The organism is Dactylosporangium sp. NPDC049140, assembly GCF_040648435.1.
Window position 1 is genome coordinate 36,109 of record NZ_JBEZDS010000014.1, and the last position, 55,542, is coordinate 91,650.

General features: G+C 73.3%; 55 protein-coding genes and 1 riboswitch. Of the genes, 20 read left to right on the forward strand and 35 right to left on the reverse strand.

Annotated features, from left to right (window positions below):
- Window positions 1–390 precede the first annotated feature (390 nt).
- Together AB0B76_RS23365 and AB0B76_RS23370 are read right to left on the reverse strand one after the other, a co-directional pair.
- A complete protein-coding gene (locus AB0B76_RS23365; RefSeq protein WP_360378660.1) occupies window positions 391–774 on the reverse strand; it encodes a DUF3040 domain-containing protein in 384 nt (127 codons plus the stop codon).
- 151 nt (window positions 775–925) lie between these two features.
- Window positions 926–2,233 carry a DNA polymerase IV gene (locus tag AB0B76_RS23370; RefSeq protein ID WP_360378663.1) on the reverse strand — a complete coding sequence of 436 codons (1,308 nt, stop codon included), beginning with the start codon at window positions 2,231–2,233 and terminating at the stop codon, window positions 926–928.
- 67 nt (window positions 2,234–2,300) lie between these two features.
- On the opposite strand from AB0B76_RS23370, the gene AB0B76_RS23375 reads away from it, so the two are divergent.
- Entirely contained in the window at window positions 2,301–2,753 is a 453-nt protein-coding gene (locus AB0B76_RS23375) for a hypothetical protein (RefSeq protein WP_360378665.1), read from the forward strand.
- A gap of 43 nt (window positions 2,754–2,796) precedes the next feature.
- Here the strand turns inward: AB0B76_RS23375 and AB0B76_RS23380 are convergent, their stop codons facing one another.
- The 9 genes from AB0B76_RS23380 to thiE form a co-directional block, all read right to left on the reverse strand.
- The gene (locus AB0B76_RS23380; RefSeq protein WP_360378667.1) at window positions 2,797–3,945 is read right to left on the reverse strand and encodes a nucleotide pyrophosphatase/phosphodiesterase family protein; all 1,149 of its coding nucleotides are present in this window, start codon (window positions 3,943–3,945) and stop codon (window positions 2,797–2,799) included.
- Entirely contained in the window at window positions 3,942–4,658 is a 717-nt protein-coding gene (locus AB0B76_RS23385; RefSeq protein ID WP_360378671.1) for a methyltransferase domain-containing protein, read from the reverse strand. Before AB0B76_RS23385 ends, AB0B76_RS23380 begins: the two co-directional genes overlap by 4 nt.
- 47 nt (window positions 4,659–4,705) lie before the next feature.
- Entirely contained in the window at window positions 4,706–6,286 is a 1,581-nt protein-coding gene (thiC, locus tag AB0B76_RS23390; protein ID WP_360378674.1) for a phosphomethylpyrimidine synthase ThiC, read from the reverse strand.
- 55 nt (window positions 6,287–6,341) lie between these two features.
- On the reverse strand, window positions 6,342–7,130 hold the full coding sequence (gene thiD, locus AB0B76_RS23395) for a bifunctional hydroxymethylpyrimidine kinase/phosphomethylpyrimidine kinase (RefSeq protein WP_360378677.1): 789 nt from the start codon (window positions 7,128–7,130) through the stop codon (window positions 6,342–6,344).
- Window positions 7,127–7,642: a thiamine phosphate synthase gene (locus AB0B76_RS23400; RefSeq protein WP_360378680.1), complete on the reverse strand. Its 516-nt coding sequence runs from the start codon at window positions 7,640–7,642 to the stop codon at window positions 7,127–7,129. Before AB0B76_RS23400 ends, thiD begins: the two co-directional genes overlap by 4 nt.
- The gene (locus AB0B76_RS23405) at window positions 7,636–8,400 is read right to left on the reverse strand and encodes a thiazole synthase (RefSeq protein WP_360378683.1); all 765 of its coding nucleotides are present in this window, start codon (window positions 8,398–8,400) and stop codon (window positions 7,636–7,638) included. Before AB0B76_RS23405 ends, AB0B76_RS23400 begins: the two co-directional genes overlap by 7 nt.
- Window positions 8,393–8,596 (reverse strand): sulfur carrier protein ThiS, encoded by a 204-nt coding sequence (gene thiS, locus AB0B76_RS23410; protein WP_360379117.1) that lies wholly within the window; start codon window positions 8,594–8,596, stop codon window positions 8,393–8,395. Before thiS ends, AB0B76_RS23405 begins: the two co-directional genes overlap by 8 nt.
- Window positions 8,595–8,705, reverse strand: a riboswitch (TPP riboswitch). It overlaps the preceding gene by 2 nt.
- Window positions 8,706–8,731: 26 nt before the next feature.
- Entirely contained in the window at window positions 8,732–9,775 is a 1,044-nt protein-coding gene (gene thiO / locus AB0B76_RS23415; protein ID WP_360378686.1) for a glycine oxidase ThiO, read from the reverse strand.
- Window positions 9,772–10,380 carry a thiamine phosphate synthase gene (gene thiE, locus AB0B76_RS23420; RefSeq protein ID WP_360378689.1) on the reverse strand — a complete coding sequence of 203 codons (609 nt, stop codon included), beginning with the start codon at window positions 10,378–10,380 and terminating at the stop codon, window positions 9,772–9,774. Before thiE ends, thiO begins: the two co-directional genes overlap by 4 nt.
- A gap of 18 nt (window positions 10,381–10,398) precedes the next feature.
- On the opposite strand from thiE, the gene AB0B76_RS23425 reads away from it, so the two are divergent.
- Entirely contained in the window at window positions 10,399–11,379 is a 981-nt protein-coding gene (locus tag AB0B76_RS23425; RefSeq protein WP_360378692.1) for an aldo/keto reductase, read from the forward strand.
- 56 nt (window positions 11,380–11,435) lie between these two features.
- Here the strand turns inward: AB0B76_RS23425 and AB0B76_RS23430 are convergent, their stop codons facing one another.
- Window positions 11,436–11,858 carry a hypothetical protein gene (locus AB0B76_RS23430; protein WP_360378695.1) on the reverse strand — a complete coding sequence of 141 codons (423 nt, stop codon included), beginning with the start codon at window positions 11,856–11,858 and terminating at the stop codon, window positions 11,436–11,438.
- Window positions 11,859–12,034: 176 nt separating this feature from the next.
- Between AB0B76_RS23430 and AB0B76_RS23435 the strand changes: the two genes are divergently transcribed.
- From AB0B76_RS23435 to AB0B76_RS23445, 3 genes are read left to right on the forward strand one after another with little or no spacing between them, the layout of a single operon-like run.
- Complete coding sequence (locus AB0B76_RS23435; RefSeq protein ID WP_360378698.1) at window positions 12,035–12,397, forward strand: hypothetical protein; 363 nt, start codon at window positions 12,035–12,037, stop codon at window positions 12,395–12,397.
- Window positions 12,390–12,827: a hypothetical protein gene (locus tag AB0B76_RS23440; protein ID WP_360378701.1), complete on the forward strand. Its 438-nt coding sequence runs from the start codon at window positions 12,390–12,392 to the stop codon at window positions 12,825–12,827. The genes AB0B76_RS23435 and AB0B76_RS23440 overlap by 8 nt, the downstream gene beginning before the upstream one ends.
- A 19-nt stretch (window positions 12,828–12,846) precedes the next feature.
- Entirely contained in the window at window positions 12,847–13,617 is a 771-nt protein-coding gene (locus AB0B76_RS23445) for a hypothetical protein (RefSeq protein ID WP_360378704.1), read from the forward strand.
- Between the two features lie 21 nt (window positions 13,618–13,638).
- On the opposite strand, the gene AB0B76_RS23450 is transcribed toward AB0B76_RS23445, so the two are convergent.
- The 6 genes from AB0B76_RS23450 to AB0B76_RS23475 form a co-directional block, all read right to left on the reverse strand.
- Window positions 13,639–16,962, reverse strand: a complete 3,324-nt coding sequence (locus AB0B76_RS23450) for an error-prone DNA polymerase (RefSeq protein WP_360378707.1) — start codon at window positions 16,960–16,962, stop codon at window positions 13,639–13,641.
- Window positions 16,962–18,476 (reverse strand): DNA polymerase Y family protein, encoded by a 1,515-nt coding sequence (locus AB0B76_RS23455; protein ID WP_360378710.1) that lies wholly within the window; start codon window positions 18,474–18,476, stop codon window positions 16,962–16,964. The genes AB0B76_RS23450 and AB0B76_RS23455 overlap by 1 nt, the downstream gene beginning before the upstream one ends.
- 10 nt (window positions 18,477–18,486) lie before the next feature.
- A complete protein-coding gene (locus tag AB0B76_RS23460) occupies window positions 18,487–19,263 on the reverse strand; it encodes a hypothetical protein (RefSeq protein ID WP_360379119.1) in 777 nt (258 codons plus the stop codon).
- A gap of 720 nt (window positions 19,264–19,983) precedes the next feature.
- Complete coding sequence (locus tag AB0B76_RS23465; RefSeq protein ID WP_360378713.1) at window positions 19,984–20,469, reverse strand: hypothetical protein; 486 nt, start codon at window positions 20,467–20,469, stop codon at window positions 19,984–19,986.
- 209 nt (window positions 20,470–20,678) lie between these two features.
- Window positions 20,679–21,191: an SAV_6107 family HEPN domain-containing protein gene (locus AB0B76_RS23470; RefSeq protein WP_360378716.1), complete on the reverse strand. Its 513-nt coding sequence runs from the start codon at window positions 21,189–21,191 to the stop codon at window positions 20,679–20,681.
- A gap of 503 nt (window positions 21,192–21,694) precedes the next feature.
- Window positions 21,695–22,903, reverse strand: a complete 1,209-nt coding sequence (locus tag AB0B76_RS23475) for a winged helix DNA-binding domain-containing protein (RefSeq protein ID WP_360378719.1) — start codon at window positions 22,901–22,903, stop codon at window positions 21,695–21,697.
- Between the two features lie 697 nt (window positions 22,904–23,600).
- On the opposite strand from AB0B76_RS23475, the gene AB0B76_RS23480 reads away from it, so the two are divergent.
- Genes AB0B76_RS23480 through crtI form a run of 6 tightly spaced genes read left to right on the forward strand, consistent with a single transcriptional unit; the run spans window position 23,601 to window position 28,518 of the window.
- A complete protein-coding gene (locus AB0B76_RS23480) occupies window positions 23,601–24,089 on the forward strand; it encodes a YbaK/EbsC family protein (RefSeq protein WP_360378722.1) in 489 nt (162 codons plus the stop codon).
- The gene (locus AB0B76_RS23485; protein ID WP_360378725.1) at window positions 24,086–24,739 is read left to right on the forward strand and encodes a monooxygenase; all 654 of its coding nucleotides are present in this window, start codon (window positions 24,086–24,088) and stop codon (window positions 24,737–24,739) included. Before AB0B76_RS23480 ends, AB0B76_RS23485 begins: the two co-directional genes overlap by 4 nt.
- A complete protein-coding gene (locus AB0B76_RS23490) occupies window positions 24,736–25,272 on the forward strand; it encodes a GNAT family N-acetyltransferase (protein WP_360378728.1) in 537 nt (178 codons plus the stop codon). Before AB0B76_RS23485 ends, AB0B76_RS23490 begins: the two co-directional genes overlap by 4 nt.
- Window positions 25,269–26,009 carry a carotenoid biosynthesis protein gene (locus AB0B76_RS23495; protein ID WP_360378731.1) on the forward strand — a complete coding sequence of 247 codons (741 nt, stop codon included), beginning with the start codon at window positions 25,269–25,271 and terminating at the stop codon, window positions 26,007–26,009. Before AB0B76_RS23490 ends, AB0B76_RS23495 begins: the two co-directional genes overlap by 4 nt.
- On the forward strand, window positions 26,006–27,079 hold the full coding sequence (locus tag AB0B76_RS23500) for a glycosyltransferase (protein ID WP_360379121.1): 1,074 nt from the start codon (window positions 26,006–26,008) through the stop codon (window positions 27,077–27,079). Before AB0B76_RS23495 ends, AB0B76_RS23500 begins: the two co-directional genes overlap by 4 nt.
- Window positions 27,067–28,518: a phytoene desaturase family protein gene (gene crtI / locus AB0B76_RS23505; protein ID WP_360378734.1), complete on the forward strand. Its 1,452-nt coding sequence runs from the start codon at window positions 27,067–27,069 to the stop codon at window positions 28,516–28,518. The genes AB0B76_RS23500 and crtI overlap by 13 nt, the downstream gene beginning before the upstream one ends.
- 253 nt (window positions 28,519–28,771) lie before the next feature.
- On the opposite strand, the gene AB0B76_RS23510 is transcribed toward crtI, so the two are convergent.
- The 3 genes from AB0B76_RS23510 to AB0B76_RS23520 form a co-directional block, all read right to left on the reverse strand.
- The gene (locus AB0B76_RS23510; protein ID WP_360378737.1) at window positions 28,772–29,434 is read right to left on the reverse strand and encodes a CDP-alcohol phosphatidyltransferase family protein; all 663 of its coding nucleotides are present in this window, start codon (window positions 29,432–29,434) and stop codon (window positions 28,772–28,774) included.
- Window positions 29,421–30,338 carry a methylenetetrahydrofolate reductase [NAD(P)H] gene (metF, locus tag AB0B76_RS23515; RefSeq protein WP_360378740.1) on the reverse strand — a complete coding sequence of 306 codons (918 nt, stop codon included), beginning with the start codon at window positions 30,336–30,338 and terminating at the stop codon, window positions 29,421–29,423. Before metF ends, AB0B76_RS23510 begins: the two co-directional genes overlap by 14 nt.
- Before the next feature lie 643 nt (window positions 30,339–30,981).
- Entirely contained in the window at window positions 30,982–31,425 is a 444-nt protein-coding gene (locus AB0B76_RS23520; protein ID WP_360378743.1) for a hypothetical protein, read from the reverse strand.
- Between the two features lie 949 nt (window positions 31,426–32,374).
- Here AB0B76_RS23520 and AB0B76_RS23525 point away from each other — a divergent pair.
- Entirely contained in the window at window positions 32,375–33,436 is a 1,062-nt protein-coding gene (locus AB0B76_RS23525; RefSeq protein WP_360378746.1) for a polyprenyl synthetase family protein, read from the forward strand.
- On the opposite strand, the gene AB0B76_RS23530 is transcribed toward AB0B76_RS23525, so the two are convergent.
- From AB0B76_RS23530 to AB0B76_RS23540, 3 genes are read right to left on the reverse strand one after another with little or no spacing between them, the layout of a single operon-like run.
- Window positions 33,372–33,725 carry a lycopene cyclase domain-containing protein gene (locus tag AB0B76_RS23530; RefSeq protein WP_360378749.1) on the reverse strand — a complete coding sequence of 118 codons (354 nt, stop codon included), beginning with the start codon at window positions 33,723–33,725 and terminating at the stop codon, window positions 33,372–33,374. The genes AB0B76_RS23525 and AB0B76_RS23530 overlap by 65 nt on opposite strands.
- Window positions 33,710–34,030, reverse strand: a complete 321-nt coding sequence (locus AB0B76_RS23535) for a lycopene cyclase domain-containing protein (protein ID WP_360378752.1) — start codon at window positions 34,028–34,030, stop codon at window positions 33,710–33,712. The genes AB0B76_RS23530 and AB0B76_RS23535 overlap by 16 nt, the downstream gene beginning before the upstream one ends.
- Window positions 34,031–34,032: 2 nt before the next feature.
- Window positions 34,033–34,341: an Rv2175c family DNA-binding protein gene (locus AB0B76_RS23540; RefSeq protein ID WP_360379123.1), complete on the reverse strand. Its 309-nt coding sequence runs from the start codon at window positions 34,339–34,341 to the stop codon at window positions 34,033–34,035.
- Between the two features lie 361 nt (window positions 34,342–34,702).
- Here AB0B76_RS23540 and AB0B76_RS23545 point away from each other — a divergent pair, with 361 nt between their 5' ends.
- The 3 genes from AB0B76_RS23545 (at window position 34,703) to AB0B76_RS23555 (ending at window position 38,924) form a co-directional block, all read left to right on the forward strand.
- On the forward strand, window positions 34,703–36,682 hold the full coding sequence (locus AB0B76_RS23545) for a PASTA domain-containing protein (protein ID WP_360378755.1): 1,980 nt from the start codon (window positions 34,703–34,705) through the stop codon (window positions 36,680–36,682).
- A complete protein-coding gene (locus AB0B76_RS23550) occupies window positions 36,682–37,551 on the forward strand; it encodes a deoxyribonuclease IV (RefSeq protein ID WP_360378758.1) in 870 nt (289 codons plus the stop codon). Before AB0B76_RS23545 ends, AB0B76_RS23550 begins: the two co-directional genes overlap by 1 nt.
- Before the next feature lie 212 nt (window positions 37,552–37,763).
- Window positions 37,764–38,924, forward strand: a complete 1,161-nt coding sequence (locus AB0B76_RS23555) for an MFS transporter (RefSeq protein ID WP_360378761.1) — start codon at window positions 37,764–37,766, stop codon at window positions 38,922–38,924.
- A gap of 473 nt (window positions 38,925–39,397) precedes the next feature.
- Here the strand turns inward: AB0B76_RS23555 and AB0B76_RS23560 are convergent, their stop codons facing one another.
- From AB0B76_RS23560 to AB0B76_RS23575, 4 genes are all read right to left on the reverse strand, one after another.
- A complete protein-coding gene (locus AB0B76_RS23560) occupies window positions 39,398–40,426 on the reverse strand; it encodes a GntG family PLP-dependent aldolase (protein WP_360378764.1) in 1,029 nt (342 codons plus the stop codon).
- A complete protein-coding gene (locus tag AB0B76_RS23565; RefSeq protein WP_360378767.1) occupies window positions 40,419–41,813 on the reverse strand; it encodes a class II 3-deoxy-7-phosphoheptulonate synthase in 1,395 nt (464 codons plus the stop codon). The genes AB0B76_RS23560 and AB0B76_RS23565 overlap by 8 nt, the downstream gene beginning before the upstream one ends.
- An 89-nt stretch (window positions 41,814–41,902) precedes the next feature.
- Entirely contained in the window at window positions 41,903–43,282 is a 1,380-nt protein-coding gene (lpdA, locus tag AB0B76_RS23570; protein WP_360378770.1) for a dihydrolipoyl dehydrogenase, read from the reverse strand.
- The gene (locus AB0B76_RS23575; protein ID WP_360378773.1) at window positions 43,279–44,256 is read right to left on the reverse strand and encodes a magnesium transporter CorA family protein; all 978 of its coding nucleotides are present in this window, start codon (window positions 44,254–44,256) and stop codon (window positions 43,279–43,281) included. The genes lpdA and AB0B76_RS23575 overlap by 4 nt, the downstream gene beginning before the upstream one ends.
- Before the next feature lie 28 nt (window positions 44,257–44,284).
- Here AB0B76_RS23575 and AB0B76_RS23580 point away from each other — a divergent pair, with 28 nt between their 5' ends.
- Entirely contained in the window at window positions 44,285–45,043 is a 759-nt protein-coding gene (locus tag AB0B76_RS23580; protein WP_360378776.1) for a thioesterase family protein, read from the forward strand.
- Here AB0B76_RS23580 and AB0B76_RS23585 read toward each other — a convergent pair.
- Window positions 45,040–45,180: a hypothetical protein gene (locus tag AB0B76_RS23585; RefSeq protein WP_360378779.1), complete on the reverse strand. Its 141-nt coding sequence runs from the start codon at window positions 45,178–45,180 to the stop codon at window positions 45,040–45,042. The two genes, AB0B76_RS23580 and AB0B76_RS23585, sit on opposite strands and share 4 nt — an antisense overlap.
- Before the next feature lie 147 nt (window positions 45,181–45,327).
- Here AB0B76_RS23585 and AB0B76_RS23590 point away from each other — a divergent pair, with 147 nt between their 5' ends.
- The 4 genes from AB0B76_RS23590 (at window position 45,328) to AB0B76_RS23605 (ending at window position 48,921) form a co-directional block, all read left to right on the forward strand.
- The gene (locus AB0B76_RS23590) at window positions 45,328–45,717 is read left to right on the forward strand and encodes an NYN domain-containing protein (protein ID WP_360378782.1); all 390 of its coding nucleotides are present in this window, start codon (window positions 45,328–45,330) and stop codon (window positions 45,715–45,717) included.
- Between the two features lie 372 nt (window positions 45,718–46,089).
- On the forward strand, window positions 46,090–46,716 hold the full coding sequence (locus AB0B76_RS23595) for a winged helix-turn-helix domain-containing protein (RefSeq protein ID WP_360378785.1): 627 nt from the start codon (window positions 46,090–46,092) through the stop codon (window positions 46,714–46,716).
- Entirely contained in the window at window positions 46,679–48,526 is a 1,848-nt protein-coding gene (locus AB0B76_RS23600) for an endonuclease/exonuclease/phosphatase family protein (RefSeq protein WP_360378788.1), read from the forward strand. The genes AB0B76_RS23595 and AB0B76_RS23600 overlap by 38 nt, the downstream gene beginning before the upstream one ends.
- Window positions 48,527–48,621: 95 nt before the next feature.
- Window positions 48,622–48,921, forward strand: a complete 300-nt coding sequence (locus tag AB0B76_RS23605; protein ID WP_360378791.1) for a hypothetical protein — start codon at window positions 48,622–48,624, stop codon at window positions 48,919–48,921.
- A 59-nt stretch (window positions 48,922–48,980) separates the two neighbouring features.
- Here the strand turns inward: AB0B76_RS23605 and AB0B76_RS23610 are convergent, their stop codons facing one another.
- From AB0B76_RS23610 to AB0B76_RS23635, 6 genes are all read right to left on the reverse strand, one after another.
- Entirely contained in the window at window positions 48,981–50,270 is a 1,290-nt protein-coding gene (locus tag AB0B76_RS23610) for an AAA domain-containing protein (RefSeq protein ID WP_360378794.1), read from the reverse strand.
- A gap of 31 nt (window positions 50,271–50,301) precedes the next feature.
- The gene (locus tag AB0B76_RS23615; protein WP_360378797.1) at window positions 50,302–51,777 is read right to left on the reverse strand and encodes a hypothetical protein; all 1,476 of its coding nucleotides are present in this window, start codon (window positions 51,775–51,777) and stop codon (window positions 50,302–50,304) included.
- A gap of 49 nt (window positions 51,778–51,826) precedes the next feature.
- On the reverse strand, window positions 51,827–52,948 hold the full coding sequence (locus tag AB0B76_RS23620; protein WP_360378800.1) for a hypothetical protein: 1,122 nt from the start codon (window positions 52,946–52,948) through the stop codon (window positions 51,827–51,829).
- 31 nt (window positions 52,949–52,979) lie between these two features.
- On the reverse strand, window positions 52,980–53,792 hold the full coding sequence (locus AB0B76_RS23625) for a hypothetical protein (RefSeq protein WP_360378803.1): 813 nt from the start codon (window positions 53,790–53,792) through the stop codon (window positions 52,980–52,982).
- Between the two features lie 79 nt (window positions 53,793–53,871).
- Window positions 53,872–54,909: an acyltransferase gene (locus tag AB0B76_RS23630; RefSeq protein ID WP_360378806.1), complete on the reverse strand. Its 1,038-nt coding sequence runs from the start codon at window positions 54,907–54,909 to the stop codon at window positions 53,872–53,874.
- A gap of 130 nt (window positions 54,910–55,039) precedes the next feature.
- Window positions 55,040–55,516: a thioredoxin domain-containing protein gene (locus tag AB0B76_RS23635; RefSeq protein ID WP_360378809.1), complete on the reverse strand. Its 477-nt coding sequence runs from the start codon at window positions 55,514–55,516 to the stop codon at window positions 55,040–55,042.
- Window positions 55,517–55,542: the final 26 nt, after the last annotated feature.

Here is a 55,542-nt window from a genome sequence, read left to right on the forward strand (position 1 = left end):
GCGGAAGGCCTCGCACCGGGCGGGCGAAGCCGACGGCTCACCCGAGTGCTCAAACCGGGACGGCCAGCGCGGAAGGCCTCGCACCGGGCGGGCGAAGCCGACGGCTCACCCGAGTGCTCAAACCGGGACGGCCGGCGCGGCGGGCCTCGCATCGGGCAGAGCGCGGGCGGCCAGATCCAACCCGACTGGGTGGGCGCCGACGCAGGTCAGGCACCGGGCAGGCTTCCGCCCAGGCAGAGAGGCTTCGATAGGCGGCGCCCACCCAGCAGCGTTCCAGCCGCGATCGAGGCCCGGTCGGCGAGGCAGCAGCGGCAGCAGTCCGCGGGCATGGTGAAGACGCACGGGCCGTCCGCGGTCGTCGGTGGGCGGCCCAGCCCGGTCAGGCGACCGTCAGAGGTCGCCCTCGGGGCGTCGACGCCAGCGCTCCTCGAGGCGGTCCACCAGGCCACCGCGGCGCTGGCGGGTGCGGCGCGTGGCCGTTCCGCCGACCGCGTGCAGGTCGGTGGACTGGCCGCGACGGTATGCCTGGACGCCGAACGCCAACGCGCACAGCATCACCAGGAACCCGCCCACGCCGAGGAGTGGAATGCGAATTGCCACGCCGTAGACAAGCAGCGCCATGCCGGCCAGCAGCAGAATCCCTGCTGCAATCATCCGGCGCTTGGCATGGAACCGCGGGTCGGTGGCGCGCACCGCCGAAGCGAACTTGGGATCCTCGGCTAGCGACCGCTCGATCTGCTCGAACAGCCGCTGCTCGTGCTCCGAGAGCGGCACGGCACTCCTCCCCGGTCGCGAAGGCCGGTCCTGAGGGACCGGCAGTCCGGCACAGCCGGACGGCTGCGTACTGGCAAGTTTACGAGGGGGTCAACCCGTCGGAAAGCGGGACGATGGTCCGGCCGTGCCGATTTTCCGACGAGGGTGGCTCCTATGTCCTCCCATTGTGTCGCCTCGGGGACTCTTCTGCCCCCTCCCCGCGCGGTGCGGCTCCATTTCCGTCGGTGCGCATGCCGTCGCCCCGGAGCAGGCTGGCGGGCTTGACGAGGCCCCGGCCGAAGCGCGCGGCGATCGCGTCGGCGGCTCGTTCGGCGTCGCGCCAGCCATGGTCGCGCTCACCCAGCGTCATCTGCCGGGGTGCGCCGTCGGCGTGGACGAGGCCCTCGACGCGGACGCCGATGAGCCTGATCCGCTCGCCCGGGCGTCCGGCCTGGAACAACGCCCAGCCGAGCTCGAAGATCTCGCGGGCGACGTCGGTGGGGACGTCTACGGTGCGTGAGCGGCTCAGGGTCTGGAAATCGGCGAGCCTGATCTTCACCGAGACCGTCCGGCCGGCCTGCCCGGCGTGACGCAGGCGCTCGGCGACCTTGCCGGAGAGGGCGAGCATCGTGCGTCGGATGGTCGACAGGTCGCTCACGTCGACGTCGAAGGTGGTTTCGGCGCCGATGGACTTCTCGACGTGCTCGGGAATCACCCGTCGGGGGTCACGGGCCCAGGACAGCTCGCGCAGGTGATGGGCCCCGGCGTCGCCCACGGCGGAGCGCAGCAGGCCGATCGGGGCGGCGGCGAGGTCGCCGATGGTCCGGAGCCCGAGCCGCTGGAGGGTCTCGGCGGTACGCTCGCCGACGCCCCATAGCGCCTCGACCGGCAGCGGGTGGAGATACTCCAGCTCACGCTCGCGCGGGACGACGACCATCCCGTCGGGTTTGGCGCGGGTGGAGCCGAGCTTGGCCAGGAACTTGGTGCCGGCCACCCCCACGGAGCAGGTCAGCCGCTGCTCCTGCGCGACCCGGCGCCGGATCTGCGCGGCGATCTCGGCCGGGCGCCCGAGGAGCTTGCGCGCCCCGGCGACGTCGAGGAACGCCTCGTCGAGCGAGAGCGGCTCGACCAGCGGCGTGACGTCGCGGAAGATGGCCATCACGGCGCGGGACGCTTCGGTGTACGCCCCGAAGTCCGGCGGCAGGAAGACGGCCTGCGGGCACAGGCGCTGGGCCCGGCTGCCCGGCATCGCGCTGTGCACCCCGAACTCGCGCGCCTCGTAGCTCGCGGCGGACACGACTCCGCGCGGCCCCGCCCCGCCGACGATTACCGGCTTGCCGCGCAGCTCGGGCCGCCGGCGGACCTCCACCGAGGCGTAGAACGCGTCCATGTCGACGTGCAGCACGGTGCAGCCCGTGTCGTCGGCGTGCGGTCCGAACTCGCCGGCGCCTCCGCGTGGTACAACCTGACTTCGCCCCACACCGGGAACCTTAGCGGCCCCCTCTGACAAAATTGACGAAAAATTAGGTTTGCCTTACCTTCCAAACATGGCCTCTGTCGCGATGACCTCGCCCCTGGCGCCGGTCGTCGCGGCCGTCGAGGGGCTCCGGCGCCGCCACCCGGCCCTGACCTGCGTCGTCTTCCCCGGCCTGGTGATCACGCCGACGGCGCAGTGGTCGAACGGCACCAACCCACAAGCGGCGGCGGTACTGCTGGTAGCCGGATGGACCCGCGCCCGCCGCGTGCCTCTGCTCATCCCGGGCGAGACGTTCGTCAACCGTGCGGGCCAGCTGGGCGTGCGCACGGCCCGCGTCGCCGTGCTGGCCGACGACCCCGCGGCGGGCACGCCCGGCGTGGTCGTCGCTGAGGACCGGGACGAGCTGCTGGCCCTGGTCGCGCGGCACACGGACGCGCCGGGCGCCGAACTGGCCCGCCACGTGCGGCACGTGACCGCGCTGCTGGAGTCGCAGAGTCGCGCTACATGCCCTGTCGGGGTATAAATCCGATATGTCGGGCCGAGGGACGAGGCCTGACATATCGGATTTAGCGCCGCACGACCAGGAGCGGGATCTCCATCTCCGCCGTCGTGTTCGAGCCGTGGAAGGCGATCATCGAGTTCAGCCGCGGCGGCTCGTGCCGGCTGGCCATCAGGACCCAGCGGTCGCGGCACACGGCCACCACGTCGCCGATGCGCTGCAGGTGTGACTCCGGGACCGGGCCGAACCAGCCCGCGGCCACCGCCTCCGCGCGCTCGACCACCCAGGCCCGCTCGCCCAGCACGTCCCGCCAGGTCGACAGTACGTCGGCCCGGGCGCCCTCCACCGTGTGCAGGTAGCGGACCCGCGCCTCGCCGGCCACGAAGGTGACGCCCTCGGTCAGGCGGGGGTCGCGGTCCACGTCGATGCGGGTGTCCGGGGGGATGTCGAGCTGGCCGTGGTCGGCGGTCACGATCAGGGCCGTGTCCGGGGGCAGGCCGTCCACCAGGCGGGTGACCAGGCGGTCGGCGTCGGCGGCCGCCTGGTGCCACTCCGGCGTGGCGATGCCGAAGTCGTGGCCGGCGCGGTCGACGTCGGGGAGGTAGCCGTACACCAGGCGGGAGCTCGACAGGGCGGCCAGCATCTCCTCCGCGACGGCGTCCGCCTCGATGCCGGGGCCGAGGCGGGCGCCGCGGTACGCCGAGACGGTCAGCCCGGTGTCCGTGAAGCGCGGGTTGGTCACCACGGTCGGGGCCAGGCCGGCCTCGCTCGCGCGGGTGAACGCGGTAGGCACCGGCTGCCACACGGCCGGGTCGGGGTCGCCGGTCCAGTGCAGGTGGTTGAGGATCTTGCCGGTGCCGGGGCGCAGGAGGTTGAAGCCGACGATGCCGTGGTGGCCGGGGGTGGTGCCCGTGCCCAGGGTGACCAGGCTGACCGGGGTCGTCGACGGGAAGCCCGACGTGATGGGGCGGCCCAGGCCGAGGCGGCCCGCGACGATGTCGGTCATCGTGGGAGCGTCGGCCGCGGCCAGGGGCAGCTGGTGCCAGCCCATACCGTCCAGGAGTACCACCGCGACCCGGCGCACCCCGTCCAGCTCGGCGGCGAGGTTCAGCGCGTCCGGCTCCCCCGCGACGCCCAGGAACGACAGCGCCGTGGGCAGGATGTCGGCCAGGCTGTCGTGCCCGTACCGGGGCTCGACCGGGTCCAGCAGGTTCATGCGCGGCGGGCGAGGAGGTGGAGCTGGGTGGCGATGTCGCGGTACGGCGGCGTCCCGGCCAGGGCCAGCTCGAAGGCGGCCAGGGCCTCGGGCTCGCTCTCGGCGACGGTGCCGGGCACCAGGTCGGCGACGACCCGCACGCCGTGCACCTGCTCGACGGTCAGGCCGCACTCGTCGAGCAGGGCGGTGGCGGTCGCGGCGTCGTAGCGGCGGCGGAGCCGGTCGCGGGTGTCACCGCGGCCGTCGGGGCTGGCCACCAGCAGGGAGGCGGCGGCGAGGTGGCCGTTGATCGCGCGGGCCAGCACGGCGGCGGCGCGGTTGGCGACGACGACGCTGGCCGCGCCGCCGGGACGCAGGGTCCCGGCGAGCGCGGCGACGACCTTGTGCGGGTCGTCCACGACCTCCAGCAGGCTGTGGCAGAGCACCAGGTCCACGCTCCGCGGCTCGACCAGGTCGGCCAGGCCGTCGCCGTCGCCCTGCACCGCCCGCACCCGCTCCCCCACCCCGGCCTCGGCGGCACGGCGGGTGAGGGCGGCGAGCGCGTCGGGGCTCGGGTCGACGACGGTGACGGTGTGCCCGGCCTGGGCCAGCGGGACGGCGAAGCCGCCGGTGCCGCCGCCGACGTCGAGGGCGTTCAGCGGGCGGGCGGCCCGGGCCAGCTCGTCACGCAGCACGCGCCAGACGACGGCGGTGCGAGGCGCAGAAGACTCCACCCGGCAAACCTTAGAGCAACCCAGCAGCCGATCAGCCGTTTGGGCGTTCACCCACCGTAGGACGCCGAGGGGGTGTGGGCGGAGCCGAGCTCCCCTACGGGAGGAGACGCAGTGTCCAGCAGCGGCAGGTACACCTGGCCGCCCGCCGCGGCGAACTCCTCGGACTTCTGCCGCATGCCGAGCTCGGCGTACTCGCGCAGGTCCTGGCTGATGCGCATGGAGCAGAACTTGGGCCCGCACATGGAGCAGAAGTGCGCGGTCTTGGCGGGCTCGGCCGGGAGGGTCTCGTCGTGGTACGCCCGCGCCGTGTCCGGGTCCATCGCCAGGTTGAACTGGTCCTCCCAGCGGAACTCGAAGCGGGCCTTGGACAGCGCGTCGTCCCAGGCCTGGGCGCCCGGGTGGCCCTTGGCGAGATCGGCGGCGTGCGCGGCGATCTTGTACGCGATCACGCCGGCCTTGACGTCGTCGCGGTTGGGCAGGCCGAGGTGCTCCTTGGGCGTCACGTAGCAGAGCATCGCGGTGCCGTACATCGCGATCATGGCCGCCCCGATGGCCGAGGTGATGTGGTCGTAGGCGGGCGCGACGTCGGTGGTGAGCGGGCCGAGCGTGTAGAAGGGGGCCTCGTGGCACCACTCCATCTGCAGGTCCACGTTCTCCTTGATCTTGTGCAGGGGCACGTGGCCGGGGCCCTCGATCATCACCTGCACGTCGTGCTCCCAGGCGATCTTCGTCAGCTCGCCGAGGGTCTTGAGCTCGGCCAGCTGGGCCTCGTCGTTGGCGTCGGCGATGGAGCCGGGGCGCAGCCCGTCGCCGAGGGAGAACGCGACGTCGTACTTCGCGAAGATCTCGCACAGCTCGGCGAAGTGCGTGTAGAGGAAGTTCTCCTCGTGGTGGGCCAGGCACCAGGCGGCCATGATCGAGCCGCCGCGGGACACGATGCCGGTGACCCGCCGGACGGTCAGCGGCACGTAGCGCAGCAGCACCCCGGCGTGCACCGTCATGTAGTCGACGCCCTGCTCGGCCTGCTCGATGATGGTGTCGCGGTACGCCTCCCAGGTCAGCCGCACCGGGTCGCCGCCGACCTTCTCGAGGGCCTGGTAGATGGGCACGGTACCGATGGGCACCGGGGAGTTGCGCACGATCGCCTCGCGCGTGGCGTGGATGTGCTTGCCGGTGGACAGGTCCATGACGGTGTCCGCGCCCCAGCGGGTGGCCCAGGTGAGCTTGGCGACCTCCTCGTCGACGCCGGAGGAGACCGCGCTGGTGCCGATGTTGGCGTTGACCTTCACGAGGAACCGGGCGCCGATCACCATCGGCTCGCTCTCGGGGTGGTTGACGTTGTTGGGCAGGATGGCCCGGCCGGCGGCGATCTCGGCCCGCACCAGCTCCGGCTCGACGTTCTCGCGGATCGCCGCGAACTCCATCTCCGGGGTGATCATGCCCTGCCGCGCGTAGTACAGCTGCGTGCGCTCGACCGGGCCGCGCTCGGCGATCCACGGACGGCGGTCGGTGATCGGGCCGGAGGTGTCGTACAGCCGGACCGGTGGGTTGTCACCGCTGAGCGCGATCTCGGCGAACGGGACCCGCAGGTCGGGGCGGGAGCCCGTGACGTAAACCTTACTTTTCATGCCAAACCTCCCGTAAAAGGGCATGGAGAACCTGAGGCAGCGTCGAACCCGTGCGTTAGAAGGGGCCCCAGGCGAGGGGGCCGTGGCCGGCGCCCAGGCTCCAGGACGCCGAGCGGGTGAGGGCCGAGTGGACGTAGGACTTGGCCCCGGCGAGGGCGATCGGCAGCTCGTCGCCGGCCGCGAGCCGGGCGGCGGTCGAGGCGGCGAAGGTGCAGCCGGTGCCGTGGTTGTTGGACGTGGGGATCCAGGGCGCGGTGAGCAGCGAGGTGTGGCCGTCGTACCAGACCGCGTCCACCGCCTCGGCGCTCCCCCGCAGGTGGCCGCCCTTGACCACGACGCAGCGGGGGCCGTAGGCGGCCAGGTCCTCGGCGGCCTTGGCGGCGTCCTCGGCGTCGAGGACGTCGCGGCCGAGCAGCACCGAGGCCTCGCGCAGGTTCGGCGTGACGACGGCGGCGTGCGGGAAGAGCAGGTCGAGGTACGCCCGCTCGGCGTCGGCGGTGAAGAGCCGGTCGCCGGAGGAGGCCACGAGCACCGGGTCGACGACCAGGCCCGGCAGCCGCGGCGCGAACCGGGCCACGAGCGCGACGGTCTCCGGGGTGGCCAGCATGCCGGTCTTCACCGCGGCGACGGGCAGGTCGTCGAGGACGGCCTCGAGCTGGGCCTGCACGAACCCCGGGTCGACGGCGGAGATGGCCCGCACGCCGACGGTGTTCTGGGCGGTGAGCGCGGTGATCACGCTGGTGCCGAAGACCCCGTGCGCGGCGAAGGTCTTGAGGTCGGCCTGGATCCCGGCCCCGCCCCCGGAGTCGGAGCCGGCGATGGTGAGCGCAACGGGCGGGTTCATGCGGCGAGGAGCTCCTTCACCAGGCGCCCCGGGTCGTCGGCGCGCATGACGGCCCCCATCACGGCCACGCCGGCGGCGCCCTCGTCCAGGCAGTCGCGGACGCGGGCCGGGGTGTCCACGCCGCCGAGCGCGTAGACCGGCACGGGCGCGACCACCGCCATGCGGCCCAGGGCGGCCAGGCCGAGCGGCGGGCCGTACCCGGGCTTGCTGCGCGTGGCGAAGATCGGCGAGAGGGTGACGTAGTCGGCGGGGTCCTCGGCGGCCGCGAACAGCTCCTCGAGGCCGTGGCACTTGCACAGCTCGCCGTCCTCCTCCAGCAGCAGGCGGCCGCCGACCTGGTCGAGGCGGGTGCGCAGGGCCGCGGCGAGCTTGAGGCGGCGCCGCGGCGGGAGGTCGTGCTCGCGCAGGACCACCACCCGGGCCCCGCCGTCGACGGCGCCCGCGATCACCTCGTCCAGCGGGCGTTCAGCCTGCCGGCGGTCGGTGAAGACGATGAGGCCGGGCTCTACCACGGCATACCTCCGGTCGGGCTGGATGCGGTCGCGTGCAGGCGCCGGGGGATCCGCCCGGCCAGGTGGGCCAGGCGGCCGGCCCGCACCGCGAGGCGCATCGCCTCGGCCATGTGCGCCGGGTGCTCGGCCCGGGTGACGGCGGAGGCGAGCAGCACCCCGTCGCAGCCCAGCTCCATGGCGAGGGCGGCGTCGGAGGCGGTACCGATCCCGGCGTCGAGAATGACCGGCACGGTGACGAGCCGCCGGATCAGCGCGATGTTGTGCGGGTTGCGGATGCCCAGCCCGGAGCCGATGGGCGCGCCGAGCGGCATGACGGCCGCGCAGCCGGCGTCGGCCAGGCGCTGGGCGAGGATCGGATCGTCGCTGGTGTACGGCAGGACGACGAACCCGTCCTCGACGAGCCGGGCGGCCGCGGTGACCAACTCGACGCCGTCGGGCAGCAGGGTCTCCTCGTCGCCGATCACCTCGAGTTTCACCCAGGCGGTGCCGAACGCCTCCCGGGCCAGGTGGGCGAGCTTGACCGCCTCGGTGGCCGTGTAGCAGCCGGCGGTGTTGGGCAGCACGCGTACCCCGCACCGCTCGACCACGTCGAGGAGCGAGGGCGCGGCCGGGTCGAGCCGGCGCAGCGCGACGGTGACGAGCGCGGTGCCGCTGGCCCGGATCGCCGCCTCCAGGGCGGCGTGGCTCGTCGCCCCGCCGGTGCCGAGGATGAGGCGGGACGACAGCTCCACGCCGTCCAGCACAAGGGCGTCATCCACCTTGGACCGCCGTCAGCACCTCGACGTGGTCGCCGTCGGCCGGGCGCGTCTGCGCCCAGCGCGATCGGGGTACCACGTCACCGTTGAGGGCGACGGCGATCCCGCGCGGATCGTCTCCGGCGAGGGCGTGCACCACGTCGGCGACGGTGGTGCCGTCGGCGACGCTCGATGCGACCGCGTTGACCACGAGCTGCATAGGACTCACTCCTGCCTCCCTGCGCCGGCATGACCCGGATCAGGTTCGACGGTCGGGGGCTGACAGCCCCCCTCTCAGCCCGGTCACACCGGACTCCCGTGGGGTACGTGTCCGACCATAACGCCGCCGCCATGGTCAGGTAAAGCGCGCTGCCCCGAAGGCGTGAAGGTCGACCCCGGTCGCGCCGAGCAGCGCGAGGTCGGCGACGGCGGCCGCGGTGACCGGGGCCAGGAGCACGCCGTTGCGGTGGTGACCGGTGGCGACCAGCACCCCCGACGGCGCCAGGCGGCCGATGACCGGGGCGTTGTCGGGCGTGCCCGGGCGCAGGCCGGCGAGGGTCTCGGCCAGCGCCAGCTCGGCGACGCCGGGCAGGAGGTCGGCGGCCGGGCGGAGCAGGTCCAGCACGCCGCCGGCGGTGACCGTGGTGTCGGCGCCGCGCTCCTCCTCCGTGGCGCCGACGACGAGCTCGCCGTCGGCGCGCGGCACGAGGTACACGTGCCGCCCCGCCGCCACCCCCCGCACGACGTGCCGCAGCAGCGGCTCGGCGCCCCGCAGCCGCAGCAGCTGGCCCTTCACGGGGCGCACCGGCAGCCCGGTCAGCGCGGCCGAGCCGGTGCCGTTGGCGACGATGATCACATCGTCCCGCAGCGTGGACAGCTCGGTGACGTCCCGCGCCTCGAACCGCACCGGCAGCGTGCGCAGGGCCCGCAGCAGCCGCCGCGGGTCGACCTGGTGGTCGCCGGGGGCGAGCGCGCCGCCGCGGACCCGCGGGGCGAGCAGCGGCTCGAGCTCGCGCAGCCCCCGGCCGGTGAGCGGCTCGATGGGGGTACCCGCGCGGCGGTAGAAGCCGATCAGCCGGTCGATCTCGGCCTGGTCGTCGGCGGTGAGCGCGACGAGGAGGGTGCCGTCGGTGCGGTACGCGACAGGCACCCCGGTCCGGGCCTCGACCCGCTCGGCGAACGACGGCCAGCGGCGCATCGACTCGAGCATCAGCGCCTGCAGATCCTCCTCGCCGAACACGGCCTCGCCGGTGGGCGCGAGCATTCCGGCGGCGACCAGCCCGGCCCCGGCCGAGGGGTCGCGGTCGTACACCGTGATCGCTGCGGCGCCGCGCTCGACGAGCTCGAACGCGACGCTGAGCCCGATGATCCCGCCGCCGACGATCCCGAACGTCGTCATGCGGTGAACTCCAGGGCCGCGGCATACGGGTCGGCGGCCCCGCTGACCGCGCCCACCACGGCGACGGCGTGCGCGCCCGCGGCGAAGAGCTCGCCGGCCCGGGCCGCGGTCACCCCGCCGATCGCCACCACCGGCACGCGTACCGCCTCGGCCACCGCGCGCACCCCGGCCGGCCCGATCGCGTCGGGCAGCCCGGTCTTCGTGGTGGTCGCGAACGCGGGCCCGACGCCGAGGTAGGAGGCGCCGTCGGCGACCGCCCGGCGCGCGGTCTCGGGGTTGCGGGCGGTGGCGCCGAGGATCGCGTGCGGGCCGAGCACGCGCCGGGCCGCGGCCACGGGCAGGTCGTCGGCGCCGACGTGCCCGCCGTCGGCCCCGGCCGCGACCGCGATGTGCAACCGGTCGTTGACCAGGCACGTACGGCCCAGCTCGCGGCACATCGCCAGCACGCGCACGGTCAGCTCGTAGGCCTCGCGATCGGTGACGGCGTCCTCGGGCCGCACCTGCACGACGTCGAAGCCGGCCCGCAGCGCCGCCGCGACGACCTCCAGCGCGTTGCGGCCGGGCCGCGTATCGGTCACCAGATGCAGTCGTCCGATGGTTGGCATCGCGATAGTTTTTCAGACATGAAGCAAGTGCGACTCGGCCGGACCGGCCTGCAGGTCTCCGAAATCTGTCTCGGCATGATGAGCTACGGCAACCCCGCCATCCGCCCGTGGGCGCTCGACGAGGGGGGCGCCGACCCGTTCGTGCGCCGCGCCGCCGAGGCCGGGATCACGTTCTTCGACACCGCCGACGTCTACTCCGTCGGCGCCAGCGAGACCATCACCGGACGTCTGCTGGCGAAGTACTTCACGCACCGCGACGACTACGTGCTCGCCACCAAGGTGCACGGCCGGATGAGCGAGGCCGCGAACGACGGCGGCCTGTCGCGCAAGCACATCCTGGCCGCCATCGACAACTCGCTGCGCCGCCTCGGCACCGACCACGTGGACCTGTACCAGATCCACCGCTGGGACGCGGAGACGCCGATCGAGGAGACGATGGAGGCCCTGCACGACGTCGTCCGCGCCGGCAAGGCCCGCTACATCGGGGCGTCGAGCATGTACGCCTGGCAGTTCTCCAAGGCCCAGCACCTCGCGCGCACCAACGGCTGGACGCCGTTCGTGTCGATGCAGAACCACTACAACCTGGTGTACCGCGAGGAGGAGCGCGAGATGCTCCCGCTCTGCGCGGACCAGGGCGTCGGCGTGATCCCGTGGAGCCCGCTCGCCCGCGGCCTGCTGGCGGGCAACCGGGGCCGCGGCGGCGAGCGGCGCACGACCCGGGCGAACAACGACCCGTACGGCGACTCGCTGTACTCCGAGGACGACTTCAACGTCGTGGACGCCAACGCCGAGCTGGCCACCGAGCGCGGCGTCACCCCGGCCCAGACCGCCCTGGCCTGGCTCCTGTCCAACCCGGCGGTGACGGCCCCGATCGTCGGCGCGACGAAGCTGCAGCACCTGGAGGACGCGATCGCCGCGACGGACCTGACCCTGGACGAGAAGGAGATCGAGCGCCTGGAGGCGCCGTACGTGCCGCACCGCATCTCCGGCCACTCATAGCCGGAAACGCAGAAGAGGGGCCCCGGCGACCGGGGCCCCTCTTCGCGCAGACGTGCTCAGTTGGACGCGACGCCCAGCTGGCCCTCGCCACCGTGGAACTCGGTGCCCTGGGCGAAGGAGGCGTCGAAGCGCTGCTCCAGCGCGTCGAGCTCACCGAACTCCGCCTGGTGCGAGTCCTGGCTGCCCTCGGCCGCGAACACGTGGTCGTCGACCGACGCGTCGTGCGAGTAGTTGGTGAAGTCGTCCGACTCGGCGTGCACGACGCCCGGCTGGTCGAACTCCTCGTGGTGGCCCTGCGCGAAATCGGTCGACGTGTTCGCGTGGTGGTCGTTCTCGTACACGCCGAACTGGCTGTGCGCGTCGGCCTCCGAGCCGTGGGCCTGGTGCAGCTGGTCGAGACCATCGTGCTGCTGGCCGGCCTCGTAGTGGCCGTAGTCCACGTCGTGGCCAGCGCCGTCGTCTACGAACTCGTCGCTCATTGTCTTCCCCTTGATCGTCGTGTTGCGTTGCGATGAACGTTAAGGCCACGGTCGCGCGGAAGAATCCCGGAAACGTGCCATTGGCGGGTAGCCGACAGAAGTGAACCACGCTCGGACGGCCCGGCGTGCCCTACCTCCGGCCAGGGGGTCTGCGGCCCGGAGATACGCTGTCGGCCGTGATCGGGCCGCTGGCAGTCGCCACCCATGTGCTGTCGCTCGCGCTCGCTGTCTGGGCGTTCGCCGAGTTCTTCCGGCACCGCGCGCCCACCCGGCCGCTGTTCGCGGGCCTGTGGGTCGTCGAGGCGCTGGTGGCCGTGCAGGTCGTGGCGCTGGTGGTACGGCTGGCCGGCGGCGGCGAGCCGCACGGCGGGGACATGGTCACGCTCATCGGGTACCTGCTCACCGCGGTCCTGCTCCCCCCGGCCGGTGGGGTGCTGGCCCGGATGGAGCCGACGCGCTGGGGCTCGCTGCTCATCGGCGTCGCCGCGGTCATCGTGCCGGTGCTCATCCTGCGACTCGGACAGATCTGGAATGGCTGACAAGACCGTAAAACCCCTCAACCGCGGCTTCGGGCGCGTGCTCGTGTTCGTCTACGGCGTGTTCGCGCTGTCGGCGAGCGCGCGGGCCGGCGTGCAGATCGGCACCAAGTTCTCCGAGGCGCCGCTGGCCTACTCCCTGTCGGCGCTGGCCGCGCTCGTGTACATCGTCGCCACCGTGGCCCTGGCCCGCTCCAGCGTCACGTCGCGCCGGGTGGCCTGGTTCGCGGTCGGCTTCGAGCTGCTCGGCGTGCTCGCCGTGGGCACCGCGAGCCTCGTGGACGGCAAGGCGTTCCCGGACGCGACGGTCTGGTCGGACTTCGGTCAGGGGTACGGGTACGTCCCCCTGGTGCTGCCCTTCGTCGGGCTCTTCTGGCTGTGGCGTAGCTCCCGACAGAGTCCCGTCGCGGAGGCGACTGCGGCGAAGGGGTGACTGCCCCACGATTCGCGGCATGACCACTTCCCGCAGGCCGGCCATCGTGATGTACCTCGTGGCCGTCTTCGAGTTCCTGCTCGGCTCCGTCTTCATGGTCGTCGGGAACTTCGTGCCCGAGGTGAGGACGACGTTCCTCCTCGTCGGCGCCGGGCTCGCGGGCACCGCCGTGATCCTGTTCCTGGTCGGGATCCGCTTCCACCGGCGGTTCCGGGAGGCCCAGGCGCTGCGCGCGAACGGGGTGCGCGGCACCGCGCAGGTCCTCGGCGCGCAGCAGACCGGGGTGTACCTCAACGAACAGCCGCAGATCGCCCTCCAGCTGCGCATCAGCGCGCCCGGGCACGGCACCTACGACACGACGATCAAGGAGTACGTGCCGTTCATCGCCATGGGCATCCTCGGCACCGGCCGTCCGCTGACGGTCCTCGTCGACCCGCTCGACCCGGCCAAGGTCATCGTCGAGTGGTCCCTCGCGGCCGCCCCGACGCCCCCGCCGCCGGCCGCCGACCCCTACGTCAAGGAGCAGATCCTGGCGACCGGGGTGCCGGGCACCATCCGCGTGCTGTCCGCCGAGTTCGCCGGCAGCCTCGACGAGCAGGGGCGGCCGGTGTACTCGACCCAGCTGCACATCGAGGTCGACGGGCGCGCGCCGGTGGCCGGGCCGGCGATGTTCGCGGTACCGCTGGAGCGTGTCTCGGTCATGCAGCCTGGCGGCGTCATCCCGATCAAGGCCGACCCCAGCGACCCGAGGAAGTTCGCCGCCGACTGGGACCGCTTGGCGACGGGCTGACGGCCGTCGCCTCTGCGGGTGTCAGCGGAAGTCGCGGCTCGGGGAGCGGATCGGCAGCCGCAGCGCCGCGAGGTGGTCGGCCCGCAGGTTGAGCACGCCCTCGGCCTTCTCGAGCACCCCGCGGATCACCATCGCGTTCGCCGTCCGGGCGATTTTGCGGTACCGCAGCCAAAGCCCCGGTGTGCAGGTCACGTTGAGCATCCCGGTCTCGTCCTCGAGGTTGATGAACGTGACCCCGCCCGCCGTGGCCGGACGCTGGCGATGGGTGACGATCCCGCCGACCGACACCCGGCGCCCGGCCTCGACCCCGTGCAGGGCCCCGACCGCCACGGCGCCGATGGTGTCGAGGTAGGGGCGGGCGAACTGGGCCGGGTGCGCGTCCGGGGCCAGGCCGGTCGCCCAGACGTCGGCGACCATCCGCTCGACCGCGTCCATTCCGGGCAGCATCGGGGCGTGCTGGCCGCCGACCGTGCCCGGCAGCCGGTTCGCCGTCTCGCGGGCCGCGGCGCCGGCCGCCCACAGCGCCTCGCGCCGGGTGAGGCCGAGGCTCGCGAAGGCGTCCGCGGTCGCAAGCGCCTCCAGGTGTACCGCGGACAGCCCGGCCCGCCGCGCGACGTCGGTCAGCGAGATGTATGGGCCGCCCTCGTCCCGGGCCGCCTCGAGGCGCTCGGCGACCGGCTCGCCCAGCGTGCGCACGGACTTGAAGCCGAGCCGGACCGCCGGGCCGCCGCGGCCCCAGTCCCGCGGGTCGCCGGCCGGCTCCGTGCGGTGCTCCCCCTCCAGCGTCGCCGTCGCGGCGCTGGCGTTGATGTCCGGGCGGCGCACCTCCACGCCGTGCCGGCGGGCGTCGTCGACGAGCGACTGCGGCGAGTAGAAGCCCATCGGCTGGGCGTTGAGCAGCGCGGCGCAGAACGCGGCCGGGTGGTAGCGCTTGAGCCAGGCGCTGGCGTACACCAGGTAGGCGAAGCTCATCGCGTGGCTCTCCGGGAAGCCGTAGTTGGCGAACGCGGCCAGCTTGTCGAACAGCTCGACGGCGAGCGGGCCGGTGATGCCGTTGCGGGCCATGCCGGCGAAGAGCCGGTCGCGGATCGCGCTCATCCGCTCCATCGAGCGCTTCGAGCCCATGGCCCGGCGCAGCTCGTCGGACTCGGCGGGGGTGAAGCCGGCGACGTCGATGGCCATCTGCATGAGCTGCTCCTGGAACAGCGGCACGCCGAGGGTCTTCGCGAGCGAGGGCTCGAGCAGCGGGTGCGGGTACGTGACCTTCTCCTGGCCGTTCTTGCGCCGGATGTACGGGTGGACGGAGCCGCCCTGGATCGGGCCCGGGCGGATCAGGGCCACCTCGACCACCAGGTCGTAGAACTCGCGGGGCTTCAGCCGCGGCAGGGTCGCCATCTGGGCCCGGCTCTCCACCTGGAACACCCCGACGGAGTCGGCCCGGCAGAGCATGTCGTACACCTCCGGGTCGTCCAGCGGCATGTGCGCGATGTCGAGCTCGGAGTCGATCATCTCGAACGCGTACCGCAGCGCCGAGAGCATGCCGAGGCCCAGCAGGTCGAACTTGACCAGCCCGACGGCCGCGCAGTCGTCCTTGTCCCACTGCAGGACGGTCCGGTTCGGCATGCGGGCGTGCTCGACCGGGCACACCTCGATCACGGGCCGGTCGCAGATGACCATGCCGCCCGAGTGGATGCCGAGGTGGCGCGGGAACGTGAGCAGCTCGTTGGCGAAGTCCACGACCGGCGGCGGGATGTCCTCGACTTCTGTTTTTTGAAGGTCGCCCCAGCGCTCGACCTGTTTGCTCCACGCGTCCTGCTGCCCCGGCGAGTGGCCGAACGCCTTGGCCATGTCGCGGACGGCGGACTTCGGGCGGTACGAGATGACGTTGGCGACCTGGGCGGTGAAGGTGCGGCCGTACTTGCCGTAGACGTGCTGGATGACCTCCTCGCGCCGGTCGGACTCGATGTCGATGTCGATGTCCGGCGGGCCGTCGCGCTCCGGGGACAGGAACCGCTCGAACAGCAGCCCCCACCGCACCGCGTCGACATTGGTGATCTTCAGCGCGTAGCACACCGCGGAGTTGGCCGCCGAGCCCCGGCCCTGGCAGTAGATGCCGTTGTCGCGGCAGAACGCGACGATGTCGTGGACGACCAGGAAGTACCCCGGGAAATCCAGCTCCTCGATCAGCGCCAGCTCGTGCTCGAGCTGCGCGCGGGCCTTGTCGTTGCCGGGGTACCGCTCCTTGGCGCCCTCCGCCGTGAGGTGCCGCAGCCACTCCATCTCGCTCACGCCGGGCACGGGCACCGGGTACGCGGGCAGGTTCGGGGCCACCAGCTGCAGGTCGAAGGCGAGCTCGCGGCCGAGGCGGGCGGCGTGCGGTACCGCATCCGGGAAGGCGGCGAAGCGACGGGCCATCTCCTCCCCGGAGCGCAGGTAGGCGGCGCCGGCGGCCGGGAGCCAGCCGTCGATCTCGTCGAGGCTGCGGCGGGCCCGGACGGCCGCGAGCGCGGTGGCCAGCTTCCTGTCCCGGGGCTGCGCGTAGTGCACGTTGTTGGTGGCTATCACCCTTTCGGCAAGATCATTCAGGGCGTCGTTGCGCTCGTCGTCCAACGGGTCGCCGTGCGAGGTCAGCTCGACGACCACCGACTCCTTCCCGAACAGCGCCTCGAGGCGGTCGAGCTCCTTGCGGGCCGCCTCCGGGCCGTCCTGCAGCAGGGCCGCGGGCACGTGACCCTTGCGGCAGCCGGTGAGCGCCACGACGTGGTCGCGCAGGGCCGCGGCGGTCTCCTCCAGGTCGTACACCGGACGGCCCTTCTCCCCGCCGCGCAGGTGCGCCTCGCTGATGACGCGGGAGAGCCGGGCGTAGCCCTCCGGGCCGCGTGCGAGCAGGAGCAGGTGCCGGCCGAGCGGGTCGGGCTCGCCGTTCTGCGGCCCGGGCAGGCCGAGGGAGAGCTCGGCGCCGAACACCGTCCGGAGCTCGAGGGCCCGCGCGGCCTCGGCGAAGCGGACCACGCCGTAGAAGCCGTCGTGGTCGGTGATCGCGATCGTCTCCAGGCCCAGGCGCGCGGCGGTCTCGGCCAGCTCCTCGGGGTGGCTGGCGCCGTCGAGGAAGCTGAAGTTGCTGTGGCAGTGCAGCTCGGCGTACGGGACGGCGCTCGCCGTCCTGGTGATGTCCGGCGCCGTGTACTCCGCGCGCTTGCGCGACCACGCCGGCGAGTCGCCGCCGTCGCCCTGGTCCGCCGACAGGACGTCCGGGCGGTAGTCCGGGCCCGGGGGCAGCCAGCTCTTGCCGCTCATCCGGCGTTCCAGCTCGGACCAGGGGATGTCGGGATTGTTGAAGCCCATCAGTCGTACAGCGCTTCCATGAACCAGGCTCCGTTCCGCAGTACTGCGAGGTAGGCGCGCTCGTCCTCGGTCAGGATCTGGAACCGCGCCTTCCGCTGGGCCTCCTCCTCGTCCCACCAGCGCTCGTCGACCGGCCAGGGGCCGGCCCACGCCTTGATCCCGCTCTCCTCCCCGTTCAGCCGGAGGCTCTTCGGGGTCCCGCTCAGCTCCAGGCGGCCGCTCACGCCCACCACCTCGCCGTTCTCGTCCACGACCTCGGCCGGGAGCGGCTCGGGGTACACCGTCGCGGGGCTCGGGCCCGGTATCCGCCCCGGCCACGGCGCCTCGGTGCCCCGCGCGGCCCGCTCGTCGCCCCAGGCCACGAGGCGGATGCGGCTCTGGTCGGCCCGGCCGCCGTCGAGGACCGCGGTCAGCACGGCGTCCGGGCCGAGGAGGCCTTGTACGCGGGTCATGGCGCGGTGGGCGCGGTCGCGCTCCTCGCCGGCCTCGCCCCACAGGCCGGGCTGCAGCCCCAGGTGCTCGACCACGCCTTCGGGCACGAGCCGCAGCCGGGTTATGGCGCCCGGCCTCTTCTCGTTGCGCAACCAGCCCTCCAGCTGCCAGCGCAAGCGGTCGGCGACGGCGTTGACGCTCAGCAGGCCGTCGTGGCGCCAGGTCCGGACCAGCTCCTCGCCCGTCTCCGTCATCGCCTCGATCGCCAGGCGGGTGCAGGCCAGCCCGTGCGCGCCGAGCCGGTCGTGCAGCCGCTCGGCGAGGGCCCGGGCGGCGAACGCGGCGGCGTCGATGCGCTCGATCGGCTCGTCGAACGTCTCGCTCACGTCCAGGTCCGGCGGCGTACGGCGCGGGGCGAGGGGCCGCTCGTCGCGCCCGCCGGCCAGCCGGTGCGCGAGGGCCGCGTCGAACCCGAACCGGTCGAGCACGTCGGCCCCGGGCAGCGCGGCGAACTCCCCGAGCGTGTGGATGCCGAGCCGGCGCAGCAGGTCGACGAGGTTGGGCCGGCCGATCGCGGCGATGCTCAGCCCGGACAGGAAGCCGGCGGTCTCCCCGTCGGGCACGAGGACGCCGGCCCGGGCGGCGAGGCCGGCCGCGAAGGTACCCTCGGCGATCCCGGCCTGGGCCTCGACCCCGCACTGCTGCGCGATGTGCTCGACGATCCGCTCGGCCGCGTCCGCCTCGCCCCGGTAGTACCGCGCGGGCCCCCGGGCGGCGAGCGCACAGGCCCCCGGGCGCAGCGCCTCGACCCCGGCGGCGATGGCCTCGACGGCGGCGAGCACCGGTTCGAACGCGAGCATGTCGCGGCCGGGGTCGTGCTCGAGCACGATCAGGTGCGGGCAACGCCCTTGCGCCTCGCGCTTGCGCAGCCCGCGGCGGACGCCTTCCTCCCGCGCGGCGGGCGAGGCGACGAGCACCCGGTTGGCGTGCAGGACGGCGACGGGCTCCTGCGCGGGGTACCCGTCGACGATCTCGGCCGCCACGATCGGCCAGTCGGGGCACCAGACCACAATCGTTCGCATCGCTCTTCGGTCACCCCACCCTGCGCAGGTCGGCCTTGTTTCCTGCGGCTTCGTCTCTTGCTGCTTCGCTTCTTGCGGCCCCGCTTGCGGCCCCGCTTGCGGCCCCGCTTGCGGCCCCGCTTGCGGCCCCGTTTCTTGCGGCTTCTTTGATCACCGGGGGCAGGACGCCGGTGATCTCGGGCAGCCGCAGGGTCACCTCACGCGGGGCGGCCGCCGCCCCTCGCCCCCGGGCCTGAATGGTGATCTCCCGCCCCCGCAGGCGCCCCCGCCCGGCCCCGAGCCCACTCCACGCCTTGCCGACCGGCGCAAGGGTCAGATCGGCCCCCGCCCAAGACCCGGCGGCCATGAGCACACTCCCCCGCTGCCGCGCCCGAGCCGCGAGCCGCCCGGCCACAACGGGCGCGATCGCCCCGGGCGGCGCCGCCACGACAATGTCAAACCCATCGAGCAGCGCGGCCACGATGGTGGTCCACTCGGTCCCGGGATGCGGCACCAGCGCCAGCCGCTCGAGCGCGATCCCCATCTCGGCCGCCGCGACCGGACTGAGCCCCGGCAGCCCGACCACCGCACACCAGGACCCCGCCCCGGACGCCGCCGCGAGCAGAGCGAGCAACACCGACGAGGTGTGCACCGCCACGGTCGCCCCGCGGCGCAGCCCACCCCCGGGCAGCAGCTCCCGCAGCCCGGCAAGCACCGGCAACGTCCGCGTAGCGGCCACGACCTCGACGTCGCGCTCCCCCGCGGTACGCACGACGCCGCCCAGCCCCGCGGCCTGCACGACCTGCAGCCCGGCCGCCCGCCGCCCAGCACTTCCCGCGCCCTTCCACGCAACGCCCTCATCGCCCGCCCGCCGCCCGCCGCTCTCGGCCTCCGCCGCCCGCGCATGAACCCCCGCGCCGCCCTCGGCCGCCGTTGCCCGCGCATGAACCCCCGCGCCGCCCTCGGCCGCCGTTGCCCGCGCATGAACCCCCGCGCCGCCCTCGGCCTCCGCCGCCCGCCGCGCGGCACCCCGTGTCCGGCCATCGCTGACGTCGACCAGCCGTGGCGCGCCCTCCTCCGCCCGGCCCTCGGCACTCCGCGCGGCGTCCTCGGCCTCCGCTCCCCGTTCCTGCTCCTCGGCCGGCACCCGGGCCAGGCCGGCGGACGTCGCCGCGCCGATCGTGGAGAGCGCCGCCGGTCGTCCCGGCCCGCTCCGGCCGCGGCCGGTCAGCCCGTTCACGAAGGCGCGGGCGGAGTCGATCGCGGCCGCCCGGGCGGGGCCGTCGGCGGTCGAGCGGTCGAGGCGCCGGGTCGCACGGCCGCCGACGACGCTGATCGTGGACCAGTCGTCGTCCTCGGGGCGTACGTCGTCGTACGTCCCGTCCTCGAACTCGGCGGCCACCGAAGCCGACGTGCCAGCCACGGCTCCTTGCTCCCCCACCTGTCGTGCTACCCGGTCTCCCGGAGCACCCCCGGAAGATAAATCTGCGTAAATACGGGCAAATCGCCCAAATACGGAACGCCGAACTCAGACCTCGGCGACGTCGCCCGGCGGCGCGGTGAGAAACCCCGGCCAGGCCGGATCGGGCCCCGGCACCCCGTACCGCTCCTCGGGCTCGGCGGCGAGGGCCGGCGCGACGAACGCGAGGGCGGGGACCGGACCGACCCCGGTGGGCGGCCGGCCGTCCGCGCCATCTGCCGTGGACCCGTGTGGGGATGCGGGCACGAACACGGCGAGGGCGATCGGGTGCGGCCGGCGGGTGGTGGTGGCCGGCGGTGCGCTGTCTGCCGTGGACCCGTGTGGGGATGCGGGCACGAACACGGCGAGGGCGATCGGGTGCGGCCGGTGGGTGGGGGCCGCGGCCGCAGCGGAGGCTGGGGGAACGGCCGCGGCGGCCGAGGGCGCGGCATCTCGCCGGGAAACCGGCGAGGCCGCGAGGGACGAGTCCGGACCAACGGCGAAAGGCACGACCGAGACCGCGACGAACGAGTCCGGACCAGCGGCGAAAGGCACGACCGAGACCGCGACGAACGAGTCCGGACCAGCGGCAAGAGGTGCGACCGAGCCCGGGTCGTCAGCAAGAAGCGCGCGCGGGGCCGCTAAGGACGAGCGCGAGGCTGGGGCGGCCAGGGGTTCGCTGTCTCGCCCCGCGGGCGGTGGGGCCCTGAAGGGCGAGCGCGACTGGCTGGTGGTGGGAGGCACGGGCGTGGCTGGGCAGCGGGTCAGCTGGCCAGGCCTTCGAGCCTCGGCTGGTACGAGTAGCCGAGGGCGACCTCGACGACCGCGATGAACTGCTCCGCGGAGCGCATCAGGTCGTCGGCCTCGCGGGCGCTGACCACGCGCGGGATGCCGGCCTCGGCGGCGGAGCGCTTGCTCGCGGTCGAGGCGAAGAAGGCGGCCCACTCGCTCAGCTCCGGGGCGACCAGGACCAGCAGCGACCAGACGCTTGTCACGCGGCTGCGACGGCCGGGGGCGGCGGGGACGGCCCGGGCGGCCAGGACCGCGGCGGCCGCGCGCAGGGCCGCCAGGTGGGCGGTCGCGTAGCGCATGCCGTCGGCGCGGATCTCGGTGGCCTCTTCCAGGCCGTGGCGGGCCATGGTGAGCAGCTCGCGCGGGGTGCGGTGGGGAAGCGCGTGTGCGGGGATCGGGAGCTGCTGGCGGGAGGCACCGCCACTCGGCCCGGGGGCCGAGAAACGACTGATGTTGGACGAGCTGGATGAACGGTTCGTCGGCATCGGTGCTCTCCCTCGGTGGTGCGTCGGCAGGGTCGGGCCTGCGCCTGTGGGTGCGCGTGGTGCGCGTGCCGGGCCGCCGCGGGGGGAGTCGCGACCGTCTGGCGAGGTGCGTTTGCAAGTTGGCGATATGTAGGGCGAACTGAAGCTCGAGCCGCGGACCTCAGGCCGCAGGATCGAGGTCGGGCAGAGGCCCGCGACGGCGACGGCGTGCCGGTCGGGCGTGGAGCTTCCCCACACCACACCCGACCGGCTGGGTCGCCGTCCGCCGCCCGGGGGTCGTGGGCGGCGAACGGCGGCCCCGCCTGAGGCCGGACCCGCGAAAATCCGGCCTCCGCGGTGTCGCGGACCGCGCTCGGGATTGGCGCCGCGAATCGCCTTCCCCGAAGCAGTTCGAACACTCGTTCGATGGGCTAAGCGTACACCGGGGGGACCGGTGCGTGGCAATGGTTGGGCGAGGTTTTTCGAACATCCGTTCGGGTGATCACGGCGGAGCCCGGGCGTCCTCATGCGTCCTCCCAGGCCGGCGTGAGTCGCTCGCCCACGAAGCGGGCCAGGTCTGCGACCTCGGCCTCCAGCGCGCCACGGACCTCGGCGTCCAGCGCGCCGCGGACCTCGGCGTCCAGCACACCGCGGACGTCGGCGTCTAACGCGCCGCGGACCTCGGCGTCCAGCACACCGCGGACGTCGGCGTCCAGCACACCGCGGACGTCGGCGTCCAACGCGCCGCGGACCTCGGCCTCCAACGCGCCGCGGACGCTGCCCGGCGGGCGGAACGGGCCGAACGGACGCAGCACGACCCGCCGTCCGGAGCGGCGCCACACGCCGGCGACCCGCCCGTCGACCAGCAGCGTCGGGGCGATCATGCCGCCGCCCGCGTTGACCCGGCGGACGTGTTCGGGCGGCAGGATGAAGGCGCGGTCGCGGTACCCCAGAAGCAATGTGTCGAACGCGCCCAGCAATCGGGGTGGCGGAACGGCCGCGGCCAGGCTCGCGGAGCCGGCGCACAGCGTGAGCGCGAGCCGGGCGGTGGGCAGCGGCAGGCCCGACCAGGCGGCGAGGTCGGCCTCGTCGGCCGGGCCGTAGCCGAGCAGGTAGCGCCGGGCCAGCTCGGCCAGGGCCGCGTCGCCGGAGAACTGGCGCGGGCCGCCCGCCGCGGGCGCGGCCCGGATCTCGTCGGCGAGCAGCACCGTCGGCCGGCCGCTCACGTCGGGGCCGCGACAGACCACGCCGGCGGAGGCGGCGTAGGCCACCAGGTGCGCGGGGGCCTGCCCGGACGGGTCGACGCGCACGCCCCGGTGCGCGAGCCGGGCGACCAGCTCGCCGCGCTCCATCGGGCCCGCGCCGGCCAGGACGCCGGGCAGCTCGGCCAGGGCCCGCTCGGCGACGGCGTCCGTGACGCCGAGCTCCTCGCGGCGCCGTTGGCCCGCGGCCCGGTTGAGCGGGCCGAACAGCTCGGTCAGCCAGCCCAGGTCGGCCGCGGCGACCAGGTGCAGGGTGCCGCGCATGAGCCAGGTGCGGGCCAGCTCGCCGCGGGCCAGGGCCGCGTCGACGTCCTCGGCGATCGCGCCCCGGGTGCGGGCGCGAACGGCGAGACGGGCCGCGGGCCAGGACTGGGCCTGTACCCCCACCACCCGCTCGACCGCGCCCAGCACGCCGTCCGCGGGTGGCCCGGACAGCAGCTGGGCGCGCATCCGTCGCGCCTCCACCGTCATATCCGCACCATAGCGAGGGGGTACGACAAAAAAGTCGAACGCTGAAACCGCTATATACCCTGGCGACGGATAAATCCGATATGTCGGCTGCGTCGGCCGCGACGCGGCCGACATATCGCGCAGCTGGGCACATCGCGCACCCAGGCACGACGCCCAGCCGGGACACGTCCGCCCAGCCAGGCACATCGCCCAGCCCGAACACATCCGCCCAGCCAGGCACATCGCCCAGCCCGAACACATCCGCCCAGCCAGACACATCGCCCAGCCCGAACACATCCGCCCAGCCAGACACATCGCCCAGCCCGAACACATCCGCCCAGCCGGACATGTCACGCACCCGGACGTGTCCACGCAGCCGGTAAATGTCGCCGCATCTAGGCATGTCGTTGCAGCCGGACATGTTGCCGTAGCCGAACATGCCGCGCGACCCAACATGTCGTTGCAGCCGGACATGTCGCTTTAGTCGCACAAGCCGCGCAGTCGGACATGCCATACAGCCAGACATGTCGCTGTAGTCGGATATATCCGCCGTCACCCCGACAAGCCGCGCAGCTGGACATGCCGAGCAGCCGAAACAGGCCGCGCAGCTAGACGAGTCGCCGCCGGCTACACATGCCGCCACAGCCGGACACGTCGCCGCCGCTCGGCCGGGGCACGCAGCCAGAAGGCTCCCAGAAAGCCAAGGCAAGATAGACGCATGCAGCCTCATCCCAACGTCCAGGCGATCCAGGACGCCCTCGATGCGGCCGGGGCGCGGGACGCCGCCGGCCGGCCCTGCCGCGTCAAGGTTCTCACCGAGCCGGTCAGCACCGCCGCCGCCGCGGCCGCCGCGATCGGTATCGAGGTGGGTCAGATCGCCAACTCGCTCATCTTCAACGCCGACGGCGAGGCGCTGCTCGTGCTCACCTCCGGCGCGCACCGGGTCGACACGGCCAAGGTCGCCGCGCTCCTCGGGATCGCCAAGCTCAAGCGGGCCGACGCGGACTTCGTGCGCACGAGCACCGGGCAGGTCATCGGCGGGGTGTCGCCGCTGGGCCACCCGAAGCCGCTGCGCACGCTGGTGGACGTGGACCTCGGGCAGTACGGCGAGATCTGGGCCGCGGGCGGCATCCCCCAGGCGGTCTTCCCGATCACCTACGCGGAGCTGGTGCGCATCACCAGCGGTACCACCGCCGAAGTGGCGTGACCGTCCGGCTGCACGTGTGGCGGGTGCCCCGGCGCGCGATCCCGGCGATGTTCTGGTCCATGGCGTTCGACCGGGCGCGGGTCCGGCGCGAGGCGGAGTTCGCCAAGCTGCTCGGCACGGGCCGGGGCAGCGAGTTCGGGGTGGGCTCGGCCGACCTGACCCGCTGGGCCGCTCTCGTGGTGGCAGAAGCGGCGACGGTACCGCCGATGCGCGGCGCGACCGCGCACTGCACCCTGACGCTGGAGCCGATCGCCAGCCGCGGAACGTGGTCCGGAAAGTCCCCGTTCACCCCGGAACGCACCAGGCCGGACGATGGGCCGATCGCGGTCCTGACCCGGGCCCGGCTGAGCCCTCGGCGAGCGCGGGCGTTCTGGCGCGCCATCGGGCCCGTCGGCGCCGCCCTGGCGGGGGCGGAGGGGCTGCACTGCGCCTTCGGGTTCGGGGAGGCACCCGTAGGATTCCAGGGCACGATGAGCGTCTGGCGCTCCGCGGCGGACGTCGGGCGGTTCGCGTACCGTCGGCCCGAGCACGCCGAGGTCGTGACGCGCACGGCGCAGCTGGGGTGGTACGCGGAGGAGTTGTTCGCCCGGTTCCGCGTGCTCGGCATCGACGGCGACCGAGAGGTGATCGGGTGGAGGGACGGCCAGTGAGGCTCGTGCGGTGGCGCGGCGAGGACCTGCTCGAGCGGCTCGACGACGTCATCGCCGTGTACGGGGAGGCGATGGGGTACTCCGTGCAGCTGCTGCAGACGCGCCGCGGCTACGTCGCCGGGCACACCCGCCGCGAGTCGTTCCAGGCGGTCGCCACGCTCGACGACGACGACCATCTGCTCGGCTTCGGGTACGGCTACCGCGGCGCCGGCGGCCAGTGGTGGCACGACCAGGTGCGCAACGCGCTGCGCCGCGACGCCCGCAAGTTCTGGCTCACCGACTGCTTCGAGCTGGTCGAGCTGCACGTCCGCCCGGCGGCCCAGGGCCACGGCATCGGCGCGCGCCAGCTGCACGACCTGCTCACCCGCGCCCCGCACCAGACCGTGCTGCTGTCCACGCCGGAGGCGCCCGAGGCGACCTCGCGGGCCTGGCGGCTGTACCGCCGGTTCGGCTTCGTCGACGTCCTGCGCCACTTCAACTTCCCGGGCGACGACCGCCCCTTCGCCGTTCTGGGCCGCCGGCTGCCCCTGTGAAACCGCTCTGGGCGCTGCTCGCCGCCCTCGTCCTGGCCGAGATCGCCTACCCGCTGACCGAGGGCCACGCCCGGGCCGCGCTCGTGGTCGCCACCGTTTGTCTCGGCTACGCGATGTCGGTCGGGCACGCCGGGGCGACCCGCGGCGCGCGTACCGCCGTTGCCCTGGTCCTCGTCACGACCGGCGGCGGCTTCCTCGTCGAGGCGGCCGGGCGCGCGAGCGGCTACCCGTTCGGCGACTACGACTACACCGGCGCCCTCGGCCCGCGGCTGCTCGGCGTGCCGCTGGTCATCCCGCTGGCGTGGACGTGGATGGCGTGGCCCGCGTGGTTGGCCGCGGGGCGGCTCGTGGCCCGGACGGGCGCCCGCATCGCCGTGGCCGGGGCCGGGCTCGCGGCCTGGGACCTGTTCCTCGACCCGCAGATGGTTTCGCAGCGGTACTGGCTGTGGCACACGGACTCCGCCGCGCTCCCGGGCGTGCCGGGCATCCCGCTCACCAACTACCTCGGCTGGCTGGCCGTGGCGGTCGCGCTCATGGCCCTGCTGCGCCTCGCGATCGGGGTCGACCCGGCGCGGCCCGGGGCCGACGCGCCCATGTACGCGATGTACCTCTGGACGTACACCTCGAGCATCCTGGCCCACGCGGTCTTCCTCGGCCTCCCCGCGTCGGCGGCCTGGGGCGCCGCGGGCATGGGGCTCGTCGCGATCCCGCTGGCGGTGCGGCTGTGGCGCTCCTGATCGCCTGCGCGGCCCTGCTCGCGCTGCTGGTGCACACCCTCGTGAACGCGCGCCTGCTGCGGCGGCCCGGGTCCCCGGCCGGCTCCACCAAGGACTCGATCGCGGTACTGCTGCCGCTGCGCGACGAGGCGGACCGGGTCGAGCCGTGCCTGCGCGCGCTGCTCGAACTGCCGCCCGCGGTACGCCTGCTGGTGCTCGACGACGGCTCGGCCGACGGCACCGCCGAGCTGGTGCGGCGCGTGGCCGGCGACCGGGTCACGCTGCTGAGCGGGCGGCCGCTGCCACCGGGCTGGCTGGGCAAGCCGCACGCGTGCCAGCAGCTGGCCGACGCGGCGGACGACGCGACGGTACTCGTCTTCGTCGACGCCGACGTCGTGCTCGCGCCGGACGCCGCCGAGCGCGCGACCGTCCTGCTGCGACGGTCCGATGTGGACCTGCTCAGCCCGTACCCGCGCATCGAGACCGGCGGCGCCGGCGAGCGCCTGGTCCAGCCGCTGCTGCAGTGGTCGTGGCTGACGTTCCTGCCGCTGCGGGCGATGGAGCGCTCGCCCCGCCCGTCGCTGGCCGCGGCCGGCGGGCAGTTCCTCGTCGTGCGCCGCGACGCGTACGTGCGGGCGGGCGGCCACGCGGCGGTGCGGGACAAGGTGCTGGAGGACATCGAGCTCGCGCGGGCGGTGAAGCGCTCCGGTGGGCGGATCGCGCTCGCGGACGGCTCGGGGCTGGCGCGCTGCCGGATGTACACCTCCTGGAGCGAACTCGCCGAGGGCTACTCGAAATCGCTCTGGGCCTCCTTCGGCTCGCCCGGGGGCGCGGCCGCGGTGCTGGGGCTGCTGCTGGCGCTCTATGTCGTGGCGCCCGCGGCCGTCCTGTTCGGACAGTGGTGGGGGATCCTGGCGTACGCGCTCGGCGTGGCCGGCCGCGTCGTGAGCGCCCGGGCGACGGGCGGCCGTGCGGTGCCCGACGCGCTCGCCCACCCGGTCTCGGTGCTGTTGTTCGCGTGGCTGGTGGTGCGCTCGTTCGCGTACCGCCGACGCACGACGTGGAAAGGGCGCCCGACGTGGCTTCCGTAGTTGTCGTCGGCGCCGGCGTCGGCGGGCTAGCGGTCGCCGCGCGCCTGGCCGCGGCCGGGCATCGGGTGCAGGTGTTCGAGCAGGCCGGCACGGTCGGCGGCAAGCTCGGGCGGCACGTGCGGGAGACCGCGGCGGGCACGTTCCGCTTCGACACCGGCCCGAGCCTGTTCACCCTGCCCCAGGTCGCGGCCGAGCTGTTCGCGGCGACGGGCGGCGGCGGCCTGGACCTCGTGCCGCTCGACCCGATCGTCCGGCACCACTTCCCGGACGGCTCCACCCTGGACTCCGCGGCCGGCGACGCGTTCGCCGAGCGGATCGCGGAGACGTTCGGCGCGGACGCGGCCGCGGACTGGCGCCGGCTGTGGCGGCGCGCCGGGCGGGTCTGGGCGACGTCGTGGCGGCACGTGCTGACCGCGCCCGTGGACAACCCGCTGCGCATGGCCGGCCTGGCGTGGCGGCTGCGGGACCTGGCCGCGATCGCCCCGGGCCGCACCCTGCGCGGGCTCGGGCGCACGCACCTGCGCGACCCGCGCCTGCGGATGCTGCTGGACCGCTACGCGACGTACACCGGCGCCGACCCGCGCCGCGCCCCGGCCGCGCTGCTGGCGATCCCGTTCGCGGAGCTGGAGTTCGGCGGCTGGTACCTCCGCGGCGGCCTCGGCGCCCTGGCCGACGCGCTGCTGGCCCGCTGCGAGACGCTGGGCGTGCGCGTGGTCACCGGGGCCCCGGTGCGCTCGATCACGGTCACCGGCTCCCGCGCGTCCGGCGTGGTGCTGGCCGACGGCACCGAGATCCCGGCCGACATCGTTGTGGCGAACGCCGATGCGCTGCACGTGTACCGCGACCTGCTCCCCCGCCGCCGCCTGGCCCACCGCCTGGAGGCCCGCAGCCTGGGCGGCTTCGTCATGCTGCTGGGCCTGCGCGGGCGCACCCCGGGCCTGGCCCACCACACGGTCTTCTTCCCGCGCGACTACGACGCCGAGTTCGACGCGATCTTCGGTACCCCGCCCCGCCCCGTCGAGGACCCGACGGTCTTCGTCACCGCGGCGGACGACCCGCTCGTGCGCCCGGACGGCCACGAGGGCTGGTTCGTACTCGTGAACGCGGCCCCGCAAGGCCCCGTCGACTGGCCCACCGAGGCGAACGCCTACGCGGAGCGCGTACTCGACGTGCTGGCGTCGCGCGGCCACGACGTACGCGCTCGCCTCCTGTTCCGCGACGTACTCACACCGGCGGACCTGGAGCGGTCGACGCGCTCGCCGGGGGGCGCGATCTACGGCACGGCGAGCCACGGGCTGGGCGGGCTGCTACGGCCGCCGAACCGGGCGCCGGTGACGGGCCTGTTCCTGGTGGGCGGCTCGGTCCACCCGGGCGGCGGCCTGCCTCTGGTAATGCTGTCGGCCAAGATCGTCGCGGACCTGATCGGTGGCTCCCGGTAGTTTCTCGCCTCTTCTCGCCGGCTTGCCCGCGTCGACTTTCGCGTTGCCTTTTCGCAATGACCGCCACGCTGGCCGACTGCGTTAACTGGACGCATTGACCGGCCCCGTTGACCCCGGCCGCGTTAATAAGTGCCGTTGACCCGTCCGCGTTGACTGACCGCGATCCGATTCCTCCGGAATCGGATTTATGCCCGGCCAGGAGATAAGTCCGATAAGTCGCGGCGCGGAGCGCCCGACTTATCGTTTCCGGAGCTCAGCGCAGGGCTCGATTGACCGCGCGAAGGAGTTGCACGAAGCCCACCAGCGCGACCACCAGCGCCGCGGCCAACGTCACCGTCGCGGCGCGGGAGTCCAGCAGGGTCGCCAGCAGGCCGAAGATGATCAGCAGGATTCTCGTCGGGCGCTCGGCGATGGTCACGGTGCCGATGTCCGTCATGCCGGCGACCGAGGCGCGCGCCCGGACGTACTCGTGCAGCCACATCACGCCGCCCGCCAGTACGGTCAGCCACAGCGGGGCGCCCAGCAGGGCGAAGGCCAGGAGCCAGGCCGCTTCCGAGAGGCGGTCGGCGGCGGAATCGTACACCTGGCCCCGGCGGCTCGCGCGGTTCGCCAGCACGGCCAGCACGCCGTCGATCGTGTCGGCGAACGCGGAGCACAGGACCAGGACCGCCGCCCAGAAGGCGCCTGCGGGAACCAGGGCGGCGGCCGCCGGTACACCCGCGGAAAGCAACAGGCCGAGGGTCGTTACGGCGTTGGGGCTGCGGACGCCCGCACGCACCAGGATGACTCCCAGTGCGTGGCCGAGGCGGAGCCAGCCCCGGACGAGGGCCGGCGCCGTCCGCGGGTCGTAGCCGCCGTGGGCCGCGGACCAGCGTGTGCAGTACCCGTCCCAGCCGGGGATCTCAGACCCGGGCACCGACGCCGAGCTGCTGCCAGACCTCGCGGGTCGCGGTGGAGCGGTTGAAGGTGATGAAGTGGATGCCCGGCACGCCCTCGTCCAGCAGGCGCTGGCTCATCTGGGTGCAGTGGTCGATGCCGAGGCGGCGCACGGACTCCGGGTCTTCGGCGACGCGCTCGAAGCGGGCCGCGAGCGCCGGCGGGAACGGGGCGCCGGTCAGCTGCTGGGAGCGGGCGATGGTGCCGATCTTGGTGACGGGCATGATCCCGGCCACGATCGGGGTGCTGCAGCCGGCCGCGGCGACCCGGTCGCGCAGGCGCAGGTAGTCGTCGACGTCGAAGAACATCTGGGTGATGGCGAAGTCGGCGCCGGCGCGGCACTTGCGCACGAAGTTGGCGGTGTCGGCCTCGACGTCGGCGGAGCGCGGGTGCTTGTACGGGAACGCGGCCACGCCGATGCTGAAGTCCCCGGCCTCGTGGACGAGGCGGACCAGGTCCTCGGCGTAGAGCACGCCCTCGGGGTGGCGGACCCACTCCCCCATCGGGTCGCCGGGCGGGTCGCCGCGCACGAGCAGGAAGTTGCGGATGCCGGCCCCGGCGAGCTGGCCGATGACGTTGCGCAGCTCCGCGATGGAGTGGTTCACGGCGGTCAGGTGGGCCATGGGCAGCAGCGTCGTCTCGGCGGCGACGCGCTCGGTCACGGCGACGGTGGTGTCGCGGGTGGAGCCGCCCGCACCGTACGTGATCGACACGAACGACGGCTGGAGCGACTCGAGCTCACGGATCGCCTGCCACAGCTGCCGCTCACCCTCGGGCGTCTTGGGCGGGGAGAACTCGAACGAGAACGTGGGGGCCTGCCGCGCGATCAGGTCACCGATCGCGGCGGGTCCACCGGCCATGACAGAGGGAAGTCCGAGAGCCACGCCCATGACTGTAGTGCCCCGGGCCGGTGGATGAGGACTCCGTTCACGTGCAGGAACCTGTCGTACCCCTGGGGTATAAGGAGGGTGGACTTTGCTTCGGGTGGGTTCCGCCACGGTGGCGGCCGCCCGGGGCGGCGTTCCCGGGAGGTGGATCATGCCTGTTCGACCCGACCCCGTCCCGGGCGACGACGAGACGTTCGGCGCCCTGCTCACCCGCCTGCGCCTGGCGCGCGGACGCTCCCAGCTGCGGCTGGCCGAGATGCTGTGCGCGGCCGCGGACGTGCCCACGATCACACGGCACGAGGTGTCGCGCTGGGAGCGGGGCGAGCGCGTGCCGGGACCGCCGTGGCTGGCGTGGCTGGCGTTCGTACTCCAAACGCCCCTCGACGACCTCGAACGCGCGGCGGCCCGATCCCGCCGCGGCGCGCTCCCGGCCCGTCCCCGCGATGCGGCCGCGGACCGGCACGAAGCGGTGGACGGCGCCGCGGGGCGCGCCGGGCAACAGCGGCACGGACCGGCGGCCGGCACACGCGGACGCGAGCCGGTGGACGGCAGAACTGGGCAAGGCGGACCACGACGGCGCGGGGCGGCTGCCGGGATGAGGGGGCGCGAACCAGTGGACGACGGAGCCGGGACAGGCGGATCAGAATGGCGCGGACCGGCGGACCGGACGAGCGGGCGCGAACGAGCGGGCGACGGAGCCGGGCGCGGCGGACCGCGACGGCGCGAGCCGGCGGACGGTGCGGACAGGCGTGAGCGGGCGGGCGGCGGAGCCGAGCGGGAAGGGCCGGAGTGGGGTGGGCCGGAAGTCGACGCCGGGCGGGTCGCGGAGCTGCGGCGGATGGACGATCTCCTGTCTGGGCCCGAGGTCGTGCGGGTTGTGCGGGACGCGTACGCGGCGGCGGCCCGGCGGGTCGCCGGTGGTGGTGGGCGGGCCGAGTTCGGGCTGGTCGCGGAGCTCGCGCAGCTCGCTGTGTGGGCCGGGGTCGATGCCGGGGCGGACGGCGCCGGGCGGGCGGTGGCCGGGCTCGTTCGGGACGGGGTTCGGGCCGCGGTGCGCGGCGGGCAGCGGGGGCTGGCCGGGCATCTGCTCGGGTGCCTGGCCCAGCTGCGGGCGGAGGAGGGGGACGGCGCCGGGGCGTTGCGGCTGGCCCGGGCGGCGCGGCGGATCGCCGAGCCCGCCGACTCCGGGACGCTCGCGGTTCTATGGCTGCGTGAGGCGGCGGCTGCGGCGGCCGGTGGGGAACGGGGGCGTTGCGATGCCGCGCTCGCCGCGGCCGGGAAGGCGCACGGGCGGCGGTCGGACGAGCATGACCCCCCGTGGCTGTACTGGCTCGATGACGCCCACCTCACGGCCGCCGCCGGGCGCTGTCAGGCGGTGCTCGGGCGGCACCGGCTTGCGCTGCGGCTGTTCGAGGGCGCGCTCCGGCCGTCCACCCCACCCGGCCGGGCGACGGCAAACGACGGCGCGTCAGCCTGGACCAGCGCAGAGCGGCCACCGACCGGCGCAAGACCCGCCTGGACCAGCGCAGAGCGGCCACCGACCGGCGCAAGACCCGCCTGGACCAGCGCAGAGCGGCCACCGACCGGCGAAACGCCCGCCTGGACCAGCGCAGAACCGCCACCGACCGGCGAAAGATCCACCTGGACCAGCACTGAACCGCTACAGGCCGGCGGAAGACCGACGTGGGCCAGCGCGAGGCGGACACGGATCAGCGGAAGGGCGGTGTGGACCAGCGCGGGCGGGCCGGTGCGGTTGCGCGCGCTGGGGCTTCTGCACCTCGGGCGGGCCCGTGCGCTCACCGCGGCCGGCGAGCTCGATGAGGGCTGTGCGGCGGCGCGGCTCGGGCTCAGGGCCGGGGTCGGGTGCGGGTCGGTGAGGGTGGCTCGGGAGCTCGAGGTGATCCTCTCCGGGCTTCGGCGGGCGCGGCGGTACCGGGAATTGGAGGAAATGTACGAGTCTGTGCGCTGGACCGGCCGAGACGGGGGCGACACCCGCTCGGCGAGGCGGCTGGTTTCGGACTAGCGTCTCTGCCGTGACGCACCCCTTTCTCGACCGGGCCGGGCTTCGTGAGCGGGTCCACGCGGCCCTCGCCGCGTTCCTGCGGCGGCGGCGCGACCGGCTGACCGAGATCGAGGCCGAGGCCCTCGCGCCCGTCGCCGACGCCATCGAGGCGCTGGTGCTCGGGGGTGGCAAGCGGCTGCGGCCGGCCTTTGCCTACTGGGGGTACCGCGGGGCCGGCGGCGCGGACCGGGACGAGATCCTGGCGGCGGTCGCGGCGCTGGAGCTGGTACAGGCGAGCGCGCTCATCCACGACGACGTGATGGACGGGTCCGAGACGCGGCGCGGGGAGCCGGCCGTGCACCGGCGGTTCGCCACCCTGCACGCGGCCGGCGGGTGGCGGGGGGACGGCGACGGGTTCGGTACCGCGGCGGCGATCCTGCTCGGCGACCTGTGCCTGGTCTGGTCCGACGAGATGCTGCACGCCAGCGGGGTCGACCCGGTGACGCTCGCCCGCGCCCGGCCGGTCTTCGACGACATGCGGACCGAGGTGACCATCGGGCAGTACCTCGACGTGCAGACCCAGGCCACCGGCGACACGTCCACCGACCGGGCGAGCCTGGTGGCGCGGTTCAAGTCCGCGAAGTACACCATCGAACAGCCGCTGGTGTTCGGCGCGGCGCTGGCCGACGGGGGGCGGCTCGCCAAGGCGTACTCGGCGTTCGGGCTGCCGCTCGGCGAGGCCTTCCAGCTGCGCGACGACGTGCTCGGCGTGTTCGGCGACCCCGCGGTGACCGGCAAGCCGGCCGGGGACGACCTGCGCGAGGGCAAGCGGACCTACCTGATCGCGGCCGCGATCGAGGAGACGGGCACGACACTGTTCGACGAGCACCTCGGCGACCCGAAGCTGGGTCCCGAGACCATCCAGGAGCTGCGCGACACGATCGTGGCGAGCGGGGCGCTGCGGCGCACCGAGGAGCGGATCGCGCAGCTGACCGAGACGGCGCTGGACGCGCTGGCCGGCGCCGAGATCACCGACGAGGCCCGGGAGGTTCTGACGGGCCTGGCGCAGGCGGCGACGCAGCGGGCGGTCTGAACCGGACCCACAGCGCCAGCGTGCCGAGCACTAGCGCGAAGCCGAACAGCAGGTCCTCGACGGGGGCGTAGGCCAGCCGTACCCCCAGGATCGCCGACGGGTTGTAGAGCACCACCCCGCGGCCGGTCAGGATGCCGTTGGACAGCAGCTGGAAGACGATCACGATCGGGTACGAGCACCAGAACACGCGCCCGAGGACGACTCTTGTGCGCAGCACGGCCACATCGAGTACCAATGCCGCCGCCACGCCCAGAACGGCGGCCGCGGTGTAGGTCACCGCCGCGACCACCGCTGCAGCGTCAGCCGGGTCGCCTCGAACCCGAGGATCGCGCAGACCGGCACGACGAGGAAGAAGAGCAGCTCCTCGAGCGGCAGGCCACCCGGAAGGATGACCCCGGTGATCTGGCGCGGGTCGAAGGTCCAGTGCCCGGCGTGGATCGCGAGCAGGTCCCAGACCACGAACACGGCCGCGACCGGTGCGACGGTCAGCACGAGCCGCCGCACCTGCCGCAGGACGCCGACCCTCAGCAGCGGCTCCAACCACAGCGCGCCGAACAGGCAGCCGGCCAGGACCAGCAGATAGGTCCAGTGCACCGTCAGAAGCCCAGCGCCTGCGCGCGCCGCTTGATCTCGGTCGCGCGGTTGCCGCGCAGCGCCTCCGCCGGGGTGCCCGGCAGTGACTCGTCGGGCGTGTAGAGCCACCGGAGGGCCTCCGGCTCGTTGTACCCAGCGTCGTACAACAACCTCAGCACGCCGGGAAGGTGCTTGACCACCTCACCGTCCACGATGAAGTCCGCGGGGACGCGCAGCACGCCCTTCTCGCGCACCGCGATCAGGATGTTGTCCCGGACGAGCTGGTGTACCCGGTTCACCGGGATGCCGAGGCGCTCGGCGACGTCGGGCATGGTCAGCCACTCGGCGGGGCCGGCAGGTTCTTCGCTCACAGAAGCAGGTTAATCCGCGCAACGCGACGTCGCCGTGGCCGGCAGCCTGGCCGCCCGGCACGCCGGGCCTTACGAGGCCCCGGTCGCCGCGCCCGCCGCCCCGCGCCGGGCACCCGATCCGCGCCGAGCCTGATCCGCCCGCCGTCGAGCACCCCGACGCCGTCGCCGAGCGCCACGCCCAGCGAGACGGCCGGTCCGTCACCCTCGGTGAGTGGTTCATCGCCGTCGCCGTCCCCCACAAAGCGCTCGAAATGGGGACGATCCTCCGAGGACCGTGCAGGACGCTGAGCTTTCGGGTCCCCCAGCCGTACACTCGCAGCCAATGGATACCACGGTCGCCGATCCTCTGCTCGGTGCGCTTGTCGACGGGCGCTACCGCGTTCGCTCGCGTGTCGCCAAAGGCGGCATGGCGACGGTCTACACGGCGCTCGACGAGCGGCTCGAGCGCACCGTCGCGTTGAAGATCATTCACCCGGCGCAGTCCCGTGACCCGCTGTTCGTGGACCGGTTCACCGACGAGGCCAAGACGATCGCACGGCTGACCCACCCGAACGTGGTCGCCGTGTACGACCAGGGCACGCACCACGGGCTGCCGTACCTGATCATGGAGTACGTCCGCGGCTACACCCTGCGCGAGCTGCTCGCCGAGCGGCGCCGCCTGCAGCCGCAGGAGGCCCTCGCGATCATGGAGCAGATGCTCGCCGCGATCGCCGCCGCGCACCGCGCCGGGCTCGTGCACCGCGACGTCAAGCCCGAGAACGTGCTCGTCGCCGAGTCGCCGGGCGACACCCACAACCTCATCGACGGCGTGGTCAAGGTGGCCGACTTCGGCCTCGCGCGCGCGGTCGAGGCGAGCGCGGACGAGACCGGCTCGCACCTCATGGCCACCGTCGCCTACGTCGCCCCCGAGCTCGTCACCGACGGTCACGCCGACCCGCGCACCGACGTGTACTCGGCCGGCATCGTGCTCTTCGAGATGCTCACCGGGCGGGTGCCGTACGAGGCCGACCGGCCCGTCGAGGTGGCCTGGCAGCACGTGGATCGCGATGTGCCGTTCCCGTCGCGGTACGTGCCGGGCCTGCCGCCCGCCGTCGACGACCTCGTCGCCCGCGCGACCCGCCGCGACCCGGGCGGGCGCCCGACCGACGCCGGCGCGATGCTCGCCGAGGTGCAGGCGGTCCGCGAGGACATCGGCACCACGCCGACCGGCCGCACGCGCCAGATCACCCCGCCCACGGTCATGGTGCCGCGGGTCGAGTCGGTGCCGCAGCCGATGACCCAGACCTACCAGGCCAGCCGCCGCCCGTCGTGGGCCCGGCTGCCCGCCTCCGCTCCCCCGGCGGCCGCGGTCGCGCGGCGGCACCGCCCCGACGTCGCCCACCGCGGCGGCGAGGGCGGGGGCCTGTCGCGGCTGATCGCGCAGATCAACGCCAACCCGCGCACCCGCCTCGCGGTGATCGCCGCCATGCTCGCGTTCGGCCTGCTGGTGGCGGTCGGCGGGTACTGGTTCGGCGTCGGGCGCTACACCAACACCCCCGACCTGCGCGCCAAGACCGGCGACCAGGCCGCGCACCTGGCCTCCACCGCCGGGTTCAAGGTCAAGTTCGCCGACCCGAAGTTCGACGCGGTCGTCCCCAAGGACCAGGTCATCTCCCAGGACCCGGCCGCGGGCGGGCGGATCCTCGACGGGGGCACGATCACGCTCACGCTGTCGCTCGGGCCCGAGGTGTACAAGGTGCCCGACATCGCCGGCAAGGAGTGGGACCTTGCCCAGGTCGACCTGCAGGCGATGAAGATCGTGGGCAACCGGGCCGAGAAGTTCGACGACGCCGTGCCCGCGGGCTACGTCGTCGACACCGACCCGAAGATCGGCACGCAGGTCAAGCCCGGCCAGACGATCACCGTGTTCGTCAGCAAGGGCCCGAACCCGGTCAAGGTGCCGCTGGTCGTCGGCAAGACGGTCGACCAGGCCAAGTCCGACCTGGCCAAGGTGAAGATCGCCCTGGGCAAGGTCGAGGAGGTCGAGAGCGACAAGCCGAAGGGCCAGATCGTCTCGCAGAGCATCGGCGACGGCAACAGCGTGGCCGACGGCATGGTCATGGACCTGCAGATCTCCAAGGGCCCGGCCCAGATCCCGATGCCCGAGGTGCGCAACATGCCCCTCGACCAGGCCCGTCAGCAGCTCGAACAGCTCGGCCTGGTGGTCGACTCGCAAGGCTTCGGCACCGTACGCCAGCAGAACCCGGCACCCGGCACGCCGGTCGTGCCCGGGCAGCATGTCTCCCTCTTCGCGTTCTTCTAATGGGTGACTTCGCCCCGGTCGGCGGGCACGCGCTCGCCGCCGGGGGCCTCGCCAAGGGCGCGCTGCGCTACGTCGAGCGCACGGCGGCGACGGCGGTCCAGGTGTACGTCTCCAACCCCCGCGGCTGGGCCCTGGCCGCCGGCGACCCGAAACAGGACGACGCGTTCCTCAAGTACTGCGCCGACCACGGCGTGACCGCGTACGTGCACGCGGCCCTGCTGGTGAACCTCGGCTCGCCGACCGAGGCGACCGTGGAGCGCTCGGTCGCGACCCTGGAGCACGCCCTGCGCCGCGGGCACGCGATCGGCGCGCGCGGCGTCGTCTTCCACGCGGGCTCGGCGGTCGACGCCGGGCATGCGGAGAAGGCCTTTGCGACGGTACGACAGGTGCTTCTTCCGCTTCTGGAGCGAGCCGAGCGCGAGGGCTGGCCGCCGCTGCTCGTGGAGCCCAGCGCCGGGGGCGGGCGCTCCCTCGCGTCGCGGGTCGAGCATCTCGCCGAGTACCTGGCCGCGGTCGACCGCCACCCGCACCTGGGCGTCTGCTTCGACACCTGCCATGCGTGGGCGGCCGGGCACGATCTGGCCACGCCCGGTGGCATGACGGCAACCATTGACGCGCTCGTGACCGCGGCGGGCCCGGACCGGCTCAGGCTCATCCACGCCAACGACTCCAAGGACGCGTGCGGGTCGCTGCGGGACCGCCACGAGTCGCTGGGCAAGGGGCTGATCGGCGCGGCCGCGTTCGGCGAGCTGCTGGCCCATCCGGCGGCGCGCGGCGTCCCGCTGATCGTGGAAACCCCGAGCGGCGACGACCACGCCGACCACGCCGCGGACATCGCACTCCTGCGGGCTTCGACTCCGAGCGCCTGAGGGCGTTGCGCAGAGTTGAGCGGATATGTCGGGCGCTCCGCGCCGCGATATATCCGATATTTCGGTTATGCGGTTTTTCTGATCCTCGGTGAACGCTCGTCGCAAACGCCCCGCCGGGACGAGTCGGGTGTCGCGGCGGGTTTCGCCCGAGGCGCGGCGAGGGCCGGGCCGTTATCGTGACCTCCGATGCGGCGGGGACGGGGGGCTGAGCCGTGAGCGATCGGGTGGTGCGGCGCGACCTCAACCTGCTCGCGGCCGGGCTGGCGCTGTCCACGGCCGGCGACTCGGCCGCGCTCGTGGCGCTGCTGCTGCGCCTCCAGCCGCACGGCAGCGGCTGGGTGGCGGGGCTGCTGGCGGCCGAACTCATCCCGTTCGTGGTGCTGGCCCCGCTCACCGGGCGCATCGTGGATCGCTTCGAGACGCGGGCGGTGCTGCTCGTCGCGCTGGCCGGGCAGGCGGTGTTGTGTGTGCCGCTGGCGTACGCGACCGCGCTGCTGCCCACGATCGCGCTCTTCGCCGGGGTCACCGCGCTCTCGGCGTTCGTGCGGCCCGCGACCTCGGCCCTGGTGCCGGCGATCACCGGCGAGGGGGACGCGCAGCGTGGGTACTCCCGGCTCGCCACCGGCACCGGACTCGGCTGGATCGCCGGCCCGGCCGCGGGCGGCCTGCTCACGGGCGCCTTTGGACCGGGGACGGCGATCCTGGTCGACGCGGCCACCTTTGCGGTGCTGACCCTCGCCTGCTCGGCCGTACGGGCCCGCCGCCATCCGGCCGCCGCACCCCCGGACGGTAAGCGGGCCGCCGGCGGGATGCGCCTGATCTTCGGCGACCGCCTCCTGCGCACGGCCCTGCTGGGCAGCGCGATCGCGATCAGCAGCGGCGTGATCGACAACGTGGCGGCGCCGTTCCGCTTCGTCGGCCAGTTGGGCGCGAGCGACTCCGGCTACGGCCTGTACCTCACGCTCTGGGGGCTCGGCGCGCTGATCGGGGCCCAGATCGTGCCCCGGGTCCGGCTCTCCAGCGCGACCCTGCTGGCGCTGGGCAACCTGCTCATCGGGGCCGGCATCGCGGGCATCGGCCTCGCCCCGAGCCTGCTGCTCGCGTATGTAGCGTCGACGGCGGGCGGCATCGGCAACGGCGTCGTGAACGTGGCCCAGAACGCGCTGATCAGCACTCGCACCCCGCCGGCGCAGCACGGCCGGGCGTTCGCGGCGTCGGGCGCGGTGATCCAGACGGCGATCGGCCTGGGCACCGCGGCCGCGTCGCCGCTGGTGGTCCTGCTGCACGCGGACGGCGCCATGCTCTGCGCGGGCCTGCTGACCTGCGCGACCGCGCTGGTCGCCCTGCTGCTGAACTCGCGGAACCCGGCATAACCGATAAATCCGATATGTCGCGGCGCGGCGCGCCCGGCATATCGTGCGGAGGCCGAATACCGGGCGAGTCGGGCTCGAAGCAGAGCGCCGCGATAGGCCGGATCTGAAACAGGGCACCGTGATAGGTCGGGCTCGAAGCAGAGCGCCGCGATAGGCCGGTCCGAAACAGAGCGCCGCGATGGGTCGGGCTCGAAGCAGAGCACTGCGATAGGTCGGGCCTGAAACAGGGCACCGTGATAGGTCGGGCCTGAAACAGGGCACCGTGATAGGTCGGGCCTGAAACAGGGCACCGTGATAGGTCGGGCCTGAAACAGGGCGCCGTGATAGGTCCGGCTCGAAGCAGAGCGCCGAAATGGGTCGAGCTTGAAGCAGAGCGGCCTGAAGCAAGGCGTTGAAGACACCGCGCACGAAGTGGGGCTGTCCGATATGTCGGGACTGAAGCGAAGTGCCCGACATATCGGAAAGCGGGGCCACTACAGCAAGGTCGGCAGCACCTTCACGGCGTGGTCGATGCCGTCCTCGGTCTGGTCCAGGTGGGTCACCAGGCGCACCAACCGCCGTCCCAGCACCGACACCAGAATGCCCTGCTCGCGCGCCGCCGCCGCGAAGGCCGGGCCGTCCACGGCCGCGCCGGTCAGGTCGAGCGGCACGATGTTGGTGCGGATGCGCGCCGGGTCCACCACGCCGTGCGGGGCCAGGGCCTCGGCCAGGCGGTGCGCCCGGGCATGGTCCTCGGCCAGGCGCGGAATGTTGTGGCGCAGCGCGTAGAGGCCCGCGGCGGCCAGGATGCCCGCCTGGCGCATCCCGCCGCCGAGGCGCTTGCGCAGCTTGCGCGCCGCAGCGATGTTCGCGGCCGAACCCACGATGAGCGAGCCGACCGGGGCGCCCAGGCCCTTCGACAGGCAGACCGAGAGCGAGTCGAAGAGGCGGCCGTAGTCGGACAGGGCCACCCCGTCGGCCACGTGCGCGTGCCAGATCCGCGCGCCGTCGCAGTGCAGGTGCACGCCCGCCTCGTCGGCGATCGTGCGCAGGCTGCGCAGGGTGGCGAGCGGGATCACGGCGCCGCCCAGGCGGTTGTGGGTCTGCTCGACGGCGATCGCGCGGGTCGGGACGGCCACGAAGCCGTCCGGGCGGATCATGTCCGCGACGGTCGCGGGGTCGAGGTCGGCGGCCGCGGACGGCCAGGTGCGGGTCGACACCCCGCCCAGGGCCGCGGCCGCGCCGATCTCGTCGGTCACCACGTGGGCGGCGGCGTCGCACAGCAGCTCCTCGCCACGCGGGACGGCCAGCTGCAGGGCGATCTGGTTGGCCATGGTGCCGCTCGGGGCGAACAGGGCCGCCTCGTGGCCGAAGAGGCCGGCCACGTGCTCCTGCAGCTCGTGCAGGGTCGGGTCCTCGTCGAACACGTCGTCGCCGACCTCGGCCGCCGCCATCGCCTCGCGCATGGCGGGCGACGGCCGGGTGAGCGTGTCCGAGCGGAAATCGACCACCACGTCAGCCACGCAGCATCTCCGCCACCAGGAAGGCCAGCTCCAGCGACTGCTGGGTGTTGAGCCGCGGGTCGCAGGCGGTCTCGTAGCGGTCGGGCAGGTCCTCGTCGACGATGGCCTGGGCGCCGCCGAGGCACTCGGTGACGTCCTCGCCGGTCAGCTCCACGTGCAGGCCGCCCGGGTGGGTGCCGAGCTCGCGGTGGACCTCGAAGTAGCCGAGGACCTCGTCGACGATCCGGTCGAAGTGCCGGGTCTTGTACCCGTTCGACGACTCGTGCGTGTTGCCGTGCATCGGGTCGCACTGCCAGACGACGCGGCAGCCGGCCGCGGTGACCTTCTCCACGATCGGCGGGAGGGCGTCGCGGACCTTGGTGCTGCCCATGCGGGCCACGAACGTGAGCCGGCCCGGGATGTTCTGCGGGTTGAGCCGCTCGAACAGCTCGATGGCCTGCTCGGGCGTGGTGGTCGGGCCGAGCTTGACGCCGATCGGGTTGGCCAGGCGGGACATGAAGTCCACGTGGGCGCCGTCGAGCTGGCGGGTGCGCTCGCCGATCCACAGGAAGTGCCCGGAGAGCCCGTACGGCCGGCCGCCCGCGATGCGCACCAGCGGCCGCTCGTACTCCAGGGCCAGGGCCTCGTGGGAGCAGTACAGCGTGACCGTGCGCAGGGCCTCGTCGTCGTTGACGCCGCAGGCCTGCATGAAGCGCAGGGCCCGGTCGATCTCGCGGGCGATGGCCTCGTAGCGCTGGCCGGCCGGCGAGGTGACCACGAAGCCCTTGTTCCAGTCGTGTACCGCGTGCAGGTCGGCCATGCCGCCGGCGAGGTACGCGCGCAGCATGTTCATCGCGCTGGACGAGTTGGCGTAGGCCCGGACCATGCGCTGGGGGTCGGCGATGCGCGCGTCCGGGTCCTGGTCCAGCGAGTTGATCATGTCGCCGCGGTAGGCCGGCAGGCCCAGCGAGTCGAGCGCGGCGGAGCGGGGCTTGGTGAACTGGCCGGCGACGCGGCCGATCTTGATGACCGGCAGCGAGGCGCCGTAGGTCAGCACGACCGCCATCTGCAACAGCGTGCGGGCGTTGCCCAGCACGTGGGCCTCGGTGTTGTCGACGAAGGTCTCGGCGCAGTCGCCGCCCTGGAGCATGAAGGCCTTGCCGTCGGCGACGAGGGCGAGGCGCTCGCGAAGCTGGTCCACCTCGTAGGGCGCGACGATCGGCGGGACGGACGACAGCAGGTTGGCGACCTCGTCGACGGCGGCCTGGTCCGGCCACGGCGGCGTCTGCGCCCGGGGCATGGTCCGCCAGCGGTCGAGGCCGAAGACGTCGTCATCCTGGTTGCCCGGGACGGCGACGCGGCTGATCTCCGGGCCGGGGTACGTGAAGTGGTGCCACTCCTGGCGCATGACGAAAAGCGTACCGAGGAGGATCGGCGAGTGGGGTCCGCCACCCGCCGATCCCGCAGGCTGGACCGGCGGGTGAGAGCCCGGCGCACCTACATGTTGATCATGTGTCCGGCGAGTCCGTGCACGGCCTCCTTGACCGCCTCGCCCAGCGTCGGGTGGGCGTGCACGTTGCGCGCCACCTCGTGGACGGTGAGGTCCCACTGCTGGGCCAGGGTCAGCTCGGGCAGCAGCTCGGTGACCTCGGGGCCGATCAGGTGGGCGCCGAGCAGCTCGCCGTACTTCGCGTCGCTGATGATCTTCACGAAGCCGGTCGCGTCGCCGAGCCCGTGCGCCTTGCCGTTGGCCGTGTACGGGAACTTGGCCACCTTGACGTCGAAGCCCTTCTCGCGGGCCTGCTCCTCGGTCCAGCCGAAGCTGGCGATCTGCGGCTGGCAGTACGTCGCCCGGGGGATCATGACGTAGTCGAGCTCCATGGTCTCGGCCCCGGCGATCGTCTCGGCGGCGACGATGCCCATCGACTCGGCCGCGTGCGCGAGCATGAGCTTCGCGGTGACGTCGCCGATCGCGTAGATGTGCGGCACGTTGGTCCGCAGCCGCCCGTCGACGGCGATCGCGCCGCGCTCGGTGAGCTGCACGCCGGTCTTCTCCAGGCCGAAGCCCTCGACCCGGGGCACGAAGCCGATCGCCTGCAGCAGCTTGTCCGCCTCGAGCACCTGGCTCTTACCGCCGGACGAGACCGTCACCTTGACGCCCCCGCCGGTCTCCTCCACGGAGTCGACCCGGGTCGAGGTCAGAACCGAAATGCCGAGTCTCTTGTACCGCTTGAGCAGTTCGGCGGACACCTCGGCGTCCTCGAGCGGCACCATCCGGTCGAGGAACTCGACGATCGTCACCTTCACGCCGTAGTTGTGCAGGACGTAGGCGAACTCGACGCCGATGGCGCCCGCGCCCGCGATGATGATCGAGCCGGGCAGCTCCTCGGTGAGGATCTGCTCCTCGTAGGTCACCACGCGCTCCGACAGCGACGTGCCGGGCAGCAGCCGGGTCGTGGCGCCGGTGGCGACGATGCAGTTCGCGAAGGTGATGGTCTCGTCACCGACCTGCAGCGTGTGGTCGTCGACGAAGGAGCCCTTGGCCTGGTACTGCCGGATCTCGTTCTTCTTCATCAGGTAGTGCACGCCCTTGACCCGGCCGTCGGCCACCTTGCGGCTGCGCTGGAACGCCGCGCCGTAGTCGAACGTGACGTCGCCGGAGATCCCGAACGTCTTCGCCTCGTGGGTGAAGATGTGCGCGAGCTCGGCGTTGCGCAGCAGCGCCTTGGACGGGATGCAGCCCACGTTGAGGCAGACGCCGCCCCAGTACTTGTCCTCGACGATGGCGGTGCGCAGGCCGAGCTGCGCGGACCGCACGGCGGCGGTGTAGCCACCGGGGCCGGCGCCCAGGACGACGACGTCGAAGTGCTCACTCATAGCCAGTCCTTGCGTTTGAAGGTGACGTACAGCACCACGGACAGCACCACGATCAGCAGGGCCGAGGTGATGAACCCCGACAGCTTGTCGGAACCCGGGTACGGCACATTCTGCCCGTAGTAACCAGTAACCGCCGTCGGCACCGCGATGATGGCGGCCCAGCTGGTGACCTTCTTCATGACGGTGTTCTGCCGGTTGCCCTGCACCGCCAGGTTGGACTCCAGGATCGTGGCGGTGAAGTCGCGCAGGTTCTCGGTGAACTCCGTCACGCGCAGGACGTGGTCGTAGAGGTCCTGGTAGTACGGCACCATCTCCTCGTCGACGAGGTGCTCGCGGGAGTGCATCAGGCCACCGACCAGCTCGCGCATCGGCATGATGACCTTGCGCATCCGGCCGAGCGTCTTGCGCAGCCGGAAGCTGCGCTGCTGCACGTCGCGGATGGCCTGCGGGCTCTCCTCGAACAGCCGGTCCTCCAGCGCCTCGAGCTCGTCGTCGAGCTGCTGCACCGCGTCGAACTGCCCGTCGACGATCACGTCGAGCAGCCCGTGGGCGAGCCACGGCACACCCTGCGCGGCCAGGTCCGAGGTGGCGTTCCAGCGCTCGACGACCGCGTCCATGTCGAAGCCGGCGCCGTGGGCGGTGATGAGCGCCCGGTCGGTGAGGAACGCCGACACCTCGGCGACCTCCGACGTCCCGTCGCCGTCGCCGCCGTGGAACCGCACGGCGTACGCGTTGAAGAACATGTGTGCCGGATAGTGCATCAGCTTCGGCCGCTCGTGCGGCGAGGACGCGTCCTCGATGGCCAGCTGGTGCAGCCCGAACTCCTCCTGGACCCGGTCGTAGTCGCCCTGCTCCGGGTCGACCAGATCGAGCCACACGACCGCCGCGGAGTCCTTGAGGTGCTCGGAGATATCGTCGAGCGGGAAGTCCTCGGCCTCCAGCCGACCGTCCCGATATAGCCGCGTGCGCGCCATAGGCTCATCAAAGCAGAAGGAGGCCCCGGTGGCCGGATTCGCGGAGGCGACCGCGGTCGTGGACGGCCGGGCCGAGCTGGATCCACAGTGGACCGTCGGTGGGCGGCCCAACGGCGGATACCTGCTGGCGGTACTCGCCCGGGCCGCCGCGACCACCGCGCACCCGCACCCGCTCAGCGCGAGCGCGGTGTACCTCGCCCCGCCCGAGTGCGGCCCGGCCGAGGTCGCGGTGGAGACGCTGCGCGACGGGCGCTCGGTGCGCCAGGCCCGGGTGCGGCTGTCGCAGGGCGGCCGGGCCTGCGTGGAGGCGCTGTTCACCCTCGGCGACCTGGCCACGGCCGGCGAGGCCCGGTTCACCGCGGCCGAGCCGGCCGCCGTCAAGCCCCGCGACGACCTGAACCGCACCCCGGTCGAGCCGCCGGGCGCCGGGATCCGCATCACCATGCTGGAGCAGGTCGACCAGCGGGTGGACCTGAGCGGCCCGGGCGACCTGCGGGGCTGGCTCAGCTTCGACGACGGCACCCCGTTCGACGCCTTCTCGCTGCTGTACGCGGTCGACGCGTTCCCGCCGGCCACGTTCACGCTCGGCGGCAACGGGTGGACGCCGACGCTGGAGCTGACCGCCTACGTGCGCGGGCTCCCGGCGCCGGGGCCGCTGCGGGTGCGCCAGTACACCCGGATGGTCACCGACGGCCAGCTCGACCAGGTGTGCGAGGTCTGGGACGCGGCCGGCCGCACGGTCGCGCAGGCCTCCCAGCTGGCCGTGTACCGGATGGCCCGGTCCTAGTTCAGCACCACCGCCGCGCCGCGCTTGGCCTCGTACATGGCGGTGTCCGCGCGGTGCAGCACCACCCGGCTCTCCTCGCCGGCCGCGAACCGGGTCCCCCGCCAGGTGCAGCACCAGCCGCGCCGCTCCGTCGCCACCCCGGGCGCGCACGTACCGCAGGATCGCGCGCAGGGTGACGCCCGCCGTCTCCCGCATCGTCTCCATGGCGACCTCCGAGGCCAGAGATCGGCCCGCCCGGGCGCGGGCTGAGGGGAAACGCGGGGCCGCGGGGTAACACTTGCCACATGGAACCGCTCATCGTGGTCGACGGTGCGAACGTGGTGGGCTCGGTGCCGGACGGCTGGTGGCGCGACCGGGCGGGCGCGGCGGCCAGGCTGCGCGACGCCCTTGCCGACCGCGACCGCGCCGCCCTGCCGGGCGAGATCACACTGGTGGTCGAGGGCGCGGCCCGCGGGGTCACGGCGATCGCGGGGGTGGCGGTCGAGGCGGCGCCGCAATCCGGCGACGACCACATTGCGGCGCTCGTGCGCGACAATGTGTCACATCGGACCGTCGTCGTGGTCACATCCGACCGGGAGCTGCGGCACCGGGTGACGGAACTGGGTGCGAGTATTGTCAGCCCCGGACAGCTCCGGGCCACCATCTCATATGGTGGACGACGTGACTCTACCTAGCCGATATGATTTAGGGGTTCCCTCACCACAGCATGTGTGGGTAGTGATACGCGAACTGATGGCGATCTTCCATATTATGGGAAACCATTGACCGCAACCTCGGGCTCACGCAAAGTTATCCGGGTACCGGTGTCGTGAATTGCCGGTGAATACGTGCCAAAACGTCAGACGAATTAGTGTCGATCTATTCTGTGCGGCACGTAACACGGCTGTCGCATCATGTGACGTAACTGGTAAGGTCGGTACCATGTGCCATCAGGTGCTGCTTGATCCGATGTGGACAACCCGCCGCGAGCACCATTTCGACGGCCTTTGTCGAGTGACCCCCGGTTGATATCGGCGTTCATTCAGAAGGTTTTCGAGAGGATTGAAATGGCCGTTTCGGTCGTGGGTGTGCCCGACGTCGCGCCCTCCGTGGTCACCATCACCGTCCACATCACGCTCAACGGCGAGGAGCTCCCACCGGAGGCCTCCCGCCTGCTGAGCGACCTCGAGGCGCTGGCCGCCAGCCAGGCCGGCCAGCAGATCCAGCGCACCGCGCCGCTGCCGCGCACCCCGTCGAGCCCGTCCGCCGCCCCGGCGCGCAACCTGCGCCTGGTCGAGCAGCCGGCCGACGAGCCCGCCGCGTCCGTCGCCGTCGCGGAGCACGACCCCAAGGTCAAGCGCATCGGCCGGGCCACGCCCGACGCGCCCTCCCTCTACCTGTGCACCGGCTCGCGCCTGGTCCTGCACGACGGCGCCCCGGTGGCGCTGACCCGCCGCGAGTACGACCTCTTCCTCTTCCTGTGCGAGCACCCGCGGCGCGTGTTCAGCCGCGCGCAGCTGCTGCGCCAGGTCTGGGGATACGACATGGTCGGCACCGAGCGCACCGTCGACGTCCACGTCCGCCGGCTGCGGGTCAAGCTGGGCGACGCCGCCCGGATCATCGCCACGGTCCGCGGGGTCGGCTATCGTCTCGACGATGACGCCGCCGTCCAGGTCGTGGTCCGCGAAGACTGACGTCGCGACCGCCGCGGGGATCCTGCTCCTGGTCGATCTCCTGCGGGTGTGGCTCCCGTCGATCATCACGATCTTCGGGCAGGCGGCCTCGACCCCGGCCGAGCTCATGGGCGCCTTCGCGCTCGCCTGGTTCGTCGCCGGCGTCGCGGCCGCACCGCTGGCGCGCCGCCTCGGCCCCCGCCGCCTCGCCCTTGTGGCCGGCGCGGTCCTGGTCCTGGCCCGCCTCGCGCTGATCTTCGTCCCCGGCGGGCTGCCGCAGCTCTACGTCGCCTCGACCGGCTTGCTCGCCGGCCTCGCCTTCCTGGCCGCCGCCGCCGAGGGCGGGGCGTCCGTCGCGCTCGGCGTCCCGGCCGGCCTCGCCGCCGCGGCCCTCGAGCACGCCGCGCTCGGCACCGTCGACGCGAGCTGGCGGCCCTGGTGGATCGCGGTCCCGCTCACGTTCGCCGCGGGGGCCGCCCTGTTCTACGGTCGCCCCGAGGCCCGGCCCGCGACCGGGGGCTGGTTCCTGGTGGGCCCCGTGCTGCTGCTGACCGGGGTGTACGCCCTCTCCCCCGCCGTCGCCGCGGTGGCCGCGTCCTACGGCGCGCACGGGTACGCCTCGACGCCGCCCGCCCTGCTGCCGCCGCTGGGCATCGGGCTGGCCGTGCTCGCGTTCCTCGCCGTCGCCTTCGCGCCCCGCGTGCCCGCGAGCCGGCCCGTGCGCGTCGCCGCCGCCGTGCTCGTGGTCGCCTCGGCCGCCTGCTTCGCATTCGACTTCGGCGCGCCGGGCCCGCTGTGGCTCGCCCTGCTGCTCGGCGCGCCCGGCCTCGGGCTCGCGCTGCGGCTGGCCGGCGAGCGTCCCGCGCCGCGGGCCGCGTACGCCGCGACCCTCGGCCTGGTGGTGTTCGCGGTCGCGGCGATCGCGTACTACGCCGCCTACGACATCGGGTACCCGAACCGGTGGGTGCCGGTCGCGGTCGCGCTCGTCCCCGCCGGCTTCCTGCTCCGCGCGGCCGGGCCGGTGACCGTCCGGCTGCCGCGGCGCGCCGGGGCCGCGGCGATCGCCGCTTGTCTCCTGCTGCCGCTGGCCGGGCTCTGGGTGCCGCCCCCGGCCCGGTCCGGCGGGGACGGACGGGGTTTCGCGCTCACGGAGTACAACATCCGCATGGGTTTCGGTCTGGACGGGACCTATCGTCCGGCGGAAGTGGCCGCGGCCATCGCCGCGAACCGCCCCGACATCGTCCTGCTCTCCGAGGTCGACCGCGGGTGGCTGCTCAACGGCGGCCACGACGACCTGGCGGTGCTCGCGCGCCGGCTCGGGATGCGGTACTGGTTCGGCCCCGCCGCCGACGCGGTGTGGGGCGACGCGATCCTGACCCGCCTGCCCGTCGTCGCCGTGGAGTCGATGCCGCTGACCGCGGACGGCGCGCCGACGGGCGCCCAGGCCCTCGGCGTCGTGGTCATGGTGCAGGGGCGCGCGGTCGCCGTGGTGTCGACGCACATCCAGCCGCCGCCGGACGCCGAGCCGCTGCGGCAGGCGGACGAGATCGCGGCCTTCGCCACCCGGTTCGCCGCCGGCCGGCCCACCGTCATCGCCGGCGACCTCAACATCACCCCCGGCAGCGCGCCGTTCGGCCGGCTCACCGCTGCCGGGTACGCCGATGCGTTCGCCCCGAGCCGGCCGGTGCGCACGTTCCCGGCCGACCGCCCGGTCGAGGAGATCGACCACGTGCTCGTGCGCGGCCTGACCGCGGGTCCGCCGGTCGTGGGCACCGCGACGACGTCCGATCACGCGCCGGTACACGTCTCCCTGGTCGTCGCCGGAATTTGACCGATTCGTCACCGTTTTCGGGGACGTGTTGGCCGAATCGTGATTGACCCACGGGGCATGTGGGCATCCCGGAGACAAGAGAGAAAGGGGCAGCGATGAGCGTGGCACATGCGAACGGAAGCGTGACCGAGACCCGCAAGGACTTCGGCGCCACCGCCGGCGACCTGTCGACCAAGGCCAAGGAGAGCGCGGCCGAACTGGCCGAGCACACCAAGGACGTGGCACGTCGCCGTCCCGTTCCGCTGGTGACCGCCGCCGCGGCCGGCCTCACCACCGTCGTCGTGGCGGTGGTGGCGGTCGTACGGCGCCGCAAGGCGCGTCAGACCCCGCAGCAGCGGGCGATGAGGGCGTTGCGAAGCACCGGCAAGAGCGTGAAGAAACGAATCAAGCGGTAACCTCCTCTCCCCAAGGGCCGCGCCCCCTGCCGATTCCGACCGGCACGGGGCGCGGCTCCTTACGCATCCACTGTGGACAGGTGCGCGAGCATCGCCTGGTTGGCCTCCCAGCCGTCGGGGAAGCGCACCGGCACGTTGAGGTGGACGGGCTCGGCCGAGGGGTGGGTGTCGAGCAGCTCGGCGATGCCGGCCCGGGCGACGACGATGCACGCGTGGCGGTGCCGGGAGGCGAGCACGCACAGCCGGCCCGCCTCGAGGTGGAAGGCGCTCGCGTCGCGCCGGCCCGACAGCGGGTGCAGGATCACCGTCACGTCGTACTCGCGGCCCTGGAGCCGGTTCGCGGTGTCGACGGTCACGTCGGCGGCGACGGTGTCGGCGAGGGCCTGGCGGATCGCGGCCACCTGGTCGCGGTGGGCGGCGCCGACGGCGACCCGGTCCGCGGTGACCGGGCGGCCCTGCGGGGCGTGCTCGGAGTACGCGACCGGCCCCCGCCGCAGCAGGGCCACCACCAGGCCGGCGATGGCCGCGACGGCCTCCCGGTCGGTGCGCACGGTGTGCCGGGCCGGCAGCTCGTGCAGCGCCCAGCCAGTGCGGCGGGCGGTCTCCAGCGACGCCTCGATGCCGGGGTCGCCGCCGATGGACCGCACCGAGAACTCGAGGCTGCGGTCGGCCGGCCGGGTCCCGGCCTCGAACGGCGTGAACGGGTAGAAGGCCGCCGAGACCACCGAGGCCGCGGACGGCGGCAGGCGCCACGAGACCGGCAGGCGGTGCAGCGGCAGGTCGGGGTTGTGCCGCAGGAGCACGGCGACCGCGCTCTGCATCGGGTCCCAGGACAGCCCGGCCCAGCGCTCGACGGCCACGACGGAGAACGGGTCGAGCTGGCCCGGGTCGCCGACGAACAGGCCGCGGGAGAACCGGCCGGCCACGCGCAGGAGCATGTCGGAGCGCATCTGGTACGCCTCGTCGACGATCGCCCGCTCCCAGGTGCCCTCGGTGACGGTGGCCCACTTCGCGGCCGTACCGATGACGACCGCGCTGGTCTGCACGTCGGAGACGGCGCCGCTGACGGTGACCGAGCCATGCTTGACCACGCGCTGGGCCGGCACATACGTGGACGCGGAGAGCCGCCCGATCTCGATGCCGGGCGCGGTGCCGGCGAGGCGGTCGATGAGGTCGTCGACCTGCTCGTTGGTCTGGGCGACGACCATGAGCCGCTCCCCCGCCTCGGCCATGGTGCGGGCGGCGCGAACGACCAATGTGGACTTCCCGGCGCCCGGCGGGGAGTCGACGACGACCCCGCGCCCGGCGGCCGACCCGAAGTCGCTCAGGATCTTGTCGATCACGGTCATGCGACCTCCGCTCCGCTCCGCTCCCGACCGCTCACGACCAGTCCTCCGCCGCGTCGATGTCGTTGGGCTGGTAGTCCGGCGGCGGACCGCCGTGCGTCCACGGGGTGTCCTCGCGGGACGGGAAGCGGCCGGGCGGCTGGTACGCGTCGCTCACCGGGCCGTACGTGACGACCTCCCCGACATCTGGTACCGAACCGGGCGCGGGCTGCTTGGTGGAGCGGCCCATCCCCTTGGACAGCTCCAGCACGACGTCCACAGAGGACACCGAGACGACCGTCGCCTGCTGGGACAGGCGCGCGGGCGAGACGAGCAGCGCCCCGGGCTCCAGGCGCACCGGGTCGGAGGTCTGCACGGTGATGTGCGGGCGCAGGGCCGCCTTCTTGCCCGACGTGTCGACGCGGTTGGGCGAGGCCGACACGACGGTGCCGGTGAACGCCTCCCCCGAGAGCCGGAACTCGGCCATGATCAGCGGGTCGTCGAGGGCGCGCTGGGCCTCGTAGCGGGCCTGCTCGCGCTCCAGGCGGTCGAGGCGCCCGGCCGCGGCGACGGCGCTGTCGCGCCGGGGCTGGGGCAGCGCGGTGCCTTCGGCCAAGGACATGTGGTACATCGTGAAAACGTCGCGGTCGACCGCCCAGCGGGCCTCGACGGAGGCGCCGGCCGGGCGGGCCCGCAGCAGGTCCACCGCCCGCCACATGAGTCCCCAGGTCGGCTCCAGCTGCGCCTGCAGCGCGCCCGCGAGTGCGGCTTCGGCCCGGCTCTGGGCGTGCGGGTCGGCGGCCCGGGCGTAGGCGGCCAGGGCCGGGGCCAGGATCTCGTTGTCGAACGTCGGGTCGGTGCTGGGCCCGGCCGGCGGCCAGCGCAGCGGGTCCTCGGCCACCTCGGCGGCGGACGGGCCGTCGAGGCCGTCGGGCGGATCGATCCAGCCCAGCAGCGCGGCGAGGTTGGCGTCCTCGAGCCCGCTCTGGCCGGTCGCCCAGTGCTCGCCCAGCACCGCCGTCAGCGCCAGCAGCGTGGCCGAGCCCGGGTGGTCGGCGCGCTCGCGCAGGAACGTGAACCACTGGCCGAGCAGCGGGACGGTGCGGTGCACCGGGTGCGGGCCGTACGTGCGCCGGAAGCGGGTCGAGCGGCCCAGGAGCCGGATGAACTCCACGCCGCCGCGGTTGGGCACCAGCACCTGGGGCGCCTCGGCGTAGCGCAGCTTCGAGGTGTGGGCGGGGTCGACGGTGCGGGAGCAGCCCTCGACGTACGTCAGCACGATCTTGGCCAGCTGCGCGACGAACTGGAAGCGCTGGGTGCGGTCGCGGGGGTTGGCCACGACGAGCAGCCGGCCGGCGCCGCGGTCGGTGCCGACCAGGGCGGCCAGGGGCGCGGCGGCCTCGCCGGCCAGGGCCAGCGGCACGAGCACGAGCGGGCGCTCGGCGATGTGCGTGTGCCGGACCGTGGTCAGCGGCTGCGCGCGGCCGGACTCGACGGCCTCCGCGCGGGCCAGCGCGGTCAGAATGCTCACCGCTTCGTCTCCGATTCGCGCCGGGCCTCTCGGCGGCGCCGTGGACCGCTCACGCGCTGAGGCATTCGGTGCGCAGCCGGTGGGCCATGCGCAGCAGCGCCGCGATCTCCTCCTGGCCCGCGCCCGGGGTGAGCGTGCCGCGGGCGAGGCCGAGGACGGTCGAGACGCTCTCCACGCCGCCGAGGTCGTCGCGGATGGAGCGGCCCAGCGCCGAGGTGGAGCCGGCCGACTCGTCGCGGCAGAAGAACGCCATCTCGCAGGAGCCGAGGCAGTCCGGGCTGTAGCGCGCGTCGATCTCGCTGACGGCCTTGTGCAGCTCATCCGGCGGCCGGGTGGCGTTCTGGTCGGCGTCGTAGGCGAGGTCGAAGGAGAGCCCGGCCGGCAGCGCGTCGAGGATCTTGTCGAGGCGGGTGAGCCGGGACAGCTGGCGCTGCAGCACCGTCAGCTGCTTGCGTACGTCCACGAGGGTGGCCGTCGGCCGGTTGGCGAAGTTCTCCGGGCAGACGAGCACCACGTCGTGCGACACGGACTCCGGCGGGTAGCCGAGCTCGCCGAGCAGCTCGCGCATCGCCAGCACGTAGACCGCCGACTGCTTGGCCGCGGCCGCCGCCTTGCCCGGGTCGGCCTGCCCGTCGATGACCGCGAACGACTTGATCTCCACCACGTGGAAGCGGCCGCCGACGCGGAAGGCGATGAGGTCCGGCTCCAGGTACGCGTAGTAGCCCGCGATGTCCAGCCGCAGCATGGGGTGGTCGAACAGCGTGCCGGCGTCGTCGCGCTCGGCCGCCGCCCGGGCCAGCAGGCTGCGGGTGCGGGCGTAGCGCACCTCGCGGCTGGCATTGCCGCCCACATTGGACAGGTCGTCGTACGCCACCTCGGGGATGGCCAGCCCGAGCCGCTCGCGCAGCAGCTGCAGCAGCTCCGCCGCGCCGTCGGCCTTCACCTGCGCCTCGAACGCGTTGCCGCGGGCGATCGCGAACCGCGACTGGCCGAAGGCGGCCGGGAAGCCCAGCTGCCCGGCGACGGCGCCCTTGTTCACTCCGGCCGCGTCCATCAGCCCCCGCCGGCCGCAGCCGGGGTTGGTGGTGAGCGCGGCGATGGTGCGCGCGTTGTGGTTGCGCGGCGCCACGGTGCCGCGAATGCGGTCCAGCCGGTCTACCAGTGCGTCCATGGGGGTCTCATCTCGGGGAAGCGGTTCTTGCTCAGTTCGCGGTCTTTCGCAGTCGCTGGAGACGGGCGCCGAAGAGCGCCTCGGCGCCGTCGAGCCGTTCCTGGGCCCGCGAGGCCCCCGCGGTGCGGTCCGCGGAGTCGGCCTCGAGGTGCACGTCGAGCTCGGCCTGGGCCTGTTTGGCCACGATGTCGGGGTCGGCGCCGCCCCCGAGGGAGGCGGCGCCCGGGATGCCCGCGGCGAAGCGCCACAGCAGCCGGCGGGCGTCGTGGGCGTCGTCGGGCAGCTGGGCCACCCGCTGGGCCACCCGGATGGCCGCGACGAGGAAGTCGACGCGGGCGCTGAGCGGGCCGACGACCCGCGTCTCCAGCGGCCAGGTGGACAGGGCGAGCAGGCCCCGGGCCGGGGAGAGCAGGTCGGCGGTCAGGGCGGGGCAGAGGTAGTACGGCCGGCCGTACGGGGCGACCTTGAACGAGCGCTCCTCGTCGCGGCGCAGGCTGGTCAGGCGCGCGGCCACGAGCTCGCCCGGGAAGAAGGCGTCGTGGACGGCGATGATGAGCTTCGGCGCGGCGGGGACGCTCAGCAGGGTGAGCGCGTGGTGCACCTGCTCGCGGATCGACAGCATCGGGAAGGCCGAGGGCTTCTCCCGCTGGCGGGGGGCCCGGTCCTCCAGCTCGGCCAGGGCCTTGTCCCACTCCTGCTCGACCCGGCGCAGCTCCGCCCGCAGGGTGCGGGCCTGGGTGCGGTCCCCCGTGGTGGCCGCGCGGCGAAGCTCGCCGCGCAGCCGGTCGATCCGGCGCTCGAGCAGCTCGATCTGCTCGCCCGGGGCCGAGATCGATTCGGACACGAACGGCACGGTAGCCGGTTCCAGCAAGTTCCAGCAAAGACCAGTGTCGGCGTGTCGCGGTTGCTTTTTCCCGACTTTGCTACGCGGGTACGGGCTGTGCCTGCTCGACCGCTCTGGGTACCGATGCCCGCTTCGGCATGGGCACGAGCTGCGGCCGGCGCTTCGCCGCGAGGTCCTCCACCCAGCCGAGGGCCAGGACGAGTACCGCCACCAGGGCCACCACCAGGCCCAGCTGGACGAAGTCGCGATAGCCGCCCACCAGCGTGATGCCGAACCACACGCCGACCATGCGCACGAACGTGATGGCGGCCTCGTGCCACAGGTAGATCGTCAGCGCGCGGCGGTTGATGGCCTCCACCACCGGCTCCGCGGCGCCGAGCGAGAGCGCGGCCGGCGCGGCGTTGAGCATGACGAGCAGGAACGCCGTCGACCACAGGGTGTCCGCGACCGGGGCGTCGTTCAAGTCGTACCCGCGCGGGCCCGGCGTGTGGAGGAGGAGCGCGAGGCCGATGCCGGCGATCACCAGGCACGCCGGCCAGAGGACCTTCTTGGAGATGCGCTGCAGCGTGCCGTCGTGGTGCGCGAAGCCGAGCATCCAGGCCGGGGCGTACATGAAGAAGTCGCGGATCGTGCCGCCGGTGCCGTAGCCGGTCTCCCACAGGGCCACCAGCACCCCGAACGGCAGCAGCACGCTCGGGATCGGCCAGCGGCGGAACGCCCAGAGCAGCACCGGCGAGGCGATGATGAACCACAGGTACGAGCGGACGTACCAGATCTGGCTGAACCAGAACCCGCCCCGCTCGGAGGTGGGCGGGTCGTCGAGCGGGATGAACCACAGCAGCGTGCGCCAGCTGTGCTCCATGCCACCCCAGAGCGACATGAGCACGACGGCGAACGCGCCGAGGACCCAGAAGGGTATGACGATGCGGCGTATCCGCCGTCCGATCGCTTTAGGACCCGAACGATCGAGCGAGGCGGCCATGAGGGAGCCACCGAGCGCGAACATCAGGCCCATAGCGGGGAAGGCGACGGTCAGCCACGCGAATCCGAGGGTGTGGTAGGTGACCACGCGGATGATCGCGACGGCTCGCAGGAGGTCTACGTACCGGTTCCGCATCCCCTACAGGTTGCCCTGCGACCCTCAGGGGCAACCTTCATTCAGCTCAAAATTGGCTGTGTTTCTTCTCAAAGATCCTAGGGCGGACATCCCGTAGCCGAACGGGCAATTGAACGGGTTCACCCTCCGCTCACCCCTCGCTCACCCCGAGAGCCCCGCTGAGCGTCGTGAAGTCATTCGGCCCCTCGTGCATCAGGCCGTTGACGAAGAACACGGAGCCACCCTCGACCCCGCGCGCACGGCCGTCCGCCATGTCGTGCAACACCCGTTCGTGGTGCTCGCGCCGGCCGCCCGTGTCGGGCAGGCCGAACCGTTCGGCGTACCGGGCCAGGTCGCCGTCCTCGAGCTGGTCCTGGTGGGTGAGCAGCAGCGCGTGCATGCCCCAGAAGGCGTCCGCGTCGGCGGCCGCCTCGGCCAGCAGCGCCGCGGGCATGGCGCGCGGGTGGGCGTCGACGAGCGGGAAGTGCCGGAACTCGAAACGTAGCCGGTCGCCGTAGTGCAGCTGGATCCGTTCCACGACACCAAAGGCGCGACCGGCCTCCGGGCTCTCGTAGTCCCCGTACTCCACCAGGCTGAGCGGCGCGCCGCTTCTCCCCTGTACATGCATGGGGACTCTGTGCCCGCTTTCTTGAT

Bases quoted from the DNA above. Each gene is read 5' to 3' on its own strand.
- lpdA (WP_360378770.1), bottom strand. From the start codon at position 43,282: ATGAGTGAGCACTTCGACGTCGTCGTCCTGGGCGCCGGCCCCGGTGGC.
- thiE (WP_360378689.1), bottom strand. From the start codon at position 10,380: ATGCCAACCATCGGACGACTGCATCTGGTGACCGATACGCGGCCCGGC.
- AB0B76_RS23545 (WP_360378755.1), top strand. From the start codon at position 34,703: ATGGATACCACGGTCGCCGATCCTCTGCTCGGTGCGCTTGTCGACGGG.
- AB0B76_RS23425 (WP_360378692.1), top strand. From the start codon at position 10,399: ATGAAGCAAGTGCGACTCGGCCGGACCGGCCTGCAGGTCTCCGAAATC.
- AB0B76_RS23455 (WP_360378710.1), bottom strand. From the start codon at position 18,476: ATGCGAACGATTGTGGTCTGGTGCCCCGACTGGCCGATCGTGGCGGCC.
- AB0B76_RS23380 (WP_360378667.1), bottom strand. From the start codon at position 3,945: ATGAACCTGCTGGACCCGGTCGAGCCCCGGTACGGGCACGACAGCCTG.
- AB0B76_RS23565 (WP_360378767.1), bottom strand. From the start codon at position 41,813: ATGCGCCAGGAGTGGCACCACTTCACGTACCCCGGCCCGGAGATCAGC.
- AB0B76_RS23575 (WP_360378773.1), bottom strand. From the start codon at position 44,256: ATGGCGCGCACGCGGCTATATCGGGACGGTCGGCTGGAGGCCGAGGAC.
- AB0B76_RS23440 (WP_360378701.1), top strand. From the start codon at position 12,390: ATGGCTGACAAGACCGTAAAACCCCTCAACCGCGGCTTCGGGCGCGTG.
- AB0B76_RS23630 (WP_360378806.1), bottom strand. From the start codon at position 54,909: ATGCGGAACCGGTACGTAGACCTCCTGCGAGCCGTCGCGATCATCCGC.
- thiC (WP_360378674.1), bottom strand. From the start codon at position 6,286: ATGAAAAGTAAGGTTTACGTCACGGGCTCCCGCCCCGACCTGCGGGTC.
- AB0B76_RS23475 (WP_360378719.1), bottom strand. From the start codon at position 22,903: ATGACGGTGGAGGCGCGACGGATGCGCGCCCAGCTGCTGTCCGGGCCA.
- AB0B76_RS23480 (WP_360378722.1), top strand. From the start codon at position 23,601: ATGCAGCCTCATCCCAACGTCCAGGCGATCCAGGACGCCCTCGATGCG.
- AB0B76_RS23590 (WP_360378782.1), top strand. From the start codon at position 45,328: ATGGAACCGCTCATCGTGGTCGACGGTGCGAACGTGGTGGGCTCGGTG.
- AB0B76_RS23550 (WP_360378758.1), top strand. From the start codon at position 36,682: ATGGGTGACTTCGCCCCGGTCGGCGGGCACGCGCTCGCCGCCGGGGGC.
- AB0B76_RS23540 (WP_360379123.1), bottom strand. From the start codon at position 34,341: ATGCCCGACGTCGCCGAGCGCCTCGGCATCCCGGTGAACCGGGTACAC.
- AB0B76_RS23430 (WP_360378695.1), bottom strand. From the start codon at position 11,858: ATGAGCGACGAGTTCGTAGACGACGGCGCTGGCCACGACGTGGACTAC.
- AB0B76_RS23620 (WP_360378800.1), bottom strand. From the start codon at position 52,948: ATGGACGCACTGGTAGACCGGCTGGACCGCATTCGCGGCACCGTGGCG.
- thiD (WP_360378677.1), bottom strand. From the start codon at position 7,130: ATGAACCCGCCCGTTGCGCTCACCATCGCCGGCTCCGACTCCGGGGGC.
- AB0B76_RS23445 (WP_360378704.1), top strand. From the start codon at position 12,847: ATGACCACTTCCCGCAGGCCGGCCATCGTGATGTACCTCGTGGCCGTC.
- AB0B76_RS23450 (WP_360378707.1), bottom strand. From the start codon at position 16,962: ATGGGCTTCAACAATCCCGACATCCCCTGGTCCGAGCTGGAACGCCGG.
- AB0B76_RS23605 (WP_360378791.1), top strand. From the start codon at position 48,622: ATGAGCGTGGCACATGCGAACGGAAGCGTGACCGAGACCCGCAAGGAC.
- AB0B76_RS23520 (WP_360378743.1), bottom strand. From the start codon at position 31,425: ATGCCCGGCCAGCCCCCGCTGCCCGCCGCGCACCGCGGCCCGAACCCC.
- AB0B76_RS23610 (WP_360378794.1), bottom strand. From the start codon at position 50,270: ATGACCGTGATCGACAAGATCCTGAGCGACTTCGGGTCGGCCGCCGGG.
- AB0B76_RS23375 (WP_360378665.1), top strand. From the start codon at position 2,301: ATGGCCTCTGTCGCGATGACCTCGCCCCTGGCGCCGGTCGTCGCGGCC.
- AB0B76_RS23470 (WP_360378716.1), bottom strand. From the start codon at position 21,191: ATGCCGACGAACCGTTCATCCAGCTCGTCCAACATCAGTCGTTTCTCG.
- AB0B76_RS23635 (WP_360378809.1), bottom strand. From the start codon at position 55,516: ATGCATGTACAGGGGAGAAGCGGCGCGCCGCTCAGCCTGGTGGAGTAC.
- thiO (WP_360378686.1), bottom strand. From the start codon at position 9,775: ATGACGACGTTCGGGATCGTCGGCGGCGGGATCATCGGGCTCAGCGTC.
- AB0B76_RS23600 (WP_360378788.1), top strand. From the start codon at position 46,679: ATGACGCCGCCGTCCAGGTCGTGGTCCGCGAAGACTGACGTCGCGACC.
- thiS (WP_360379117.1), bottom strand. From the start codon at position 8,596: ATGCAGCTCGTGGTCAACGCGGTCGCATCGAGCGTCGCCGACGGCACC.
- AB0B76_RS23595 (WP_360378785.1), top strand. From the start codon at position 46,090: ATGGCCGTTTCGGTCGTGGGTGTGCCCGACGTCGCGCCCTCCGTGGTC.